Source organism: Siminovitchia acidinfaciens, from assembly GCF_003605385.1.
Classification (GTDB): Bacteria; Bacillota; Bacilli; order Bacillales; family Bacillaceae_C; genus Siminovitchia; species Siminovitchia acidinfaciens.
In genome coordinates this window covers 229,371-287,041 of sequence record NZ_QYTV02000005.1, presented here as the reverse complement: position 1 = coordinate 287,041, position 57,671 = coordinate 229,371, and the positions used below count along the sequence as shown (strand labels likewise).

Annotated in this window: 54 protein-coding genes and 1 pseudogene (2 of these 55 cut by a window edge); 48 read left to right on the top strand and 7 right to left on the bottom strand. The window is 42.6% G+C overall.

Annotated features, from left to right (window positions below; translation table 11 throughout):
• Positions 1–421 carry the 3' portion of a class I SAM-dependent DNA methyltransferase gene (locus D4T97_RS13510; protein WP_126051269.1) on the top strand. The gene continues 326 nt to the left of window position 1, outside the view, so the window shows 421 of its 747 coding nt (coding positions 327–747); the start codon falls outside the window, past its left edge; the stop codon is at positions 419–421.
• Between the two features lie 70 nt (positions 422–491).
• On the opposite strand, the gene comER is transcribed toward D4T97_RS13510, so the two are convergent.
• The gene (gene comER, locus D4T97_RS13505; RefSeq protein ID WP_268920441.1) at positions 492–1,349 is read right to left on the bottom strand and encodes a late competence protein ComER; all 858 of its coding nucleotides are present in this window, start codon (positions 1,347–1,349) and stop codon (positions 492–494) included.
• Positions 1,350–1,399: 50 nt separating this feature from the next.
• Between comER and D4T97_RS13500 the strand changes: the two genes are divergently transcribed.
• The 3 genes from D4T97_RS13500 to D4T97_RS13490 all read left to right on the top strand — a co-directional run bounded on the left by D4T97_RS13500 (position 1,400) and on the right by D4T97_RS13490 (position 4,985).
• The gene (locus D4T97_RS13500) at positions 1,400–2,020 is read left to right on the top strand and encodes a helix-hairpin-helix domain-containing protein (RefSeq protein ID WP_126051267.1); all 621 of its coding nucleotides are present in this window, start codon (positions 1,400–1,402) and stop codon (positions 2,018–2,020) included.
• Between the two features lie 54 nt (positions 2,021–2,074).
• Positions 2,075–2,539 (top strand): ComE operon protein 2, encoded by a 465-nt coding sequence (locus tag D4T97_RS13495; RefSeq protein WP_126051266.1) that lies wholly within the window; start codon positions 2,075–2,077, stop codon positions 2,537–2,539.
• Between the two features lie 139 nt (positions 2,540–2,678).
• On the top strand, positions 2,679–4,985 hold the full coding sequence (locus D4T97_RS13490) for a DNA internalization-related competence protein ComEC/Rec2 (protein ID WP_164525574.1): 2,307 nt from the start codon (positions 2,679–2,681) through the stop codon (positions 4,983–4,985).
• Positions 4,986–5,253: 268 nt separating this feature from the next.
• Here D4T97_RS13490 and D4T97_RS13485 read toward each other — a convergent pair whose 3' ends face one another.
• Positions 5,254–5,400, bottom strand: a complete 147-nt coding sequence (locus D4T97_RS13485; protein ID WP_126051264.1) for a YqzM family protein — start codon at positions 5,398–5,400, stop codon at positions 5,254–5,256.
• 296 nt (positions 5,401–5,696) lie between these two features.
• Here D4T97_RS13485 and holA point away from each other — a divergent pair, with 296 nt between their 5' ends.
• Positions 5,697–6,710, top strand: coding sequence for a DNA polymerase III subunit delta (gene holA, locus D4T97_RS13480; protein WP_235872249.1), 1,014 nt, complete (start codon positions 5,697–5,699; stop codon positions 6,708–6,710).
• Positions 6,711–7,150: 440 nt separating this feature from the next.
• Here the strand turns inward: holA and rpsT are convergent, their stop codons facing one another.
• Entirely contained in the window at positions 7,151–7,414 is a 264-nt protein-coding gene (gene rpsT / locus D4T97_RS13475) for a 30S ribosomal protein S20 (RefSeq protein WP_126051262.1), read from the bottom strand.
• A gap of 203 nt (positions 7,415–7,617) precedes the next feature.
• On the opposite strand from rpsT, the gene gpr reads away from it, so the two are divergent.
• From gpr to D4T97_RS20545, 14 genes are all read left to right on the top strand, one after another.
• The gene (gpr, locus tag D4T97_RS13470) at positions 7,618–8,712 is read left to right on the top strand and encodes a GPR endopeptidase (protein WP_235872253.1); all 1,095 of its coding nucleotides are present in this window, start codon (positions 7,618–7,620) and stop codon (positions 8,710–8,712) included.
• A 67-nt stretch (positions 8,713–8,779) separates the two neighbouring features.
• On the top strand, positions 8,780–9,121 hold the full coding sequence (locus tag D4T97_RS13465; RefSeq protein ID WP_126051260.1) for a DUF3679 domain-containing protein: 342 nt from the start codon (positions 8,780–8,782) through the stop codon (positions 9,119–9,121).
• 121 nt (positions 9,122–9,242) lie between these two features.
• The gene (gene lepA, locus D4T97_RS13460; RefSeq protein WP_126051259.1) at positions 9,243–11,081 is read left to right on the top strand and encodes a translation elongation factor 4; all 1,839 of its coding nucleotides are present in this window, start codon (positions 9,243–9,245) and stop codon (positions 11,079–11,081) included.
• 99 nt (positions 11,082–11,180) lie between these two features.
• A complete protein-coding gene (gene hemW / locus D4T97_RS13455) occupies positions 11,181–12,311 on the top strand; it encodes a radical SAM family heme chaperone HemW (RefSeq protein ID WP_126051321.1) in 1,131 nt (376 codons plus the stop codon).
• Between the two features lie 111 nt (positions 12,312–12,422).
• Positions 12,423–13,454: a heat-inducible transcriptional repressor HrcA gene (gene hrcA / locus D4T97_RS13450; RefSeq protein ID WP_126051320.1), complete on the top strand. Its 1,032-nt coding sequence runs from the start codon at positions 12,423–12,425 to the stop codon at positions 13,452–13,454.
• A gap of 292 nt (positions 13,455–13,746) precedes the next feature.
• Positions 13,747–14,358 (top strand): nucleotide exchange factor GrpE, encoded by a 612-nt coding sequence (grpE, locus tag D4T97_RS13445; protein WP_126051258.1) that lies wholly within the window; start codon positions 13,747–13,749, stop codon positions 14,356–14,358.
• Positions 14,359–14,391: 33 nt separating this feature from the next.
• Positions 14,392–16,233 carry a molecular chaperone DnaK gene (gene dnaK / locus D4T97_RS13440; RefSeq protein ID WP_126051257.1) on the top strand — a complete coding sequence of 614 codons (1,842 nt, stop codon included), beginning with the start codon at positions 14,392–14,394 and terminating at the stop codon, positions 16,231–16,233.
• Between the two features lie 138 nt (positions 16,234–16,371).
• Positions 16,372–17,493, top strand: coding sequence for a molecular chaperone DnaJ (dnaJ, locus tag D4T97_RS13435; protein ID WP_126051256.1), 1,122 nt, complete (start codon positions 16,372–16,374; stop codon positions 17,491–17,493).
• A gap of 17 nt (positions 17,494–17,510) precedes the next feature.
• Positions 17,511–18,449, top strand: a complete 939-nt coding sequence (gene prmA, locus D4T97_RS13430) for a 50S ribosomal protein L11 methyltransferase (RefSeq protein ID WP_126051255.1) — start codon at positions 17,511–17,513, stop codon at positions 18,447–18,449.
• A gap of 11 nt (positions 18,450–18,460) precedes the next feature.
• Positions 18,461–19,213: a 16S rRNA (uracil(1498)-N(3))-methyltransferase gene (locus D4T97_RS13425; protein WP_126051254.1), complete on the top strand. Its 753-nt coding sequence runs from the start codon at positions 18,461–18,463 to the stop codon at positions 19,211–19,213.
• Between the two features lie 5 nt (positions 19,214–19,218).
• A complete protein-coding gene (gene mtaB / locus D4T97_RS13420; RefSeq protein WP_126051253.1) occupies positions 19,219–20,568 on the top strand; it encodes a tRNA (N(6)-L-threonylcarbamoyladenosine(37)-C(2))-methylthiotransferase MtaB in 1,350 nt (449 codons plus the stop codon).
• 70 nt (positions 20,569–20,638) lie between these two features.
• Positions 20,639–21,298, top strand: a complete 660-nt coding sequence (deoC, locus tag D4T97_RS13415) for a deoxyribose-phosphate aldolase (RefSeq protein ID WP_126051252.1) — start codon at positions 20,639–20,641, stop codon at positions 21,296–21,298.
• 895 nt (positions 21,299–22,193) lie between these two features.
• Positions 22,194–23,645, top strand: coding sequence for a carbon starvation CstA family protein (locus D4T97_RS13405; RefSeq protein ID WP_126051251.1), 1,452 nt, complete (start codon positions 22,194–22,196; stop codon positions 23,643–23,645).
• The gene (locus D4T97_RS20545) at positions 23,645–23,797 is read left to right on the top strand and encodes a hypothetical protein (protein ID WP_164525573.1); all 153 of its coding nucleotides are present in this window, start codon (positions 23,645–23,647) and stop codon (positions 23,795–23,797) included. The genes D4T97_RS13405 and D4T97_RS20545 overlap by 1 nt, the downstream gene beginning before the upstream one ends.
• A gap of 471 nt (positions 23,798–24,268) precedes the next feature.
• Here D4T97_RS20545 and D4T97_RS13400 read toward each other — a convergent pair whose 3' ends face one another.
• Positions 24,269–25,204 carry a Na/Pi symporter gene (locus D4T97_RS13400; protein WP_126051250.1) on the bottom strand — a complete coding sequence of 312 codons (936 nt, stop codon included), beginning with the start codon at positions 25,202–25,204 and terminating at the stop codon, positions 24,269–24,271.
• A gap of 175 nt (positions 25,205–25,379) precedes the next feature.
• On the opposite strand from D4T97_RS13400, the gene rpsU reads away from it, so the two are divergent.
• The 26 genes and pseudogenes from rpsU to D4T97_RS13270 all read left to right on the top strand — a co-directional run bounded on the left by rpsU (position 25,380) and on the right by D4T97_RS13270 (position 51,653).
• Complete coding sequence (gene rpsU, locus D4T97_RS13395; protein WP_007087607.1) at positions 25,380–25,553, top strand: 30S ribosomal protein S21; 174 nt, start codon at positions 25,380–25,382, stop codon at positions 25,551–25,553.
• A 12-nt stretch (positions 25,554–25,565) separates the two neighbouring features.
• Complete coding sequence (locus D4T97_RS13390; protein WP_126051249.1) at positions 25,566–26,012, top strand: GatB/YqeY domain-containing protein; 447 nt, start codon at positions 25,566–25,568, stop codon at positions 26,010–26,012.
• 176 nt (positions 26,013–26,188) lie between these two features.
• Positions 26,189–27,496 (top strand): NfeD family protein, encoded by a 1,308-nt coding sequence (locus D4T97_RS13385; protein WP_126051248.1) that lies wholly within the window; start codon positions 26,189–26,191, stop codon positions 27,494–27,496.
• A gap of 23 nt (positions 27,497–27,519) precedes the next feature.
• Positions 27,520–28,515 (top strand): flotillin-like protein FloA, encoded by a 996-nt coding sequence (gene floA / locus D4T97_RS13380; RefSeq protein ID WP_126051247.1) that lies wholly within the window; start codon positions 27,520–27,522, stop codon positions 28,513–28,515.
• 350 nt (positions 28,516–28,865) lie between these two features.
• Complete coding sequence (locus D4T97_RS13375; protein WP_126051246.1) at positions 28,866–29,354, top strand: hypothetical protein; 489 nt, start codon at positions 28,866–28,868, stop codon at positions 29,352–29,354.
• Positions 29,355–29,418: 64 nt separating this feature from the next.
• Complete coding sequence (gene yqfC, locus D4T97_RS13370) at positions 29,419–29,703, top strand: sporulation protein YqfC (RefSeq protein ID WP_126051245.1); 285 nt, start codon at positions 29,419–29,421, stop codon at positions 29,701–29,703.
• A gap of 11 nt (positions 29,704–29,714) precedes the next feature.
• Positions 29,715–30,902 carry a sporulation protein YqfD gene (yqfD, locus tag D4T97_RS13365; RefSeq protein WP_126051244.1) on the top strand — a complete coding sequence of 396 codons (1,188 nt, stop codon included), beginning with the start codon at positions 29,715–29,717 and terminating at the stop codon, positions 30,900–30,902.
• A 2-nt stretch (positions 30,903–30,904) separates the two neighbouring features.
• Complete coding sequence (locus tag D4T97_RS13360) at positions 30,905–31,879, top strand: PhoH family protein (protein WP_126051243.1); 975 nt, start codon at positions 30,905–30,907, stop codon at positions 31,877–31,879.
• 115 nt (positions 31,880–31,994) lie between these two features.
• Positions 31,995–34,151, top strand: a complete 2,157-nt coding sequence (locus D4T97_RS13355; protein WP_126051242.1) for an HD family phosphohydrolase — start codon at positions 31,995–31,997, stop codon at positions 34,149–34,151.
• 2 nt (positions 34,152–34,153) lie between these two features.
• Positions 34,154–34,627 (top strand): rRNA maturation RNase YbeY, encoded by a 474-nt coding sequence (gene ybeY, locus D4T97_RS13350; protein ID WP_126051241.1) that lies wholly within the window; start codon positions 34,154–34,156, stop codon positions 34,625–34,627.
• The gene (locus D4T97_RS13345) at positions 34,611–35,000 is read left to right on the top strand and encodes a diacylglycerol kinase family protein (protein WP_126051240.1); all 390 of its coding nucleotides are present in this window, start codon (positions 34,611–34,613) and stop codon (positions 34,998–35,000) included. Before ybeY ends, D4T97_RS13345 begins: the two co-directional genes overlap by 17 nt.
• 893 nt (positions 35,001–35,893) lie before the next feature.
• Positions 35,894–36,310, top strand: a pseudogene (locus D4T97_RS13340) (cytidine deaminase); the annotation flags it as partial.
• Positions 36,303–37,226, top strand: coding sequence for a GTPase Era (era, locus tag D4T97_RS13335; protein ID WP_126051238.1), 924 nt, complete (start codon positions 36,303–36,305; stop codon positions 37,224–37,226). The pseudogene D4T97_RS13340 and the gene era, both read left to right, overlap by 8 nt.
• Positions 37,227–37,328: 102 nt before the next feature.
• Positions 37,329–37,475 carry a YqzL family protein gene (locus tag D4T97_RS13330; RefSeq protein WP_126051319.1) on the top strand — a complete coding sequence of 49 codons (147 nt, stop codon included), beginning with the start codon at positions 37,329–37,331 and terminating at the stop codon, positions 37,473–37,475.
• 63 nt (positions 37,476–37,538) lie between these two features.
• Positions 37,539–38,291: a DNA repair protein RecO gene (gene recO / locus D4T97_RS13325; RefSeq protein WP_126051237.1), complete on the top strand. Its 753-nt coding sequence runs from the start codon at positions 37,539–37,541 to the stop codon at positions 38,289–38,291.
• Positions 38,292–38,735: 444 nt separating this feature from the next.
• Positions 38,736–39,629, top strand: coding sequence for a glycine--tRNA ligase subunit alpha (gene glyQ / locus D4T97_RS13320; protein ID WP_126051236.1), 894 nt, complete (start codon positions 38,736–38,738; stop codon positions 39,627–39,629).
• Complete coding sequence (glyS, locus tag D4T97_RS13315; RefSeq protein WP_126051235.1) at positions 39,622–41,688, top strand: glycine--tRNA ligase subunit beta; 2,067 nt, start codon at positions 39,622–39,624, stop codon at positions 41,686–41,688. The genes glyQ and glyS overlap by 8 nt, the downstream gene beginning before the upstream one ends.
• Before the next feature lie 344 nt (positions 41,689–42,032).
• Positions 42,033–42,671: a helix-turn-helix transcriptional regulator gene (locus D4T97_RS13310; protein WP_126051234.1), complete on the top strand. Its 639-nt coding sequence runs from the start codon at positions 42,033–42,035 to the stop codon at positions 42,669–42,671.
• A 24-nt stretch (positions 42,672–42,695) separates the two neighbouring features.
• A complete protein-coding gene (locus D4T97_RS13305) occupies positions 42,696–43,502 on the top strand; it encodes a pyruvate, water dikinase regulatory protein (RefSeq protein ID WP_206435570.1) in 807 nt (268 codons plus the stop codon).
• A gap of 222 nt (positions 43,503–43,724) precedes the next feature.
• On the top strand, positions 43,725–44,204 hold the full coding sequence (locus D4T97_RS13300; protein ID WP_268920440.1) for a YaiI/YqxD family protein: 480 nt from the start codon (positions 43,725–43,727) through the stop codon (positions 44,202–44,204).
• Positions 44,205–44,236: 32 nt separating this feature from the next.
• Positions 44,237–46,060 carry a DNA primase gene (dnaG, locus tag D4T97_RS13295; protein WP_126051231.1) on the top strand — a complete coding sequence of 608 codons (1,824 nt, stop codon included), beginning with the start codon at positions 44,237–44,239 and terminating at the stop codon, positions 46,058–46,060.
• Between the two features lie 33 nt (positions 46,061–46,093).
• Entirely contained in the window at positions 46,094–47,227 is a 1,134-nt protein-coding gene (rpoD, locus tag D4T97_RS13290; RefSeq protein ID WP_126051230.1) for an RNA polymerase sigma factor RpoD, read from the top strand.
• A 753-nt stretch (positions 47,228–47,980) separates the two neighbouring features.
• The gene (locus tag D4T97_RS13285; RefSeq protein ID WP_126051229.1) at positions 47,981–49,123 is read left to right on the top strand and encodes an acyl-CoA dehydrogenase family protein; all 1,143 of its coding nucleotides are present in this window, start codon (positions 47,981–47,983) and stop codon (positions 49,121–49,123) included.
• Positions 49,124–49,269: 146 nt separating this feature from the next.
• On the top strand, positions 49,270–49,623 hold the full coding sequence (gene cccA, locus D4T97_RS13280; protein WP_126051228.1) for a cytochrome c550: 354 nt from the start codon (positions 49,270–49,272) through the stop codon (positions 49,621–49,623).
• 213 nt (positions 49,624–49,836) lie between these two features.
• A complete protein-coding gene (locus tag D4T97_RS13275) occupies positions 49,837–50,535 on the top strand; it encodes a tRNA (adenine(22)-N(1))-methyltransferase (RefSeq protein ID WP_126051227.1) in 699 nt (232 codons plus the stop codon).
• Complete coding sequence (locus D4T97_RS13270; RefSeq protein ID WP_126051226.1) at positions 50,535–51,653, top strand: Nif3-like dinuclear metal center hexameric protein; 1,119 nt, start codon at positions 50,535–50,537, stop codon at positions 51,651–51,653. Before D4T97_RS13275 ends, D4T97_RS13270 begins: the two co-directional genes overlap by 1 nt.
• A gap of 483 nt (positions 51,654–52,136) precedes the next feature.
• On the opposite strand, the gene D4T97_RS13265 is transcribed toward D4T97_RS13270, so the two are convergent.
• Positions 52,137–53,093, bottom strand: a complete 957-nt coding sequence (locus D4T97_RS13265; RefSeq protein ID WP_126051225.1) for a 4-hydroxy-3-methylbut-2-enyl diphosphate reductase — start codon at positions 53,091–53,093, stop codon at positions 52,137–52,139.
• Between the two features lie 119 nt (positions 53,094–53,212).
• Entirely contained in the window at positions 53,213–53,725 is a 513-nt protein-coding gene (gene vrrA / locus D4T97_RS13260) for a VrrA/YqfQ family protein (protein WP_126051224.1), read from the bottom strand.
• A 552-nt stretch (positions 53,726–54,277) separates the two neighbouring features.
• On the opposite strand from vrrA, the gene D4T97_RS13255 reads away from it, so the two are divergent.
• Both D4T97_RS13255 and D4T97_RS13250 read left to right on the top strand, forming a co-directional pair.
• The gene (locus tag D4T97_RS13255; RefSeq protein WP_126051223.1) at positions 54,278–55,591 is read left to right on the top strand and encodes a DEAD/DEAH box helicase; all 1,314 of its coding nucleotides are present in this window, start codon (positions 54,278–54,280) and stop codon (positions 55,589–55,591) included.
• A gap of 32 nt (positions 55,592–55,623) precedes the next feature.
• Positions 55,624–56,526 carry a deoxyribonuclease IV gene (locus D4T97_RS13250; RefSeq protein ID WP_126051222.1) on the top strand — a complete coding sequence of 301 codons (903 nt, stop codon included), beginning with the start codon at positions 55,624–55,626 and terminating at the stop codon, positions 56,524–56,526.
• Positions 56,527–56,580: 54 nt separating this feature from the next.
• Here D4T97_RS13250 and D4T97_RS13245 read toward each other — a convergent pair whose 3' ends face one another.
• The gene (locus D4T97_RS13245) at positions 56,581–56,835 is read right to left on the bottom strand and encodes a DUF2624 domain-containing protein (protein ID WP_126051221.1); all 255 of its coding nucleotides are present in this window, start codon (positions 56,833–56,835) and stop codon (positions 56,581–56,583) included.
• 151 nt (positions 56,836–56,986) lie between these two features.
• Here D4T97_RS13245 and D4T97_RS13240 point away from each other — a divergent pair, with 151 nt between their 5' ends.
• On the top strand, positions 56,987–57,671 hold the 5' portion of the coding sequence (locus D4T97_RS13240) for a metal ABC transporter ATP-binding protein (protein WP_126051220.1). The gene runs 50 nt beyond the window's last position; 685 of the gene's 735 nt are visible here — the first part of the coding sequence; the start codon lies at positions 56,987–56,989; its stop codon lies beyond the right edge, outside the window.

Below are 57,671 nucleotides of genomic sequence, written 5' to 3'. Positions count from 1 at the left end.
TTCTCTCAATTATCTGGAATCATCTGAAGCAGTAAAGCAGACCTTTTCCGGTATATACCGGCATTTGAATCCAAACGGCCTGCTTTTATTTGATGTCCACTCAACTTATCAGATGGACCATGTGTTTCTAGACCAGACCTTCACATGGAATGAAGATAAAATCGCTTATATTTGGAACTCCTTTCAAGGTGAGGAGCCTTATTCCATAGAACATGATTTGACATTCTTTGTATTGGATGAAAACAGCGGCCAATATAATCGCATCGAAGAATTCCATAAGCAGCGAACTTATTCTGTACATGATATTGAACATTGGCTTGTAACCGCCGGGTTTGACGTTCTCAGCATAACCGCCGACTTTACGGGAGAATCACCGGAAGCAACGTCACAGCGGATCTTCTTTACGTGCAGAAAAAAATAAGGCCGCGATATCGCTGCCAAAAAAATAATAACTTTTTAGAAGGACTTTTCTCCTGAATATAGAAATATATTTAGGAGTTGAATTTTTTATTAATATGAAATGCTTCATCAGCAAATTTTTTATGGGTTGCACGAAAAAGTTTTTCGAACATTTCGCCTCTTTCCTGTTCTAAAACTGCGATTCCTTCCCCTGTAATTCCTCCTTTGACACAAACTTTTTCCTGCAATGTAGGGAAGGTAAAGTGTTTTTGTTTCAAAAGCTCTCCGAGTCCGATCAGCATATTCTCCGCCAGCATTGTGGCTGTTGTCTCATCAATTTTTGTTTCTTTTTCGGCAGCAGTTATCATACTCCTAGTCAAAAAACTGATAAATGCCGGTCCACAGCTTACTATATCTGATGAAACCCGAATAATACTTTCATCTATTTCAAGCGGGACGGAAACCTTAGAAAACATCTCCCACAACATTTCTTTCCAATGTTCTTCACAACGCTTTCCAAATGTAAATAAAGAAACTCCTGCCAGCGCCCTATTCGTAATACTGGGAATGATCCTCATACAAGAGGCATCAACCAACTGTTCCAGCCATGGAACCTGTATCGGGCTTGTAATTGAAATGACACACTTTTCCTTTGTAAATAAGGAGGCCTTTTCTTTTGACAATGAAATGATATCAAGAGGCTTTACACAAATAAAAATAATCTCCGATTGCTTGATGACCTCATCAGGACTGCCGGCAACTGTGATTTCTTTAAAAATATGTTTAAGCCTGTCAGCTTTTGATTTTGTCCGATTTGTAACTATGAGATCCGAAGGAGAAACCGCTCCGCCAGTGATCAAGGCTTCGATAATAATGGTTCCCATGTTTCCGGTTCCTATAACTCCGACCTTCATGCTGTTCCCCCCTTCAACTTTTGTATTCCTGACAATTTATGCTTCAAAACGAAAAATATTCATAGTAGAAAGGCAGGCAATGATGAATGATTTGGCTAGAGAAATATAAGACGATAATAATTACCGGTATCGTAGCTGTTCTTGCTGTATTTCTGTTTATAAGTAAACCTAAAGACGAGATGGCTGCAGGAAACGAGCTGCAAGTTTTAATGGAAGAACAGCCAGATGCGGATTTTCAAAAGGAGGAAAGGGAGGAAAAAGCCGGGCCAGTCTTGGTAGATGTAAAAGGGGCGGTACCTGTGCCTGGGCTTTATAAGATGGAAGAAGGCGACCGTGTATTGGATGCTATCGAGCAGGCTGGTGGGCTATTAGATGCCGCCGATGAAAAACAGGTGAACTTCGCCCAGAAAGTATATGATGAAATGGTCATATACATTCCTGAAAAAGGGGAACCCATGGAAGACATACCGCAGATGGCCATTACTCCGTCAAGTGGTCAAGGGAATGGAAACGGGAAGGTGAATATCAACAAAGCTGATTTGTCGGAACTTCAGACACTTTCGGGAATTGGTCCGGCGAAAGCGCAGGCAATCATCGACTATAGGGAGCAGGATGGGCCTTTTAAGCAGGTGGAGGATTTAAAAAATGTTTCCGGCATCGGAGAAAAAACCTTTGAAAAGTTGCAAGAGTCGATTTCAGTCAATTGACTGAAATGGATATATGCCGATAAACTAAAGAAAACATCTAAAAGGGAGTATCAAATGGAAAGAATATCTTGGAAACAATATTTTATGGCACAAAGTCACTTATTGTCTTTTCGAAGCACCTGTACAAGACTCACAGTCGGCGCGACGATAGTAAGGGACAACCGGATCATAGCCGGTGGATATAATGGATCAATTGCCGGCGGTGTCCACTGTATTGATGAAGGATGTTACGTCATTGACGGTCACTGTGTCAGAACAATTCATGCGGAGATGAATGCCATCATCCAGTGTGCGAAATTCGGGGTGCCGACGGACAGTGCCGAAATATATGTGACGCATTTCCCATGCCTGCAATGTACAAAAGGAATCATTCAGGCAGGGATAAAAGCAGTTTATTATGCGGAGGATTATAAAAATCACCCTCACGCCATGGAACTTTTTGAACAAGCTGGCGTCCACACGGAGCAGGTTCCTTTGGACAGGGAAATCTTCGCAAAGTTTGCCTATGTAAATGAGTAAGATATGTGGCGGCTTCACAAGGTCCACCCTGTGGCCCACGACAGGCTCAGGACGCGACTAGTTTCATTAAGCTTTGCTTTAATAAAAAAAGGGGCTGGCAAAGCCCCCATAACTTTTTTTGGATGGAAAGGAGACAGACATGTCCGGCAACTGGGTATTTATGGCTCTTGCAGCTTTATCCGGTATCCTGATCTCATTGGAACTTAATTTTATAGCGCTCCTAATCCTTTCATTGGGAATCATCAGGATAACACGCTGGGAAAAGCGTAATTTGTTTTTACTATATTGCCTAATTATGCTTATCTTCTTTTTTATAAGTGAGCATGCAATAAGATCTAATGTTTCTTACCATAAATCTCCCGATAAAATGACGGCGGTCCCCATTACCTTCAAAGAATATCCACAGATTGATGGCAATCGGCTCAGGGCGATTGCAGCCACTCCTCAAAAAGAAAAATTCATGCTAATTTATAAGATTTCTACCGAAAAAGAGAAAGTTTATTTGAATGAAAAGCTAAGGGCAGGAACGACCTGTATGATGAATGGGAAATTGATCCGCCCGGAACCGAATCGTAATGAACATGCATTTAATTATGAGGAATATTTAAAAAGAATGAATGTCCATTGGATTTTTGAGCCGGATACGATCGGAAAATCTGATTGTCATTTAACCAAAATAACCGTGATGACCGCACTGCAAAATTTAAGGCAAGCCGGCATTGAAACAATTGAAAACAAGTTTCCTGAACGCCTTGCTTCATACACAGCTGCGCTATTATTCGGTGAAAGGTCCTTGATCTCAGAGGAGACAGACAGATCCTATAAACAGCTTGGAGTCGTTCATTTGCTTGCCATTTCCGGATTGCATGTCGGTATTATTGCCGGTGGTATCTTTTTTCTGTGCTTAAGAATAGGCATGACTAGAGAATCAGTTTTTTGGCTTCTTATCTTTTTCCTTCCGATTTATGCTGTATTAAGCGGAGGAAACCCTCCTGTGATTCGAGCGGTAATCATGGCTCTTCTATTGTTAGTGTCGAAAAAATGGCGTTTGTCGCTTTCTACACTTGATACATTTTCGCTGAGTTTTATCTTGTTCTTGTTATTTGATCCTTTTTTGATTTATAACATCGGTTTTCAGCTTTCCTATGCAGTCAGCTTTGGTCTGACTCTTTCACCTGCTTACTTATTCAATAAAAGGGACCATGTAGTTTGGAAAATGGCAAATTTATCCATTGTTTCTGTACTGTCATCTCTTCCTATTCTTTCCTACCACTTTTTTGAGTTTTCACTGATTAGCATTGTTGCAAATCTCCTCTTTGTGCCGTTCTATACACTTGTACTTTTACCTTCTGTTTTCTTTTTGTTTGCTCTTTCTTTCACGGAACTTCAGGCTTTTAATACCGCTGCCTTGATTTTAGATCAGCTGGTATTACTATCGGAAATATTAGCAACAGCGGCTGCCCAGCTGCCTGTTTCGGTTTTTCTGACCGGAAGGCCTTCACCATTAAGTATAATTTTCATGGTTGTGAGCATATTTACTTTTTTTGTATTTAAAGAAAAGGATATCCATCCTTTAGTCTGTGTTTTGCCTCTGGTCGTAACATTAACTATTCATTCAGTATGGGTGAAATATTCACCATTTGGAGAGGTTGTTTTCATTGATGTGGGACAAGGAGACAGTGTGTTAATCAAGCTTCCATACAATCGGGGTGTATATTTGATTGATACAGGCGGCCAGCTCAGCTTTCCTATCGAGGAATGGCAGGAGAGAAGAAGACCATATAAGATAGGCAGGGACACTTTACTTCCTTTTATAAAAAGTAAAGGGATCAGGCGCATCGACAAATTGATTTTGACCCATAGTGATACCGATCATATTGGTGCTGTGGAAGAGTTGATCGGAGAAATTAACATCGGAGAAATATTAATTAGCCCAAATTCATGGGTCAAGCCAATCATGGCTGGAACCTTAGACAAAGCCATGAAAGCAAATATCAATGTGAAAGAAATAAAAGCGGGCTATGGATGGGATAACAAATCCGCCATATTTCATATGGTCTACCCTTTTGATGATGAATATGAAGGGAATGATGATTCGCTTGTCCTTTATGCGTCATTTGGAGGGCTCAGGTGGCTGTTTACAGGTGATTTGGAAAAGGAAGGGGAAAAAGAAATGGAGTCAGCTTATGGCCGTCTAAAAACCGATGTCCTTAAAGTGGGACACCATGGCAGCAGAGGCTCGACAAGTGCAGCATTCATTGAAATGGTCCGCGCTGAATATGCAATTATTTCGGCAGGGAAATCAAACAGATATGGTCATCCGCACCTCGAAGTGCTTGAAATACTTGAAGGAGAAAGTGTTCGAATATTGCGTACAGATGAGCATGGCGCAATCCATTTCCGATTTACATCCAAGGGGGGAACCTTTAAGACCGTACTGCCATAAGATAATGCGAGAAACCCGTTAGCACCGAGCTTCTTTTTTCGCTGTAAAAAATAAAAAAGAAGCTTGCAAACTGCAAACTTCTCCTAATTTTGAGGAAACTAAATAATGCCAATAATGTTGGATTGTTTTTTGTGCATTAAGCTATGGTTAGCTCCAGCGCCTAGCCCCGCAAGGATCAAGCTGCTTCGCCGGGGTGACTGAAGAACTGCCCCATCGAGAATTGTCTTGTGCTTATTCGGGGCTGAGCAAGGCGCTTGCGCTTTTCTTATTACTTTCCAAGTACTTCGATTACAGTACCAATCACAAAAATGGCTGTGAAGAATATAAATGATACACCGAAGCCAATTCCGGAATCGATAGCGTCATTGCGCTTGGACTGCACATTTTGTTCAAATTCAAATTGAGATTCTCTCACAACTACCCCTCCTATTTCCACTTTAGTATAGATGAAGCATGAAAAAAAATCCACTGTCCTTTTACCTCTGTTGACAAGAGTTGACACATATACTTTTTTTGCTTGTGGTCAAACTATCTTTACAGCACGTTTCTCCGCTTTTGAAAAAGTGTCCTAGGCCTTGTTCAAAAGCGTTCATCATAGATCAGGGGGCTTTCACGCATGGCTGTGGGGTCCCCTTTGCCTCTTGTCAAAAGTGCTCTCTTTACTTACCATGAATGTATATGTATGAAGTTTGGGAAAGAGAGAAGAGAACTGTGAGCATAATAAAAAAAATTAAGAGCAAGAAATTTTCGCCATTGTATTTATTATACGGAACGGAAAGCTTTTTAATCAATGAGGTTAAGCAAAAACTAATGTCGAACGTGTTAACGAATGATGAATCCGAGTTTAATTACTCAGCCTATGATCTTGAAGAAACCCCTGTGGAGCTTGTGATCGAGGATGCCGAGACATATCCTTTCATGGGAGAAAAGAAACTGATTATTGTACATAATCCTGTTTTTTTGACGGCTGTGAAGCCAAAGGAAAAGGTGGAGCATAATTTAAAAAAACTCGAGGAATATTTAACCAATCCCGCACCGTATACAGTCATGGCATTTACTGCTAATTACGAAAAGCTTGATGAAAGAAAAAAAATCACTAAATTAATCAAAAAGCACGCTGAGGTTTTGGAGGCGAAGCCACTGAATGAGGTCCAGTTGAAAAATTGGATCAAAGACCGTGCTGTTTTGTACAATGTCGAAATAGAAGATCCCGCAATTGAAACTTTGCTATTTATGGCAGGCGGCGATTTGATGGTGCTGAACGAAGAGCTTATAAAGCTGTCTCTTTATGTTGGTGAAGGAGGTTCAATTACAGAGGAAACAGTCAAAAGCCTCATATCAAGATCCCTTGAGCAGAATGTATTTTCATTGACAGAAAATGTAGTAAAGCGGAAAAGCGATGAAGTCCTCCGTATCTATTATGATCTGATGAAACAGAACGAGGAGCCAATCAAAATACTGTCGCTCATCGCCGGACAATTCAGGCTCATTTATCAAGTGAAGGAATTGACTGGACGAGGATATAACCAAAAGCATGTGGCAGGCATGCTGAAAGTGCATCCTTACCGTGTAAAATTGGCAGCCGGGCAAGGGAATTCTTTTTCAAATGAAGAATTGAAGGCAATCATTCATTTGATTGCGGAATGCGACATAACATTAAAAACCGGAGGACTCGATCGATCTGTCGCCGTGGAATTACTGCTGATGAAAATCCTGAAAAAATAAATCAAAAATAAAATTGTAAGGTGCACGGCGACAAGCACAAGACGAAATGCGAGTCAGCAGCTTTTCAGTTTCCACACCAAAGCTGCTGACTTCAATTACATGGCGAGATGCGTCTCTGAATAGGCTTCATGAAGCTTTGTTATGATGCTCCAAAGCTGTCTCGAATAATCGATGGTGCAGGTAGTAAGCTCCCTTGCGGCTTGTGACCTCGAGCCGATGGCGCCTGGCCCGCCTAAGAACGCCACTTCTTCGAAAAAGCTAACACTTTTCCTCCGTGCGATATGACGCTGCCGAAGCTTTCCTTGTTCTGTTGCTTCACTTTTACTAGCACTTCCTCTCCGTCGTAGCTAGATAAACTTTATCCTTATTTAAATAGAAAATTCCGTCATAATTTATATTTTTAACAAATAAAAAAACGACCCGTTTAAAGGTCGTTTTTATTATGCGCCAATATTGCTTAGCTTTTTAGACAAGCGTGCTTTTTGGCGGTTAGCTGTGTTTTTATGGATGATACCCTTTGTAACAGCTTTGTCCAATTGCTTGACTGCATTTTTGAAAAGATCTTTTGCATTTTCAGCGTTTTGATCAGCAGCAGCTTCAAACTTTCTGACAGCTGTACGCATCGCTGATTTAAATGCTGCATTTTGCTCGTTTTTATATTCATTGATTTTTACACGTTTAATCGCAGATTTAATGTTTGGCATTACGTTCACCTCCCGCAGACCGTTCAATTTGCCCATTCGTTATCCAATAGAACAAGAGTATTTTATCAAACGGGCTTCAATATTGCAATATAAAATGACAATCTGCTCTTTCTTGGTGAATGAATAAGTATGAGAACGGAGATGATGAATTAATAATAAAGCAAGCAGCAAGGGAGGCATTACGAACAGTGAATGAGAAAGAGTTGGATGTAAGCCGCTATTCAGTTAGGACCGATTTGGCAAAAGAAGCTTTTGAAATGGCTGTTGATCAAAAAACCGGGCAAAAACGTGAAATAAACGGCGTGATATTGGAAGAAAGGGACCAGGATGGAATAAAAATCTCTTCGGTAAAAATCACCCCTGAAGGCGAAGAACAAGTTGGGAAAAAAGCAGGGAATTATTTAACGCTTGAAGTGCAGGGAATCAGGAGCCAGGATACTGTCTTGCAACAAAGGGTTCAGGAAATATTCGCAGCCGAATTCAGCAGGTTTTTATCAATGCTCGGCATTCCCAAATCAGCCAGTTGTCTCGTCGTTGGTCTTGGCAATTGGAATGTTACACCTGATTCGCTGGGCCCCAGTGTCTGTGAACACTTAATCATAACAAGGCACCTTTTTGAACTTGATGCGCAAAATGTTGATGAGGGATACAGGCCCGTCAGTTCGATCTCCCCAGGTGTAATGGGGATTACAGGCATTGAGACGAGCGACATCATTTTTGGTGTAGTTGAAAAATCTAAGCCTGACTTCATTATTGCTATCGATGCACTGGCTTCCCGTTCGATTGAAAGGGTAAATGCGACAATTCAAATATCGGATACAGGGATTCATCCCGGCTCAGGGGTTGGTAATAAACGAAAGGAACTAAGTGAAGGAACGATGGGGATTCCTGTAATATCTATTGGAGTTCCGACGGTGGTTGATGCTGTAACAATCACGAGCGACACGATAGACTTCATTCTAAAGCACTTTGGCAGAGAATTAGATGAATCAGGACAGCCGTCAAGGTCGCTGGCGCCGGCTGGGTTGACATTCGGCAAAAAAAAGAAGCTTACTGAGCAGGATTTACCCGGCGAGGACCAAAGAAAAACTTTTATGGGTATTGTAGGCATGCTTGATGATCAGGAAAAAAGAAAGTTGATCCAGGAAGTGCTTGCACCGCTCGGACATAATCTTATGGTCACACCAAAAGAAGTAGATGTATTCATTGAAGATATGGCTAATTTGATTGCAGCCGGTTTAAATGCTGCTCTTCATACCGCAGTCGATCAAGAAGATACCGGTTTTAAGACACGATGAGAGACTGGGGTTCTATTAATACTTTTAAATACATAAATTATTAATAGAGTAGGCGGAGGTGACCGGAATGGTGAAGTTTATCTTGAAGTTTCTACTTTTGATGCTAGTCCTTTTCATAGGTGTTTTTATTGGAATGGAGAAAGCACATCAAGGAATGCAGGATATGAAAGGTTATGAAGATGTGTCACTTCCGCCTCCGGTCCATATTACCGAAAGTGAGGATGGAAAAATAGAGGCCGCACTTTTAGGAAATGAAATCAATCACACAGAAGAGCTGGCAAGAAAAAAGAAAGATTTGGAAAGCCTTGAGACTTTCAACTTTTTTTCGTCCATGGGAAAGGCGCTAGCTTCGTTTGTTACAGAGGCAACGAAAAGTCTAATTGATTTTATAATGGGGCTTTTTAAATAAAACTAATTTTCTTATATGAAAAATTGCACATATTTTTATATGTGTTTTTTTTTGTTAATTGAGAGCGGGGCTGATATAATCTATCCTAGTGGACATGTGCCTATTAACAGGAGTGAAAAAAATGAATCATAATGACAGAAGGAAAAGACAAGAAAAAATCCGCAACTTTTCAATTATTGCCCACATCGACCATGGGAAATCCACTTTGGCAGACCGTATTCTAGAAAAAACAGAAGCATTATCTTCTAGGGAAATGAAAAGCCAATTACTAGACTCCATGGATCTGGAACGGGAGCGGGGCATAACGATCAAATTAAATGCAGTCCAATTGACATATACGGCTAAGGACGGGGAAGAATATATCTTTCATTTGATAGATACGCCAGGACACGTCGATTTCACCTATGAAGTGTCAAGAAGCCTTGCCGCGTGTGAGGGAGCGATTCTCGTTGTCGATGCTGCCCAGGGAATCGAGGCCCAGACACTGGCTAACGTTTACCTTGCTCTTGACAATGATTTGGAAATCGTTCCAGTCATTAATAAAATCGACCTTCCTGCTGCAGATCCGGAACGGGTGCGTCAGGAAGTTGAAGATGTGATCGGTTTGGATGCCTCTGATGCGGTACTAGCATCAGCTAAAGCAGGAATCGGAATTGAAGATATTCTCGAGCAAATTGTAGAAAAAGTACCAGCGCCGGAAGGTGATCCGGAAGCACCGCTGAAAGCTCTAATTTTTGATTCAGTCTATGATGCCTACCGGGGGGTTATTGCCTCTATTCGTGTGATGGATGGTACGATCAAAGCAGGGGATAAAATAAGGATGATGGCTACCGGCAAGGAGTTTGAAGTCACAGAAGTCGGTGTCCATGCTCCGAAGCCGATGCTCGTTGATGAATTGACTGTGGGAGATGTAGGCTTCCTCACAGCATCCATCAAAAATGTCGCCGATACAAGGGTGGGTGACACGATTACAAGTGCTGCCAAACCTGCAGATGAGCCGCTGCCCGGATATCGGAAAATGAATCCGATGGTCTTCTGTGGCTTATATCCAATAGACTCAGCCAAATTCAATGATTTGAGAGAGGCGCTTGAAAAGCTTGAATTGAATGATTCCGCGCTTGAATACGAAGCGGAAACATCCCAAGCGCTCGGTTTCGGCTTCCGCTGCGGATTCCTCGGCCTTCTTCATATGGAAATCATTCAGGAACGGATTGAACGCGAATTTAAAATCGATTTGATTACGACCGCGCCAAGCGTTATCTATAAGGTATTCATGAATGATGGGACTGAGCTGTCGGTAGACAACCCGGCCAATATGCCTGATGCTCAGCAAATTGACAGGGTAGAAGAGCCTTACGTCAAAGCATCAATGATGGTGCCGAACGATTATGTAGGTGCTGTCATGGAATTGGCCCAGGAAAAGCGAGGAAACTTCATTGACATGCAATATCTCGATGAAATCAGGGTTAATGTCGTCTATGAAATTCCGCTCGCTGAAATCGTCTATGACTTCTTTGATTTATTAAAATCAAATACGAAAGGTTATGCATCTTTCGATTATGAACCGATTGGCTATAAACCGTCTAATTTAGTGAAAATGGATATTTTATTAAATGGCGAAAAAGTGGATGCTCTCAGCTTTATTGTTCATAAGGATTTTTCTTTTGAACGCGGAAAAACAATCGTAGAAAAATTGAGAGACCTTATTCCAAGGCAACAGTTCGAGGTCCCTGTTCAAGCGGCAATCGGCCAGAAAATTGTCGCCAGATCCACCATTAAAGCCATGCGCAAAAATGTCCTTGCGAAATGTTACGGAGGAGACATCTCACGTAAGCGGAAGCTTCTTGAAAAGCAGAAAGAAGGGAAGAAGCGCATGAAGCAGGTTGGATCCGTTGAAGTTCCGCAGGAGGCATTCATGGCCGTGTTGAAAATGGATGATTCTGGAAACAGTTCCAAATAACGGGAAAATAAAATGAGCACAATAAAAGAAAGGGAGAGTAATCTTTTACTTGTGCCCTTTCTTTTATTATTGCCCCAAACAAGCGAAGGTTGTGAAGAAATGAAATCAGCCTATATCCATATACCCTTTTGTGAGCATATTTGCCACTACTGCGATTTCAATAAATTTTTTATGCACGGACAGCCGGTTGATGAATATCTTCAACTGCTGGAAAAAGAATTTGAATTATATAGAGACCGGTTTCCTGATATGAATCTGAAAACGATCTTCGTTGGAGGAGGGACGCCGACGGCCCTTAGTGCCAGCCAGTTGGACACCCTATGTTCCGCGATTCGCAAGAACCTTCCTTTTACCGAAGGGGAATTCACTTTTGAGGCGAATCCCGGAGATCTGACGATGGAGAAGCTCCGTGTATTGTTCAATCACGGCGTAAACAGACTTAGTTTCGGTGTACAGTCGTTTAATGATGAGTTATTAAAAAGAATAGGGCGGTCACACCAAGTGAAGGATGTTTACAGATCGATCCGTCATGCTCGGCAGGCTGGATTTTCTAATATTAGCATCGACTTGATTTATTCTTTACCAGGCCAGACTACGGAAGATTTTTCAGATACCGTAAAAAAAGCGATTGAACTAGATCTGTCCCATTATTCAGGTTATTCCCTTATCGTTGAGCCAAAGACGGTTTTTTACAATTTGATGAGGAAGGGAAAGCTTAAACTGCCTGGAGAAGATCAGGAAGCCGCGATGTATAATGTTTTAATCGAAGAAATGGAAAGAAGCGGTCTGCGGCAATATGAAATAAGCAATTTTGCAAAAAGCGGATTCCAAAGTATTCATAATCTTGTCTATTGGAACAATGAAGAATATTTTGGTTTTGGAGCCGGTGCGCATGGCTATGTTAATGGTATCAGATACTCCAATTACGGCCCGCTAAAAAAATATATGGAGCCAATATCCAGGGGGACAGCTCCTGTTTTTGAACAACATGAAGTGACCCATCGTGAAAAAATGGAAGAGGAAATGTTTCTCGGTTTAAGAAAGAGAGCCGGAGTCAACATTTCCCTGTTCAATAAGAAATATTCGATCAATCCCAAAGAGCTATTTCAACAGCAAATTGAGGAACTGTCAGAAAAAGGGTGGATTGAGGAGAAAAACGACAGTATCCGACTTACTCGCGAGGGCCTGTTTCTTGGAAATGAAGTGTTTCAAACCTTTCTTTTATCATAAATAGATGTTGGATGAACGAGTATAATTTCGTTGACATCAATGGGTCATTTTGTTACTTTTATATTAGATTTAGCACTCCGGTTAACAGAGTGCTAACAGAGGTGATGAATGGTGCTGACAGATCGTCAACTACTCATACTGCAAGCCATTATTGATGACTTTATCAGCTCTGCCCAGCCCATCGGATCTGGGAAATTGTCGAAAAGAGAAGAAATAAACCTAAGTTCGGCAACAATCCGCAATGAAATGGCGGATTTGGAGGAATATGGATTTATTGAAAAGACTCATACTTCATCGGGGCGTGTACCTTCTGAGAAAGGGTACAGATATTACGTGGATCATCTTTTGGCACCTGCAATGCTCCGTGCCCATGAAAGGCAGTTGATTCATTCCATCTTTGCTGAGAAAGTATATGAGCTTGAAGATGTTGTGCAAAGATCTGCCAGTATTTTATCGGAACTGACAAATTACACAGCCATTCTACTTGGACCAGCGGTCAAAGAAAACAAGCTGAAGAGTCTGCAAATAGTTCCACTTTCGGGCGAAAAAGCCGTTGCTGTGATCATAACGGATACCGGACATGTTGAAAACAAGGTCTTTTCCCTACCGGATAATATTAATCCGGGAAATATTGAAAAATTGGTCAATATTTTAAATGAAAAACTGGCCGGCGTACCGATTGCTGAGTTAAGAGGTAAAATAGAGTATGAATTAGCCGAAATATTACGGATGAATATCCATCAATACGATTTGCTTTTGAAGTCCATATTGCAAACGCTCGATGTTCCTTCCAACGAAAAAATATTTTTCGGCGGAAAAACAAATATGTTAAATCAACCTGAATTCCATAATATTAACAAGGTCCGGTCATTGTTGAACATGATTGAACAAGAAGAAGGGTTTTACGAGCTTTTTAGGCATATCCCTAATGGCATCCATGTTACAATCGGCAAAGAAAATAAAAATATGGCTATGGAAGACTGCAGTCTTATCACTGCCACATATTCCATCGGTAAAGAGAATGTAGGGACAATTGCCATCTTGGGTCCTACACGTATGGAATATTCGAGAGTAATCGGACTTCTGGATTTTTTAAGCAGGGATATGAGCAATGCACTAACCAGGATGTTTAACGAAAGTTAATCGGTAACTGGGTTGGGAATTAGCGAAATTCGCTAATTTCCCTTCTTTTTGAAAAATTGTACCATTTCGGGTTCCAGTGAAGCACGGGATATGGCGCTTTAAGGCGGCAGGCGCTTGTCGCCCCTAATTAGCCGCCTATCGCATTTCTATTGTCCAGCTTCAACGCCTAGCCCCTCGAGGTCATAAGCCAATCGCTGCTGAAGGCAAAGGACGCCTTCTTCAGCGCTCGACTTATGCTTGTCGGGGCTGATCGAGGCGCTTACGCATTTCATTATTTAAGGGAGGTGAAGACATGCAGGAAGAATCTAAAGAAACATTGCAGCCGGAGGATTTGAGTCAAGAAGAAACGGCAGAAAGCAACGAAACAACGCAAGAGAATCCAAGCGGGCAAGAAAACGGCAAAGCAGAAGATATCCAAAAATCTTCAATGCCTGAAGAACCAGATGACGAGCTTGCAAGAAAAATTGAAGGGCTCGAAGAGCAACTTAAGGAAAAAGAAAATCGTTACTTGCGTCTGCTTGCTGATTTTGATAATTTTCGCCGTCGTTCCAAGCTCGATCTGGAAGCGGCTGAAAAATATAGAGCACAGCACTTGATTACCAATCTTCTTCCAGCTATCGATAATTTCGAAAGAGCCATGCAGATTGAACCGGATAACGAGCAGACAAAAGCTTTGCTTGAAGGGGTTGGAATGGTTTATAGAAGCATCATTGAAGCATTGAAAACCGAAGGTGCCGAACAGATTGAGGCAGTGGGTAGCGAATTCGATCCAAACCTTCACCAGGCAGTGATGCAGGCAGAGGAAGAAGGAAAAGAGGGAAATATTGTCCTCGAAGAATTCCAAAAAGGTTATATTTTGAAAGATCGTGTGATCAGACCATCAATGGTTAAAGTAAGCAAATAGTTTAGGTACATATTGTTAAGGAGGTATTTAGGCATGAGCAAGATCATCGGTATTGACTTGGGAACGACAAACTCATGTGTGGCAGTACTTGAAGGTGGAGAACCGAAGGTAATTCCAAACCCTGAGGGAAACCGAACTTCACCATCAGTCATTGCTTTTAAAAATGGTGAGATTCAAGTTGGGGAGGTTGCGAAACGCCAGGCAATCACCAACCCGAATACAGTCATGTCCATTAAACGTCATATGGGAACTGATTTTAAAGAAGACATTGAGGGGAAAGAATATACACCTCAAGAATTGTCGGCAATGATACTTCAATATTTGAAATCATATGCTGAAGATTACCTTGGCGAAAAAGTGAGTAAAGCGGTCATCACCGTTCCGGCATATTTCAATGATTCACAGCGCCAGGCCACAAAAGATGCAGGTCAAATTGCTGGGCTTGAAGTTGAGCGGATCATCAATGAGCCTACAGCTGCAGCACTTGCCTACGGATTGGAAAAAACGGATGAAGACCAAACCATTTTAGTATATGACCTGGGCGGCGGTACTTTTGACGTTTCCATCCTTGAACTTGGCGATGGAGTATTTGAAGTATTGGCGACAGCGGGAGACAATAAATTGGGCGGAGACGATTTTGACCAAGTCATTATTGATTATCTCGTCCAAGAATTTAAGAAGGACAATGGCATTGACCTTTCCCAAGATAAAATGGCCCTTCAACGATTAAAAGACGCAGCAGAAAAAGCGAAAAAGGATTTATCCGGTGTTGCACAAACGCAAATTTCCTTACCGTTCATTACTGCAGGTGAAGCAGGCCCTCTGCATCTTGAAGTCACTTTGACCCGTGCAAAGTTCGAAGAGATGTCTTCTGGGCTTGTGGAAAGAACAATGGGGCCAACTCGTCAAGCTATCAAAGATTCAGGCGTATCGGCAGCAGAAATTGATAAGGTTATCCTTGTTGGGGGTTCTACGCGTATTCCTGCTGTTCAGGAAGCAATTCGTAAAGAAACTGGAAAGGAACCTCATAGAGGGGTTAACCCAGATGAAGTTGTGGCAATGGGAGCGGCTATCCAAGGCGGCGTATTGTCAGGCGACGTTAAAGATGTGGTACTCCTAGATGTCACACCGCTTTCCCTTGGTATTGAAACGATGGGCGGCGTCTTTACAAAATTGATTGACAGAAATACGACAATCCCGACATCCAAGCAGCAGGTATTTTCCACTGCGGCGGATAATCAGACAGCGGTTGATATTCATGTCCTTCAGGGTGAACGCCCGATGGCTGCAGACAACAAAACACTTGGACGTTTCCAATTGGCTGATATCCCTCCGGCACCACGAGGCATCCCGCAAATCGAGGTTAAATTTGATATCGACAAGAACGGGATCGTGAATGTCAGTGCCAAAGACCTTGGTACAGGCAAAGAGCAAAATATCACGATCAAATCTTCTTCCGGCCTTTCTGAGGAAGAAGTTGAGCGCATGATAAAAGAAGCCGAGGAAAATGCGGAAAAAGACAAGCAACGCCAAGAGGAAGTTGAACTGAGAAATGAAGCGGATCAACTGATTTTCACGACTGAAAAAACATTAAAAGAGCTTGAAGGCAAAGTGGACGAAGCAGAGGTCAAGAAAGCTGAAGAAGCAAAAGATGCTTTAAAAGCTGCAGTAGAGAAAAACGAAACTGCTGAAATCCGCGAAAAGAAAGATGCCCTTCAGGAGATCGTTCAAAACCTCTCCGTCAAGCTATATGAGGAAGCGGCTAAGCAAGCCCAGGCACAGCAGGGAGCTGGGGAAGGGGCAGAAGCCGGCGGAGATGATAACGTAGTCGATGCTGAATTTGAAGAAGTCGACGATGACAAGGGAACAAAATAATCGAATGAAAAAGTCAAAGTCCGGATAATCTGGGCTTTGACTTTTATTCATGAGGCAGTATCCTTGTTACTCCTTTTAAACTATCCGTTGAATATGGTAAAATGAACGTTATGTGAAAAGATTCGGGAGTGTGGAGACATGAGCAAAAGGGATTATTACGAAGTGCTTGGTGTAACAGAAGGCGCTTCTAAAGATGAAATAAAAAAGGCCTATAGAAGGCTTTCAAAAAAATACCATCCGGATATCAATAAAGAACCGGGATCTGATGAGAAATTCAAAGAAATAACTGAAGCGTATGAAGTACTGAGCGATGATCAAAAAAGAGCCCAGTATGATCAGTTCGGACACGAAGGACCACAAGGTGGTTTCGGCGGCTTTGGCGGTGGTGCGGATTTCGGCGGCTTCAGCGGATTTGAAGATATTTTCAGCACCTTCTTTGGTGGTGGGCGAAGAGACCCTAATGCTCCTAGGCAGGGAGCTGATTTACAATATACAATGACCCTTACTTTCGAAGAGGCTATCTTTGGGAAGGAAACAGTCGTTGAAATTCCTAGGGAAGAAATGTGCGGTACATGTGACGGATCTGGAGCAAAGCCCGGCACCTCACCTGAAACCTGTCACCAATGTCATGGAACTGGCCAGTTGAATGTGGAACAGGAAACTCCGTTTGGCAGGATTGTAAATCGGAGAGTATGTCATCACTGTCATGGAACTGGTAACATCATTAAAGACAAATGCAGCACTTGCCACGGAGAAGGCAAGGTGAAAAGAAGGAAGAAAATTAATGTTAAGATTCCTAAAGGAATTGATGACGGTCAGCAGATGCGTGTGGCGGGGCAAGGAGAGCCTGGCGTCAATGGCGGACCGCCAGGGGATCTTTTTATCGTTTTCCATGTCACGCCCCATGAATTCTTTGAGCGGGATGGAGACGATATCTATTGTGAAATGCCCATCACGTTTGTCCAAGCTGCACTCGGGGATGAAATTGAAGTTCCGACTCTGTATGGCAAGGTCAAGTTGAAAATACCTGCCGGTACCCAAACAGGCACACGATTCAGGCTTCGAGACAGAGGGGCCCATAATGTACGTGGTTATGGCAAAGGGGACCAGCACGTTCTCGTAAAAATTGTTACGCCGACGAAGCTGAATGAACAGCAAAAAGACTTGCTGCGTGAGTTTGCAGAAGTCAGCGGTCAAGTTCCTGATGAACATCATGAAAGTTTTTTTGGAAAAATGAAACGCGCCTTTAAAGGCGATTAAATGAATGGAGCAGCCAAATGAATTGGACTGAAATGAGTATACTCACAACAAACGAAGCCGTTGAACCTGTCAGCCATATTTTATATGAAGCCGGAGTAAGCGGATTGGCGATTGAGGACCGGGCGGATTTTTTAAGGGTGAGGGAAAATCGATTCGGCGAAATATACGAATTGAATCCCGAGGACTTCCCTGAAGAAGGGGTCATCATCAAGGCCTACTTGGCAAATACGGAAAGCTTGAGCGAAACCGTAAAAATCATCAAGCAAAATATATCAAAGCTTGTCGACTTTCAAATTGATATTGGTAAAAACAAAATCACACTATCGGATGTGAAAGAAGAAGATTGGGCAACAGCATGGAAAAAATATTATCATCCTGTCCAAGTCTCCGATCGTTTTACCATTGTTCCGACCTGGGAAGACTACACTCCAGCTGAAAATGAGTTGATCATTGAACTTGATCCAGGGATGGCATTCGGGACGGGCACCCATCCGACAACCGTCATGTGTATACAGGCTCTTGAAAAGACTGTTCAAGCGGGAGATTATGTGATCGACGTTGGAACAGGGTCAGGTGTCTTAAGTATCGCTGCAGCTTTGCTGGATGCAAAGAAAGTGACTGCGCTTGATCTTGATGATGTTGCGGTGGAAGCGGCGATTCAAAATGTTGCCTTGAACCGGGTTGAAGAAAAAGTTTCAGTCAGTCAAAACGATCTTCTTAATGGTATTGAGGAGGCGGCTGATGTCGTTGTGGCCAATATTTTGGCTGAAGTGATCATTTCCTTTGCAGCAGAGGCAGCAGAGGCGGTCAAACCAAATGGATATTTTGTTGCTTCAGGGATCATAGACCAGAAAAAAGAGGCTGTTTCTAATGCCTTGACTCAAGCCGGTTTTTCCATAGAAGAAGTGATCAGTATGGACGACTGGGTGGCTTTTATTTCTAAACGCACGAATTAGAAGGTGGAGACATGCAACGGTATTTCATAGATGAAATGTATGAGGGGCAGGAAACTGCTGTACTTTCAGGAGAAAACTTCCATCACATCGTCCGCGTGATGAGGATGAAAACAGGTGATTCGCTGTGGATCGTATTTAATGGAGGAAAAGCCGGAAAAGGGATCATTGTTGATATTGCCGACTCTTCGGTGGAAGTTCGCATTGCTGAATGGGAAGAAACAAGGAAAGAACTCCCTGTTCAAGTGACAATAGCGAGCGGGCTGCCCAAAGGGGATAAATGGGAATGGATCATTCAAAAAGGGACAGAGCTGGGCGCTTCACAATTTGTCCCTTTCATTGCGACTCGCTCCGTTGTAAAATGGGAAGAGAAAAAGTCCTTGAAAAAGCTGGAACGATGGAAAAAAATAGCGAAAGAGGCTGCTGAGCAATCTCATCGCCAAGTCATTCCAAAAATCGTGAAGCCTGTATCTTTCAGCGAATTGCTAAACCTTGGAAAAAATTTTAGTCATAAGGCAATTGCCTACGAAGAAGCAGCAAAAGACGGTGAAAAAGGCAATTTCGCGCAAGTGCTTTCCTCTTGTTCTCCAAGTGACCGACTATTATTGGTTTTTGGGCCTGAAGGCGGATTTGCGGACGAGGAAGCTGCTAAACTGAAAAGTCATGGATTTACTTTATGTGGGCTTGGCCCAAGAATATTAAGGACGGAAACTGCTCCGTTATATGCTCTATCGGCAGTTTCCTACCACTTTGAATTAATGAGGTGATTTTAATGTCTCTCGTGGCATTTCATACATTAGGCTGCAAAGTCAACCACTATGAAACGGAAGCCATTTGGCAGCTGTTTAAAAATAACGGCTATGAACGGGTTGAGTTTGAAGATACTGCTGACGTTTATGTCATCAATACGTGTACAGTTACTAATACTGGCGATAAGAAAAGCCGGCAGGTCATTCGCAGGGCAATTCGGAAAAATCCTGATGCAGTGATTTGTGTAACCGGCTGTTATGCACAAACTTCACCGGCAGAAATCATGGCTATTCCCGGAGTAGACGTTGTTGTGGGAACCCAGGACCGGGTGAAGATGCTCGATTATATCGAGCAATATAAAAATGAGCGCCAGCCGATTAATGGTGTAGGCAATATCATGAAAAACCGTGTTTATGAGGAGCTGGATGTTCCTGCATTTACTGATAGAACACGTGCTTCTCTTAAAATTCAGGAAGGCTGCAACAACTTCTGTACGTTTTGCATCATTCCTTGGGCACGTGGATTAATGCGTTCTCGGGATCCTGAAGAAGTTATCCGCCAGGCACAGCAACTTGTAGATGCCGGATATAAAGAAATTGTATTAACCGGGATTCATACAGGTGGTTACGGTGAGGACATGAAAGACTACAATCTGGCAGCTTTGCTCCGTGATCTTGAAGCGAAAGTGAAAGGATTGAAAAGACTTCGGATTTCCTCCATTGAAGCGAGCCAGCTTACGGATGAGGTCATTGATGTCATCGATAAGTCCAAGCTTGTCGTAAGACACTTGCACATACCTCTTCAATCAGGCTCAAACACAGTGTTAAAAAGAATGCGCCGTAAGTATACGATGGAGTTTTTTGCAGAACGTCTTGAACTATTGAAAAAAGCATTGCCTGATCTGGCGATCACTTCGGATATCATCGTTGGTTTTCCGGGTGAAACCGAAGATGAATTCATGGAAACATATAATTTTGTAAAAGAGCATAAATTCTCTGAGCTTCATGTATTCCCATACTCCATGAGAACCGGGACGCCTGCAGCCAGGATGAAAGATCAGATTGATGAGAGTGTCAAAAACGAGCGCGTTCACCGCTTAATTACACTTTCGGACCAATTGGCAAAAGAATATGCTTCCAAATTTGAGGACGAGGTTCTTGAAGTCATTCCTGAAGAGCCGTTCAAAGATAGCCCTGACAACGGCTTATATGTAGGATATACCGACAATTATCTTAAAGTTGTTTTTCCGGCCACAGAGGAAATGGTCGGCAAGCTTGTAAGGGTCAAAATAACAAAAGCTGGATATCCATACAGCGAAGGGCAGTTTGTCCGTGTAATGGATGAAGATGCCCCGGCCTCTATGGTGGTATAAAAAGAACTGCAGCGATAAGCTGCAGTTTTTTTAAAGGTTTAAAAATAAAAGTTGAGAGAGGGACAAAAATATGCTAGAAAAAAATTATATAGCTCAAATGATTGACCACACACTATTGAAAGCTGATGCAACAAAAGATGAAATCAAAACTTTATGTGAAGAGGCTAAACAATATCAATTCGCTTCCGTTTGTGTAAATCCAACGTGGGTTGAATATGCGGCCGATCTATTGAAAGATACGGATGTAAAAGTTTGTACAGTCATCGGATTCCCACTGGGGGCTTCTACACCTGAAACGAAAGCATTTGAAACAGAAGATGCCATTGAAAAAGGGGCTACGGAAGTGGATATGGTAGTAAATATCGGGGACTTAAAAGGCGGAAAATTAGACCTTGTTGAAAAAGATATCCAAGCTGTCACTTCTGTTGCAAAAGGAAAAGCGCTTGTCAAGGTAATCATTGAAACATGTCTTTTAAATGAAGATGAAAAAAGGAATGCATGTGAAATTGCGAAACGGGCCGGTGCCGAATTTGTTAAAACTTCAACAGGCTTTTCAACCGGAGGCGCAACTGAACAGGATGTAGCGTTGATGCGGGAAACTGTTGGAAGCCAAATGGGAGTAAAGGCATCCGGTGGAGTCCGCTCCAAGGAAGACGCTGAGAAAATGATCAAAGCTGGCGCAAATAGAATTGGGGCAAGCTCCGGAGTTAAAATTATGAACAGTAATTGAGGCATCTTTTTGTAAGAGGAACGGAGCTATTTCTTCAGGGCTGGCATAATTTTTAATTCCAGGTAACACTTCCAGCCGAACAAATTAAATATTTTGTGCTTCTTGCTATTTATGTGTAATTGACAAAAAATCATGGAAAGCGTCTCATTTTCTAATAGGGGAATATTTCATGTTTGAACCCTTGATTACAATGTTTGAGATGCTGGCATTATCGTAACAATTGCCTTATATTGACTAGGTTCCACTTTTTTAGAAATATGATTTATCTGGAGAAGCTTAATCGCAGGCAGCAGCAAACTGCGATTATCTTCTTTGGTTCTTTGCAATCATCGGCACGTATTTAGGTTATAGACTTAGTGTGGAAACTTGAATAATGATCGCTGATTTGTCTATCTATCCGCAGACGAGGCAATTGTGCTAATTCCCGGGTGATCGGTATTGTATACGTTGGCTTGCTTAGGGGGATATAAGCTTGGAATAGGGCAGCCTTGATTAGGGGATCCATCGATTTACATTGGGTGGATTCACAGCACTTTCCTGTGGGCTTGCGAGACTATTGTCGTCGGAGTGCTGACCGGTATGTTTCATAAGAATCTGGTTAATCTTAAACATGTCACTCGACTGACTCCATGGTTTAATGGAGCCTATAATTGGAAATTGAAGAAAAAGAAGAATTGCTGTCAGTAAGCCAGAATTATGTAAAGGCATTGAGGGAAAGCCTTGAAATTTGAAATATAATGAAAGCTATCTAAGTCAGATGCATAATAATTGCTTATAAATACATCTTAAACCAAGTTTTCTACCTTTTAATCCAAATACTGCCCTAGACATCTGTAACTTTAATATAATATAGATGTAAACGCATTCATTTATATTATTTAGAAGGGGGAGGCATATGTATACATTTTTAGCTGGGATTGCGCTTTTAATCATAGGGTATTTTACCTATGGCAAATTTGTTGAAAAGGTATTTGGGGTAAAGGAGGAGCGAGCTACTCCTGCATATGTTAATGGCGATGGTGTTGATTACATCCCTATGAGCACGTCTAAAAATTCCATGATTCAACTTTTAAATATAGCCGGTACTGGCCCGGTTTTTGGGCCGATTATGGGAGCGCTGTATGGTCCTGTAGCTTTTCTCTGGATTGTAATCGGTGCCATCTTTGCAGGAGCAGTCCATGATTATCTGACTGGTATGATTTCTATCCGTAATCGCGGAGCACACTTACCTGAACTTGCCAGCAAGTTTTTAGGAAAAGTGATGAAGCATGTCGTCAACGGCTTTGCAGTTTTGCTTCTTCTTTTGGTTGGTACTGTTTTCGTCTCAACACCTGCTAGTCTACTCCATGTTTTAATGGATGGAAAGATTGCCTTGGGCGTTATTATCGCAGCTGTTTTCCTATATTATATTTTAGCTACTTTAATGCCAATTGATAAAATCATTGGGCGCTTATACCCTTATTTTGGAGCACTGCTTTTAATAAGTGCGGTAGGAGTGGGGATTGGATTGGTTTTTACTGGGGCGCCGATTCCTGAACTTTCGTTCAAGAACTTCCACCCTAACAATTTACCGATCTTCCCTTTGATCTTTTTTACGATAACATGCGGGGCCCTTTCAGGCTTCCATGCAACGCAAACACCGATTATTTCGCGTACGACGCAGAAGGAAAAACAAGGGCGTAAAATTTTCTACGGTATGATGATTGTAGAAGCTATTATCGCAATGATATGGGCTGCAGCAGGAATGAGCCTTTTCGGCGGCTATAATGGTTTGAATGAAGTGTTGGCAGCAGGTGGACCTGGTGCTGTTGTAAGTGAAGTATCTGTAGCTATGCTTGGAGCAATTGGCGGAACGCTTGCTATCCTTGGCGTTGTTGTTCTTCCAATCACATCCGGTGATACAGCTTTCCGGAGTGCGCGTATGATTATCGCAGAATACTTCAATATTGCCCAAAAGAAATTCAGCAGCCGTTTATGGATTGCCATTCCATTATTTGCAATATCTGTTGTTTTGACGCAGATCGATTTTAACATACTATGGAGATACTTCAGCTGGGCCAACCAGGCAACTGCTGTCATCGCTCTATTCGTAGGTGCGATGTACCTGTATATAGCAAAGAAAAATTACTATATTTCGCTTGTTCCCGGAACGTTCATGCTTGTCATGGTCATCACCTATATTTTAAATGCACAAATCGGCTTTAATCTTCCGATGAATACCGCGTGGATTGGCGGCTTTATCGGTGCAGCTTTTCTGGTGGCCCTATTCTTTAAAGCCGCTAGGAAAAACCGTACAATGAACCTACCGCTTGAAGATGATATTTCTAATTGGAACAGGGTGGCCTAATGGGCTGCTGCGGTCCCGAATATAGAAAAGCTGTCAATGAGAAAGAAGAAAAGATTAATGAAAAAGGGAAGGAATCACTTCCCTTTTTCATTAAAATTCTCGGCGCGACCATCGTCGCTGGTGCAATAGTGGCTTTCTTGCTAGTTAAATAATAATCAAATATGAAAAGATGAGGCCATCCAGAAAGTCAGTTGATTATCTGGATGGCCTAATTGAGATTAAATCTGAATTGAGGGTTAATCGAAATTTTAGGTTGTTACCACTTTTGTGAGCCAGATATGATAGTCACAAAGATGGGCTAATTTACCGAAGTGGCAAAAAGATTTGATATCTCGATAGCTATATAAATTGAATTAAATATTGTGTGCTCATCAACATTAGCCCGAGGCACTACATAGAGATTTAAAAGTTACAGTGGAAGGCGGCGACTCCTCGAAAATGCTTCGCATTTCCATCGTGAGATGCTTATTCGGAGAAGCTTTTCCTTTTTATTTGGCGAGGCGGACCTAGCTTACCTGCGGTGGGAATTAGCAGTAATAGAAATGATGTGGCTAACAACTTTGCATGCTTCCGTTGATATCTCACAACTACTTGTTCTTCAACTTAAAACTTTCAGATGGCATCTATCGAATTCTAGGGCTTCTTTTATGCATCTTAATGATGAATCGCCCAAACTGATGCGAAAAGGGCAGAACTGCTGCCGAGCAAATGATATTGAATATGACGCTTGCATGTGCGAGTTGAGTTTCCGGATTTGCTGTTAGAACAATGCTCCAATCAGCCAAGAAGGATATGAACGGTAAAAAAGCCAAGACACCGATAATATTCAGCCATAAATGGGCATATGCTGTAAGCCGTGCTTCGTTCCCCGCTCCAATCCCCGCCAAAAGCGCTGTGGAACAAGTCCCGATATTGGATCCCATCATGATGAGAATGCCAGTTTCTAAACTGAAGATGCCTGTTCCGATAAAACTCATGGCAATGCCGGTAACAACCGTGCTCGACTGGATGACAGCAGTAAGCAGTACGCCTATCAAGAAAGCGTAGAACATACTATTTTCCATTCGTACAATGAAATTATGTACATAGTCAACGCTGGTCAGCGGACTGGATAGCCATCCGAAGCCGTTCATGGCAGCAAAGATTATGCCGATCCCCATAAAAATAAAGCCGGTGCTTTTAACTTTGGCGCTTCGAAAGAAGAGGCAGATTGCCCCCGCTGTTAAAAGGGGAATAATGACAACTGATAAGTCAAAAGAAAGGATTTCCAAAGTCACGGTAGTCCCAATATTTGTTCCCAGTATAATTCCGATTGTCTGAGGGAAAGTCAGTATTCTTGCTGATACGAGTCCGACGGCAATGACTGTCACCGCCGAGCTGCTCTGAAGGATAACTGTCATAAAAATTCCTGCGAACATGCTTTTCAGCGGCGTGTTTGTCACATTCCGAAGCCAGCGTTCCAACGCACTTCCCGATAAATTGAAAAGCCCGATTCTCATCCAAGTCATGCCCAGCAAGAAGCATACAGCCAATAAAAAAAATAAAAAAATGTAGAGCATGTCCTCACCCCTATTGAATGATATGGGCTCAAACTCTCGGACATGCAAGAAAATCCAATTACTCCGTTCAATCCATTGACCAGAAATAATTGTTATAATATAATTGCTAAGTACATGGATTTCGATCCATTGGCATGTAATTGTGATCGCTATGTTCGGAGGGAGGGAAAGTTAGATGTCAAAAACAGTAGTTCGCAAAAATGAATCTCTTGAGGACGCTCTTCGCCGTTTTAAGCGTACTGTTTCTAAAACAGGGACTCTACAAGAAGCTAGAAAACGCGAGTTTTATGAAAAACCAAGCGTTAAGCGTAAGAAAAAATCTGAAGCCGCAAGAAAACGTAAATTTTAAGAGGGTGGACCAATGAATCTTCTTGATCGTTTGAACGAGGATATGAAGCAGGCAATGAAAAGCAAAGAGAAAGAAAAGCTCTCTGTCATTCGCATGCTCAAAGCTGCATTGCAAAATGAAGCAATCAAACAGGGTAATAAGCAATTATCAGAAGATGAAGAGTTGACAGTCCTTTCTCGCGAAGTGAAGCAGCGTAAAGACTCCCTCCATGAATTTGAAAAAGCTGGCCGAGAAGATCTCGCTCAGAAAGTTAGAGAAGAACTTAGTATTATAAGTTATTATATGCCGGAACAACTGTCTGATGATGAAGTGGAAGAACTTGTTCGTAAAGCAATTGCTGATACAGGCGCATCAACGAAGGCTGATATGGGCAAAGTAATGGGCGCTCTAATGCCTAAAGTAAAGGGCAAAGCGGACGGAACACTTGTCAGTAAGCTTGTTCAACGGCATCTGTCATAAACAGGAAACAAAGCCGGAAAGCATATGCTTTCCGGCTTTGTTGTTAGACCCCTGTGTTACATAAATAATATATTTAAATTCCTTTTGGGATTTAAGGTATAATAGAAGCAGAAACATGAAACTTTTTCCCTTGCGTTCCGTAATGTTTAATGACGGGTTTTTTATGAAGGGAGGGGATATTGTTGAAGAGGATTCTAGCTTCTGTTTTTCTTATTTTAGCGGGGGTTATATCATTTCTACCTGTTCAGGCTGAAGGGAAAGAAAATAATGTATATGTCATTCCAATAAAGGATGATGTCGAAAAAGGCTTGAACGCGTTCTTGGACAGGGCGATCAGTACTGCAGAAAAAGAAAAAGCGGATATGATCGTTTTTGATATGAACACTCCGGGAGGAGCTGTCGACGCTGCGCGGGATATTGGAAACAGGATAGCCAAAACGGATGTGAAAACGGTCACATTTGTCAATTCATGGGCCATCTCGGCAGGCTCTTATATAGCTTTGCATACAGATGAAATCTATATGACGCCAAATGCTGTCATGGGGGCTGCTGCGGTCATTGATCAGCAAGGCAATACCGCTGGTGAAAAAGCAGAGAGTATGTGGCTTGCAGCCATGGAAGCTGCAGCAAAAAAAAGCGGGCGCGACCCGCAAATTGCCAAAGCGATGGCAAGTAAGAAGGTTGACCTTCCGGACTTGAAAGAAAATGGAAAGCTCTTGACACTTGAAGCTGATCAAGCACTTAAAGTGGGATATTCCGAAGCTACTGTCAACAACATTGATGAACTTCTCAAAGCTGCTGGAATGACGGATGCCAAGATTCATTCGGTTGAGCCTTCCTTTGCCGAGTCTCTTGCTAGGCTGATCACCAATCCGGTTGTCGTCCCGATACTGTTGACAATAGCAAGCCTCGGACTTGTACTTGAATTGTATACGCCGGGCTTTGGTTTGCCGGGCGGGATGGGTCTTTCCGCTTTACTGCTATTCTTTTACGGCCATTATGTTGCTGGGTTCGCCGGTTATGAAGCTATTCTTCTATTTGTTGTCGGACTCATTCTGATTGCAGCTGAAATCTTTGTCGCGGGTGGAATATTAGGTATTCTTGGAACAGTTGCAGTCATCGGCAGCATGTTTTTGGCAGGAGAAAATGTCGTCCAAATGGGAATGTCCATTGTAACTGCTTTGCTCCTTGCGTTTATATTAATAATAATCATGTTAAAGGTGTTTGGTAAAAGAGTGAATATATTCAGGAAGTTCATATTGACTGACTCGACGAATACGGAAAGCGGCTATGTTTCAAACGTAAACAGGTTGGAGTTGATCGGGCGTGAGGGAGTGACAGTCACGCCGTTAAGACCATCCGGAACTATCAAGGTTGATGATGAACGTCTGGACGTAGTTGCGGAAGGCAGCTTTATTGAAAACAATACAACTGTTAAAGTAGTAAAGGTAGAGGGGTCACGCATTGTCGTTCGGCCTGTTTAATGTAATGATGAGGAGGAAAAGGAATGCTTGGTGCTGAGACACTATTCTTATTGGTCATAATTGTCATAGCGATTATTGTTGTTTCTGTTTTAATCACCTTTGTTCCGATTGGCCTGTGGATTTCCGCGTTGGCCGCTGGAGTAAAAGTCGGTATTTTCACTTTGATTGGGATGAGATTAAGAAGGGTCATTCCAAGGCGCGTCGTAGAACCGCTGATTAAAGCCCACAAAGCAGGGCTTCCTGTGGCAACAAATCAGCTTGAGAGCCACTATTTGGCGGGCGGTAACGTGGACCGAGTGGTCAATGCGCTGATTGCGGCTCAACGCGCGAATATTGAGTTGACATTCGAACGAGCTGCAGCTATCGATCTTGCAGGTCGTGATGTTTTAGAAGCTGTTCAAATGAGTGTTAACCCTAAGGTTATTGAGACACCTTTCATTGCGGGTGTTGCAATGGACGGTATTGAGGTAAAGGCTAAAGCCAGGATTACAGTTCGTGCGAACATTGACAGACTCGTCGGGGGTGCAGGAGAAGAGACTGTAATCGCCCGTGTCGGTGAAGGGGTCGTTTCTACAATCGGTTCTAGCGATAATCATAAAAAGGTACTTGAAAACCCTGATATGATTTCCCGGACCGTTTTAGCAAAAGGCCTTGATGCAGGTACGGCGTTTGAGATTCTTTCCATTGATATTGCCGACGTTGATATAGGTAAAAACATTGGTGCCCAGTTGCAGACGGACCAGGCCGAGGCAGACAAAAAAATTGCTCAAGCCAAAGCCGAGGAAAGAAGGGCAATGGCTGTTGCGAATGAGCAGGAAATGAAGGCTCGCGTTGAAGAGATGAGAGCAAAAGTGGTCGAGGCAGAGGCAGAAGTGCCGCTGGCCATGTCAGAAGCCCTCAAATCAGGCAATCTTGGAGTAATGGATTATTTATCGCTTCGCAACATTGATGCGGATACAGATATGCGTGATTCCATCGGGAGAATGACGAGACCGAAGGATGACAAAAAGCCGGAGTAATTTTCAATAAATAAAATGCGTAAAGTGTAAATGCGGATAGTGGACAATTAACTTTTCGGCGACGCACAGGGGGTGCCAGTGCAGGCAAAACGGAAGGAAGTCGCTGATTGAGCCTGCCTTTTACTCCCAGCCCCTCGAGGTCACAAGCCCACAAGGAAGAAAGTGCAGCGGCGTAGCATCGAGGATGGTCTGACCATAGCAAAGCTGCAAGAAGCTTACTCGAAGAGGATTTTCAAGATGTTATTGAAGTCAGCCGCTTGGCTGAATGCCTGCCTCCTCGGGAATAGTCTTGTGCTTGTCAGGACTAAGCGGGCACTTACGCTCTTCTTAAATGAAAGGGGGTAACTCCTTTGGAACAGTTTTTACCGATCATTATCATAGCCCTGATCAGCTTTTTCGTAAACAGGGCTAGTGAACAAAAGAAACGGGCTGCCAATCGCGAACAGCCCACAAAACCGAATAACCGGCCAACTCAATCTAGGCAGGGGGAGAGCTGGATGCCTCCTGTAGATAGGCCATCCCTGGAAAAGCCAAATCCTGTTCAGACGGAACGTCCTAGGAGTCTGAGAGAAGCTGCAGAAATATTGCTTTCTCAAATGCAGCCGCAGCTTGAGGAAAAAAAGGCTGAATCCGAAAGTAAAATCGAGGAGCTTCAAAGAGAAGCAGCAGTTTATGAAAAAAAAGCTCGTGAATTTCAACAAAAAGCGGAAGCTGTTAAAAAGTTAAAAGCGGCAGATCCACAAATGGAATCTTTTTTTCAAAAAGACGATATTGTCAAAGGCATTATCATGTCAGAGGTCCTTGGACCGCCAAGAGCTAAAAGAAGATACGGCCGCTAAGAAAAATAGAGTGATGAAACCCCCTTTCAACTCATACATATGAGATGAAAGGGGGTTCTTTTTCATGGCGAAAAAATGGACACACCGATTTCGCAAATGGGCTACAGAAAAAATGGAACTGCCGCCCGATGTAATGATGGACCTCCCGCGTGTAACAATCGTCGGCCAATTGCACATTTATATCGAGAATCATAAGGGCCTCCTTGCTTTTTCCGATCAGGAGCTGAGGCTGCTTCTAAAGCAGGGACAGCTTTTAATAAAAGGGAAATCCTTCGTAATCAAAACAATACTGCCGGAAGAAATATTGCTGGAAGGTAAAATAAACGAAGTTTTGTATTTGAAAGAATAGGAGTGGCACAAATGAAGAACCGTTGGATGACCTTTCTATCGGGCCGGGTATTGGTTAAGGTGGATGGACAAGGATTGGAGCTCCTGCTAAACAAAATGACGAGGGCCGGCATTGCGGTATGGAAAGTGAATCGTCTCAAGTCGGATGCCATTCTTTTTTATATTTCACTTCAAGATATACATAAGTTGAGGAAAGCTGCCCGTCGTTTTGAATGCCGAATTTCGTTCATTCGCGGTGAGGGGGCCCCTTTTCTATGGAAAAGATTGTTTAAAAACAGTGGATTTCTAGGTGGAATGGTGTTGTTTTTAATATTAATCACAATGCTTTCAAATATTACTTGGGGGATTGAAATCAAAGGGGCCAACCCCGAAACCGAGCATAAAATCAGGAAAGAGCTGACAAAGCTGGGTGTCCGGGTTGGCACCTCCCACTTTTTAAATCAGGATCTTGAAAAGATTCAACGTGGATTGACGGACCGCGTTGATAATATTACATGGATCGGAGTGGAGTTAAAAGGGACAACCTTTCATTTCCAAGTCGTGGAAAAAACGGAGCCTAAAAAACAGGAAGGGCGGTCACCAGGTCATCTTGTAGCAGCCAAAAAAGCGGTTGTTGAAAAAATGTTTGTGGAAAAAGGAAAACCGCTTGTTAAAGTGAATCAATTTGTGGAAAAGGGTCAGATACTTGTTTCAGGTACAATAGGCAATGAAAATGAAACAAAAATAATTTCTGCACGTGGAGAGGTTTGGGGTAAAACATGGTACGAAACGAACGCTGAGTTCCCGCTGCAGTCAACCTTTCAAATATTTAATGGTGAAGAAAAAAGAACACATCTATTGAGGTTCGGCTCTTTTTCGGTGCCGGTTTGGGGATTCGGCAAGGCAGGATTTGACACATATGAAGTGGAGGCCGACGTTCATCCAGTTCGTTTTCTAGGAAAAGAACTTCCTGTAGCTTATATTGAGAAAACAGTCCGAGCGACGGAAGAATATAACCGTTCTCTTACCGAAAAAGAAGCAGCTGAAGCGGCGAAAGAGCTGGCGCGAAGAGATCTGATTAAAAATATTCCCGAGGATGCACGTATAGATGATGAGATTATTTTGCATGAAGAAGTGGAGAATGGTAAAGTAAAGCTGACAATGTATTTCCAAGTGATAGAAAATATTGCATTAGAGAAACCGATCACTCAAGGAGATTAAAAATGACAGATGAATTCATAACAAAAAAAATACAGCTGGACAACGATGATGAAGCTCCTATTCTTTTTGGTAATGGTGATAGCAATTTAAAGACATTGGAAAATGAATTTGGTGTCAAAATTGTTACTCGCGGAGAAGCGTTGAGCGTTGCAGGACCTGCTGAAGCGGCCGCCCTTGCAGAAGAGACAATCAAACAGCTGATCATTGTCATGAGGCGCGGAATCCGGATCGGACTTCGGGACACCGTTTACGCGGCCCAGATGGCAAAACAAGGAAAGATAGAATACTTCTCTGAGCTATACGAGGAGGAAGTCACCCGTAATGCGAAAGGAAAAGTCATTCGGGTTAAGACTTTGGGGCAGCGTCATTACATTGAAGCAGTCCGCAAAAGCGATCTTGTGTTTGGTATTGGGCCGGCAGGCACGGGTAAAACTTATCTTGCGGTCGTCATGGCTGTAGCTGCACTGAAAAGTGGAAAAATAAATAAAATAATACTAACCCGTCCCGCTGTTGAAGCCGGGGAAAGCCTCGGGTTTTTACCAGGTGATTTAAAGGAAAAAGTGGATCCGTACCTCCGGCCTTTGTATGATGCGCTCCACGATGTCCTAGGGGCGGAGCATACCCAGAGGCTGATTGAAAGGGAAACGATTGAAATTGCACCGCTCGCCTATATGAGGGGGCGAACACTTGATGATGCGTTTGTCATTTTGGATGAAGCTCAAAATACGACACATGCTCAAATGAAAATGTTTTTGACGAGGCTCGGCTTTGGATCGAAGATGGTCATTACAGGCGACTCCACCCAGGTGGACCTTCCTCCCGGAGTAAAGTCTGGGCTCGCGACTGCTGAAGTCATATTGCAGGGAGTACCGGGAATTTCCTTTATCCACTTTGAAGAAGGCGACGTTGTCCGCCACCCTCTTGTTGGTAAAGTGATTAAAGCCTATGCTCAAAATGAAACAACCCCAGGACGATAAGTTCAGGGGTTGTTTCATTAATTTTATCAAAGTTTGTAGTGTCATTACTGCTAGGACCTGCTATATTTGACATATGGATCCTTTTGTTACGGTAAAAAGGTGGTGGAGGAGAGAAATGAACTTTCAAGAGTATATCAAAAATATACGGAAGATTCTTAGTTATAAGTTGTTTGCAGGGCTCGTATTTTTAATATTGGGCCTCTTATTATTCGGCATCCTTTATTCCAACGTGAAGCCTGAAACATATGATATGGAGCTGTTTTCAGTAGCAGATAAAACAATTCGCTCTCCGAAAACGATTGAAGATGAAGAAAAAACAGCGGAAGAGAGAAATATAGCAGCAGAAGAAATCGAAAATGTATATGTCTATAAAAAGGAAATGGCTCAAAATAGGGTACTGCTGCTGACATCCATTTTTGATTTTGTCAACGAAGTGAATCAGGAAGAGGCGGACAAAAATAATAAGGAAGACGGCAAAGAGGAAATCCAGCCGATTTCTTCAAAGCTCTCATTGTTGAAATCCAAGTTGACGGCAGATGTTACCGAGGATGTCACCGAAACAATTTCCGATCAGACGCTTATTCAACTGCTGGAAGCGGACCCATCCGAACTTGAAAAAGCAAGGGGCATTCTTGTTAATAATGTCGAAGCAATCATGAATGGAAAAATTCGGGAGGATCAAGTAAATAGGGTAAGGTCAGTTTTAATTGATCGCATTACAGCGGCAGGTTTGGCGAAAACTGTGGAAAATGCTTCAATTGAGCTTGGAAAATATGCTATCATTCCAAATGAGCTCTATGATCCTAGGCTAACTGAGGAACGAAAAAACCATGCAATGGGAGAAGTGGAACCCGTTAAAATATTGCAAGGTCAGATCATTGTCCAAGAGGGACACCTTATTGACAGGGATATTTACAGACAGCTTGATATGCTTGGTCTTTTGAAAAGCAAGCCGACAGTCAAGCCATTTATAGGACTGGCTATATTTGTTCTGCTCTCCATTGGCGCCTTGTATATACCTTTTTCGAAAATGAAAGAGTCTGAGGAAAAAAAGCAAAGCTTTGCGCTGCTTCTGGGAATTGTCTTTGTCGGAGCACTTGTTGTTATGAAGATCATGAGTCTGATGGAGGAACTTGATCAGTACAATCTTGCCTATCTTTTCCCGGCAGCAATGGCACCCATGATTATCCGAATCATGATAAATGAGCGCTTTGCTCTGCTTATGGCCATTATTTTAGCCGCTTGCGGAAGCATTGTTTTCCATGATAGCATTTCGGGCACAATAGAAGTGGAAATTGCACTTTACATTCTTTTCAGTGGTCTAGCAGGTGTTATCTTCTTATCGGGCAGAAGTGAACGATTTAATTTACTGCGTGCAGGGCTATTAGTTTCCTGTGTTAATGTTTTACTTATTTTTTTCCTGTTGTTTATTGGAAACGGTCAAATTTCCAACATTGAGTATTTATTCTTCATTGTGTTCGGTGTCGTTTCCGGTATCTTGTCCGCAGTTTTGACAATGGGGATTCTTCCTTTTTTGGAAGTCGGTTTCGGTATTTTATCAACGATGCGACTGATAGAATTGTCCAGTCCAAATCATCCGTTGTTAAAAAGAATCCTTATTGAGGCACCAGGTACATACCACCATAGTGTCATGGTTGCCAACTTAGCCGAATCGGCATGTGAGGCCATCGGTGCCAACGGCCTGCTTGCAAGAGTCGGGGCCTATTATCACGACCTTGGAAAAACGAAAAGGCCGCACTTTTTCATTGAAAACCAGATGAACATGGAAAATCCGCATAATAAGCTTCCACCTGCAACAAGCAAGGATATTATCATCGCCCATGTAACCGATGGTGTTGAGGAATTAAGGAAGCATAAAATGCCGAAGGAATTAGTGGATATTGCGGAACAGCATCATGGAACTACGCTTTTGAAGTTCTTTTATTATAAAGCGGTGGAAATGTGTGAGGATGTGGAGGAATCTGAATACAGGTATCCGGGACCGAAACCGCAATCAAGAGAAGCAGCAGTCATCAGTTTGGCAGATTGCGTGGAAGCAGCAGTCCGTTCATTGAGCCAGCCTACACCAGAGACCATCAAATCACTCGTTGATTCCATTGTAAAAGACCGGCTGCTTGATGGCCAGCTGAATGAATGTGATATTACTATCAAACAATTGGAACTCATTAAACAAACATTTTGTGAAACGTTGAGCGGCATTTTTCACTCAAGGATTGAATATCCGGGAAATAAGGAGCAGAAGGTGATTTAAAAATGAGATTGAATATTGACTTCATGGATGAGACAGATGATGTGAAACAAGAAGAGATGAATTTATTGGAAAAGCTGTTAAATCATGCGGCAGAGATGGAATCAGTGGATAAGGACAGTGAACTTTCCGTCACATTTGTTTCCAATGACGCTATTCAGGAAATAAACAGAACTTACAGGGGGAAAGATTCTCCAACAGATGTTATTTCTTTTGCTATGGAGGAAATGGGGGAAGGTGAAACGGAAATAGCCGGAGCTGAAAACCTTCCTCGAATGCTGGGTGATATTGTCATCTCCATTGATATGGCGTTAAAGCAGGCTGAGGAGTACGGACACTCATATATTCGTGAACTAGGCTTTTTGACAGTACACGGTTTCCTCCATCTACTCGGATATGACCATATGACCGAAGAAGATGAAAAGCGAATGTTTACTAGACAAGAGGATATATTGAAGAGTTATGGCTTGGAAAGGTAAAACCCCATTTTCCCGCCGACGTGTAATCGGGTCTTTCACCTATGCTATTCAAGGGGTGTGGTACGCAGCAAGAACGGAGAAAAATTTTCAGATCCATTTGATTGCTGCTGTAATTGTGAGTATGTGCGGTTTTGCTTTCCAATTGAACAAGGTGGAATGGCTGTTTGTATTGATTTGTATCTTTGGCATGTTCTCCCTTGAATTGCTGAATTCAGCTATTGAAAGGGCTGTCGACCTTGCCACAGAAGAAATTAAGCCTCTGGCCAAGCAGGCAAAGGATCTGGCTGCAGGGGCTGTCCTTGTTTTTGCCATAATGACCATTGTGATTGGTGTAATTATTTTTTTGCCAAAAGTTTTGGAGTTGTTCCAGTAAAGCTGCCTTAAGGGCAGTTTTTTATTTGTATAGGAAATTATAAACCGCATAAGTTTGTTGATAAATTATTATCTATTTGTGCTACGTCCAGCTCCGACGGACAGGATGTCCTAGTGCAGGCGAAGCGACAGGACGTCGCAGCCCGAGCCTGCCGACGAACAGGATGTCCTAGTGCCGCCTGCGCCACAGGACGTGGCGCTTTAAGCCGGCCAGCGCCTAGCCCCTCAAGGTCACAAGCATGCAAGGAAGAGCGTGCTCCTGCGCCAAAGCATATACGAAGAAGTCATTGTTCAGCTCGTCGCAAAGACGCATGAAGCACTTTCAGAGAAGTTTCACATGATGTGGTGGAACTCAGCAGCTTGGCTGAAGAACTGCCTCCTCGGGAATCGTCTTGTGCTTGTCGGGGCTGAGCAAGGCGCTTGCGCTTTTGTTCTTTGGTTAAGCATATTGATAGGAATATTTCGACTTGGGCTCTTAAACCTTTTATCCAGAAACATCCCTTTTCAAATTCACCTCTGTTTGTATAGAAACTAAAATAGAGATTAACTTTAATGTAGGAGTTAGCGGCAGCTTGATTTCATATAGTGCTGCTTTTTAGCACGGCGGAGAGGATTCATAGTGTTACAGCTGTATAGGAAGGGGGCGGGTTAAAGCATGGTAATCATAAGAGGGGACAAAGTTTACGTTGCCACTGCGTGCTATAAATGATTTTTTCACATAACAGTAACTGGCTTTTGCCGACAACTCTTTGTTATCATTTGAAACTTAGACCTCGTTCAGATAAAATAATCTCAAACATCCTTTAGCATAGGATTGATTTGAGGAAATTATCTAAAAATTTCTTCAAAAAAATATAACTTTTTTTATCAAAATGTAGTAAACTTAGAGTAAGACACAAGGAGAATCATTACATGAAAGCAGAACAACTAGTTGATGAGGCGAAAAAAGCCAAGGAAATGGCGTATGTTCCATATTCCAAATTTCCAGTTGGAGCAGCTCTTCTTTCACAGGACGGCACCGTTTACCACGGGTGCAATATTGAGAATGCTTCCTACGGGCTGACGAATTGTGCAGAAAGGACTGCACTATTTAAAGCGCTTTCAGAGGGCGCAAAAGCTTTTGCAATGCTTGCTGTAACAGCTGATACAGACCGGCCCGTACCACCATGCGGTGCGTGCAGGCAAGTAATTGCCGAGCATTGCCCAAAAGATATGCCAGTAATTTTGACTAACAGTAAAGGGAATAAGCAGGAGCTGACAGTTGGGGAATTGTTGCCGTTTGCTTTTTCAGCGGGGGATTTAAATGAATAATACTATAAGAGACGAAAAAGAATTCAAATCAGGCTTTATATCCATCATTGGCAGGCCAAATGTAGGTAAATCAACTTTTTTAAATAGGGTAATCGGTCAAAAGATAGCGATCATGAGCGATAAACCTCAAACGACTAGAAATAAAGTACAGGGCGTGTTGACTACTGACGAAGCACAAATGGTATTCATTGACACCCCTGGAATCCATAAACCGAAACACAAGCTTGGAGACTTTATGATCAAGCTTGCAATCAACACATTCAAAGAAGTGGATATTATCTTGTTCATGATCAATGCTGAAGAAGGGTTTGGACGCGGCGATGAATTTATCATTGAACAACTGAAAAGTATCAAAACCCCGGTGTTTCTTGTCATCAATAAGATTGATCAGATCCATCCGGACCAGTTAATCACTCTCATTGAGCAATATAAAGATATGTATCCGTTCGAGGAAATCATTCCGATTTCCGCATTGGAAGGAAATAATGTTGACCGGCTGCTTGAGCAGATCAGAGAGTATATGCCGGAGGGACCTCAATATTATCCTGCAGATCAGGTGACTGATCACCCGGAAAGATTCATTGTATCCGAACTGATCAGAGAAAAAGCACTTCATCTGACAAGGGAGGAAGTGCCTCATTCAATCGCAGTAGTGATCGATCAAATGAAACAAGAAGGCAAGAAGGATCTTATTCATGTGATGGCAACGATTATCGTGGAGCGTGATTCACAAAAAGGGATCGTCATAGGAAAACAAGGGAAAATGCTGAAAGAAATCGGGCAGCGTGCCCGGCAAGATATTGAGAACCTTCTTGGTTCAAAGGTTTTTCTTGAGTTATGGGTAAAGGTCCAAAAGGATTGGCGGAACAGATCTACTCACTTGAGGGACTTTGGTTTTACAGATGATAATTATTGACAAATGATATATTGGTTCGATTAACAAATTTTACGTTGAATCGTCCTGGGGCGCGTGGACAAACATATTCATACAACCATCACAAAGAAAGGCGGGATTCAAATGTATGAGTTTACTTGGAAAGTTTTTAAGAAGACGGGAAACATCGATATTTACCTGCTTCTAAAGGAACTGGAGAAAGAAGAACACATGATGAATACTCTGCCGATTACCGACAAGGCTGATGTGATCAACTATCCTGTTTCCTGACCATAACTTTACTTTGTTTTGAACACCCTTTTACAGTATGATACTGTAAAAGGGGTTAATGACATGTTGGAAAAAATTGAAGGCATTGTAATCAGAACGACGGATTATGGTGAATCACATAAAATAACTGCCATATACAGCAGGGAAGCGGGGAAAATTTCCGCCATGGCAAGGGGGGCAAAAAAAACGAACAGCCGTCTTGCTGCAGTTTCCCAGCTGTTTACATACGGTTACTTTTTAATTCAAACTGGACGCGGTCTTGGTACACTTCAGCAGGGTGAAATTATATCCCCTTTAAGGGGCTTGAAAGAGGATATTTTTAAGACCGCCTATGCTACGTACATTGTGGAAATGGTTGACAGAAGTACCCAGGATAATGAACCGAACCCATATTTATTTGAAATGCTGTATCAGTCACTCAATTATATAAGCGAGGATAATGATCCGGAAATCATTACCCACATATTTGAAATGAAAATGCTTCAGGTGTTGGGGCTTTATCCGGAAATGAGGAATTGCACTGTTTGCGGCGCCGCGGAAGGCAATTTCGGCTTTTCGATTAAGGAGAACGGGCTCATTTGCCACCGTTGTTTTGATAAGGATCCGCATTTTTTGCCTCTAAGCCAAAATGCAATTAAGCTTCTACGGTTATTTTATTATTTTGATTTGGGCCGTTTGGGGACTATATCGGTTAAGCCCGAGACGAAAAAAGAATTGAAGCAGGCAATTGATATGTACTATGATGAATATTCGGGACTTTATCTAAAATCAAAGCGGTTTTTGGAGCAAATGGATTCATTGAGGGACAGACTATGACAAAAAGGTTGACAACTGCCTCTGTTTCCATTATTTTTATTCTTAGTGAATATAATACCTGCTAAGACGGAAAGTAGTAGTTGCGTGACCCCATTTCAGCGAACCCGGGAAGGTGCAAGCCGGGTATGGTATCGCAGTGAAGGCAGTCCCGAGCGGGATTTTCAAAGAGGCCGAAATATACGGCAAATAGGGTGGAACCGCGGGTAACTCTCGTCCCTATGCTTTTTATGAGCATAGGGACGGGAGTTTTTTTATTTAAAGAAAGTAATAAAACATTAAATGTTGATAGAAAAAGTATTTACTTTGTCCAGCGACGCACATATTGTGCTAGTGCCAAGACCCGCAAGGGACCCAGCTACTTCCCTGTGGTGGCTAACGGGTGGTGTCTAGTTTGCCCACGCTGAACAAAGTGCTTACGCTTTTCTAATGGAAAGGGTGTTTTGCATGAATATACAGGAAATGATTTTAACGTTGCAAAAGCATTGGTCCGACTACGGCTGCATTTTAATGCAGGCGTATGATGTGGAAAAAGGCGCTGGGACGATGAGCCCTTATACATTCCTAAGGGCAATTGGTCCGGAACCTTGGAATGTTGCTTATGTAGAGCCTTCAAGGCGGCCGGCGGACGGCCGATACGGAGAAAATCCGAACAGGCTTTATCAGCACCATCAATTCCAGGTGATTATGAAGCCTTCGCCGGAAAACATTCAGGAAATGTACTTGGATTCGTTGAAAAAACTGGGGATTGATCCATTAGAACACGATATCCGGTTTGTTGAAGATAACTGGGAAAACCCATCGCTTGGATGTGCAGGACTCGGATGGGAAGTATGGCTGGATGGTATGGAAATTACTCAGTTTACATACTTCCAACAGGTTGGCGGTTTGGAGTGCAAGCCAGTATCCGTAGAATTGACATATGGAATTGAACGTCTCGCTTCATACATTCAAGAAAAAGACAATGTATTTGATCTGGAGTGGACAGACGGCTTTACAATCAGGGATATTTTCTATCAACCGGAATATGAGCATTCCAAATACGCTTTTGAAACATCTGACCAAGATATGTTATTCACCTTGTTCAACACGTATGAAAAAGAAGCTAAAAGACAGATGGAAGAGGGGCTTGTTCACCCTGCATATGATTATATTTTAAAATGCTCGCATGTCTTCAACCTTCTTGATGCCAAAGGAGCAATTTCAGTCACCGAACGGACTGCTTATATTTCAAGGATGAGAAATATGGCCCGTCATGTAGCGAAGACTTTTTATGATGAAAGGGAAAAACTCGGTTTTCCGATTTTACAGCACGAAAAGGAGGGATCCAGCCATGAGTAATCGCGATTTATTGCTTGAAATCGGTTTGGAAGAAATGCCTGCCAGATTTATACGGGGATCCATCAATCAGTTTGAGGAAAAAATTCAAAAATGGTTGGATGAACAGGGAATCGGTCATGGTGATCTTTTTGCATTTTCCTCGCCGAGAAGATTGGCTGTTCTCGTTAAGAATGTTGCGGAGTCGCAACTGGATACGGAAGAAGAAGCAAAAGGCCCAGCTAAAAAAATCGCTCTCGATGAAAGTGGAAATTGGTCAAAAGCAGCAATGGGCTTCAGCCGATCACAAGGTATGACACCTGATGATATTTATTTCAAAGAAATCAAAGGTATTGAATATGCCCATATCAAACGATTTATTCAAGGAGAAAAAACAGTGGATTTACTTCCACAGCTCAAAACTTTGGTGGAAGGGATGAGTTTTCCCAACAGCATGCGCTGGGGAAGCCATCAACTTCGTTATCTTCGCCCTATCAGGTGGCTTGTCGCACTTTTTGGCAATGAGGTAATTCATTTCACTGTTGCGGGAGCATCTGCAGGTAATGTAACGATGGGCCACCGCTTCTTGGGACAAGATGTTACAATCGATTTGCCTCAGCATTATGAAGAGGCTCTTAAAGATCAATTTGTTGTTGCCGATACAGAGAAAAGAAAGCAGATCATTGCTTCGCAGATTGCTGATCTTGAAAAAGAAAACGGCTGGGTCATACCGACCGAAGATGATTTATTGGATGAGGTAACAAACTTGGTGGAATATCCGACAGCTTTTTACGGGAATTTTGATGAAAAGTTTTTAAATCTACCTGAGGAAGTGCTTATCACTTCGATGAAGACACATCAGCGATATTTTCCTGTTAAAGACGCGCAAGGAAGCCTGCTCCCATACTTTGTATCGGTCAGGAACGGTGGGGACAGCAGTATTGACATTGTTGCAAAGGGAAATGAGAAAGTACTGCGGGCAAGATTGGCTGATGCGGAATTCTTCTATGAAGAAGATCAAAAGCTAGAGATTGCCGAGGCTTTAAAAAAACTTGAATCAATCATCTACCATGAAAAAATTGGAACGCTGTCACAAAAGGTCAACAGGGTTCAAAAAATCACTAAAGAATTATGCACTTTGCTGGAACTGTCGGAAGGTCAAATACAAATGGCTGACAGGGCTGCTGCTATAAGCAAATTTGACCTTGTAACAAATATGGTGGATGAATTCCCGGAGCTGCAAGGTATAATGGGTGAAAAATATGCTCTACAAAAAGGCGAACAGGCCGAAGTGGCAAGGGCAATCAATGAGCATTATCAGCCGCGTCATGCACAGGATGAAATTCCTGAGTCCCTTATCGGTGCCCTTGTGGGAGTCGCGGATAAAATGGATACGATTGTGACGGCTTTCGCTATCGGATTAATACCGACCGGATCCCATGATCCATATGCATTACGCAGGAACGCAACAGGTGTAGTCAATATTTTAAAAGGCATGAATTGGAATTTCTCTTTGGAAGACCTTCTCAATCGGGTGATTGAAATTACGAAAGAGGATGTCAAGATTGAAAATGCGGATTTGAAGGAGAGTCTACAGCAGTTTTTCAAGCTGCGGATCAAGCACCTTCTTCAGGAGCAAAATATCCGCTATGACATTATTGAAGCAGTAATTGGCGGAAAGCTGCACGGAGTTCCCGAGATGATCGACCGCGCCGGCACCTTGAATGAACATAAGGATGAAGGTGATTTCAAAGAGACAGTGGAATCATTGGCGCGTGTAATGAACATCGCCCAAAAAGCGGAAGAAGACAGTGAGGTAAAACCGGACGCTTTTGAAAACAAAGAAGAAGAAATTTTATTTGAGGAATATAAAAATGCGCTGGCTATTTTTACATCCGAAAATAGCTCTGAAGCACGTTTTACGGCACTTAAAAACTTATCTCCGGCAATCTACGCCTATTTTGATCACACAATGGTTATGGCTGAAGACAATACAGTGCGAAAGAACAGATTGGCTCAAATGAAAAAGCTCTCAGATTTGATTGGAAGCTTTGCAATGATGAATGAAGTTCAAGTGAAGTAGGAAAAGCGGAAAACGGCTGCTCAGGGGCGACAAGCGCTGGTCGCCTCAGACCGCCACATCCTCGAAAAAGCTTACGCTTTTCCTTCGTGCGATGTACCGCCGCTGAAGCATTCCCTGTCCTTTGGCGCGGCAGGATTATGCAGAAGTCTTCTCGTTTCGCATACATCAAGAACATCCTGTCTTCACAGTTTGAAAAGCAAAAATACAAGCCCTATGATGAAGTACGGGCAAAGACAAATTCCATACGGCTCTAAATTTGTGTACCTTTTATGGATAGAGATTCTCTTTGGGTGCTAAATAGTATATACTAATTCTAATAAGTATGTCTCATTTCATGTCCATAGGTGGTGAGCACGATCGAACTCAGCAAAAGACAGGATCGAATATTGGAAATCGTCAAGGAAAACGGTCCGATAACAGGTGAGCACATTGCGGAAAGACTGAACTTGACTCGCGCCACTTTGCGTCCCGACCTGGCTATTTTAACGATGGCTGGATATTTGGACGCGCGGCCAAGGGTCGGCTATTTTTATACTGGCAAAACAGGGACACAGCTTTTGGCAGAAAGCATGAAGAAACTGACTGTCAAAGACTATCAGTCTATCCCTGTAGTCATCAGTGAAAATGTTTCTGTTTATGATGCAATTGTTACAATTTTCCTCGAAGATGTTGGAACGGTTTTTGTAACGGACGATGAACATCATCTAGCGGGGGTACTTTCCCGAAAGGACTTGTTGAGGGCGAGTCTGGGGCAGCAAGAGTTGTCCACCCTGCCGGTTAACATAATAATGACTAGGATGCCCAATATTACGATGTGCGAAAAAGATGATTTGTTGATTGATGTAGCAAAAAAGTTGATTGATACTCAGATTGATGCAGTTCCCGTAGTAAAAAAGACGAATTCTGGATACGAAGTAATCGGCAGGCTTACGAAAACGAATATAACAAAAGCGTTTGTGGCGCTTGCCGAACAAGAAGGTTAGTTGAATGACGGGAGATGATAAATCATGACAGAACCGGTGATATATGTAGTATCAGACTCCGTGGGAGAGACTGCCGAACTTGTAACAAAGGCGGCAATGAGCCAGTTTTTCCAACCGAAAGTAATAATTAAACGCATACCTTACGTAGAAGAACGAGAAAATATCGATGAAGTTGTTTCATTGGCAAAGATGAATAATGGGATTATTATCTTTACGCTGGTAAAGCCGGATATTAGAGAGTACCTGGTTGAAAAAGCAAAGAAATCCAACATACATGCAGTCGATGTTCTTGGGCCGCTGATGTCAACATTTGAGCAAGTGTTTGATAAAATGCCCCTTAATGAACCAGGATTAGTACGCAAATTGGATGCTGATTACTTTAAAAGAGTTGAAGCGATTGAATTTGCAGTAAAATATGATGATGGACGAGATCCAAGAGGGCTGCTCAGAGCGGACATAGTTTTAATCGGGGTGTCAAGAACATCAAAAACACCGCTATCACAATATCTTGCTCATAAAAGATACAAAGTGGCAAATGTTCCTGTCGTTCCTGAAGTCGATCCCCCGGAGGAGTTATTCAAAATCGATCCAGACAAATGCATCGGCTTAAAAATCAGTGCGGAGAAGCTTTATGAAATCCGTAGAGAAAGACTACTGACACTTGGTCTTGATGATAATGCCATCTATGCGAATATTGAAAGGATTCGCCGTGAGATCGATTACTTTGACAGGATTGCTAAAAAAATAGGCTGCAAAATCATTGATGTAACGAATAAAGCCGTTGAAGAAACAGCGAACATCATCATAAATTTTAAATTAAATAGTAATTGAGCGCGCTTATGCAGCGCTCTTTTTCGTGAATGGTTATTTCCAAGCCTTTGTTCTGGGCAAACTCCGTGAAATACGCTATAATAAAAAATTGTGTTTATGAAAAATAATTGGGTTAGACAGCTGGGTATAGGAATACACTATTTATTGTGATTATATTTTGCTCAAAACTCCATTTTTAAAAAAAGGAATAAAAATAAGAAGGAATCTGCGGAGGGATGCAGAATAAATAATTATGCCCGTAAAAAAAAGGTGATATTTGTCGATGCGGATGCCTGCCCTGTAAAGGATGAAATTTCTCGCATCGCCAAAGTATTAGGTATGAAGGTATGTTTTATTGCCTCTTATAATCATAAACCTTCGAGTATAAATAAAGGTGATGATTGGACTTTTGTCGATCCTGACAGTGAAGCGTGCGACCTTTATATCTTTAACCATATTAAACGGGGAGACGTCCTGGTTACACAAGATACAGGACTTGCAAGTCTTGCTCTTCAGAAAGGCGTTTATGTCTTTTCTCCCAGGGGAACGGAATACAAGGAAGCAACGATTGATGCGGCACTTGGCTTTCGATATTTAGCGGCAAAAGACCGTAAACGAGGTGTCTTTTGGAAAGGGCCAAAGGCCTTTACTTCTGAAGACCACGATAGATTCAAAACCGTTTTCGAGAGTTTTTGTCGAAAATTGGTAAATGCAGAAGATTGAAGTTTAACAAGATAAATGGGGATGTTTAGAAGGTGGCTGCAAGAATCTCGGATGAGAAGATTAGCAAACTCAGGCAGTCTGTAGATATTGTTGATATTATCAGCGAATATGTACAGTTGAAAAAGCAGGGTCGAAACTATTTTGGATTATGCCCATTCCACAGTGAGAACACCCCTTCTTTCTCCGTAGCACCGGAAAAACAAATTTTCCATTGTTTTGGATGCGGTACAGGGGGAAATGTATTCAACTTTCTTATGGATGTAGAAGGAATCAGCTTTCAAGAAGCAGCATCGATTGTGGCTGATAAAGGCGGCATCCCATTTGAAATCGAGCAGAGTAATGAAATAAAGGATGACCGGTACCCTGCCGAGCATCAAAGGATGGTCGATGCTCATGAGCTCTTGGGTAAACTATACCACCATTTATTGTTGAATACAAAAGAAGGTTCCGATGCGCTGAAATATCTTCATTCCCGCGGATTTTCAACCGAGGGTATTAGAAAGTTCAAAATTGGATATTCTTTGCCTGAATGGGATATGGCCGTGAAATATTTGAGCAAGCGGGGTTTTACTGAAGAAGAGCTTGAAAGCGCAGGATTAATAATAAAAAGAGAAAACGACAGTGGGTTTTTCGATCGCTTCCGCAATAGGATCATGTTTCCATTATTTGATGAAAAGGGAAGAATTATCGCCTTTTCGGCACGCGCAATCGAACAGAGTGATTCTCCGAAATATTTAAATACACCGGAAACAATCATTTTTAATAAAAGCTCTCTTTTATACAATTACCACGGGGCTAGGAGTGAGATCCGCAGACAGGGGTATGCGGTTTTGTTCGAAGGATTCGCCGATGTCATTTCAGCTGATGAAGCAGATGTAAAAAATGGCGTTGCAGTCATGGGGACTTCGTTGACCAATCAGCATGTACAGCAGCTTAGAAGGCTGACGGACACGATCATTATCTGTTTTGATTCTGACCAGGCGGGAATAGAGGCGTCCAACCGTGCCGGCTCATTGCTGGTCGATCAAGGGTTGGAAGTGAAAGCTTCCATGCTCCCACAGGGCATGGATCCCGATGACTATATCCGAAAACACGGTGCGGAAAAATTTCGTGCGGATGTAATAGGGAATGCTTTAACATGGACAGCTTTTAAACTTCATTATTACAGGTTCGGAAAAAATCTGCAAAATGAAGGAGAAAAGCTAAAGTATATCGAAGAAGTCATGAATGAGCTCAGTAAGCTGAACAATCCGATTGAAAGGGACTTATACATTCGCCAGATTGCTGATGAATTTTCTCTTTCCTTGGAAGTACTCGAGAATCAGCAAAAGCAGCTTGTTCAAGCAGAAGAGCAAAAGCAACGGAAACATCGGAAACAAACCGATGACTTTTATCAGGTACATCGCCAGAAGAAACAGGGAGTACCAATGGCACATCTCACAGCAGAGAGGCTTCTTTTAGCCAGAATGCTTCGGGATGAGGAAACTGCCTATCGAATAATGGCTATGCTTGAAAATCATTCTTTTTTCTTTGACGAGCATCAGGCAATCATCACTTATCTATTCGGCTATTATGCGGAAGGCAATCAACCGGACCCATTGCTTTTCTTGGATTATCTTCCGGACAAAAAACTTAGGGCTATAGTCACGGAAATAGAAATGATGGTAATTGACAGTGAAGAAAGCGAGCAGGAATTAAAAGATTGTGTTAATTACGTGTTGAAACATGCAAAGATGTTAATGATAAAAGAAAAACAATCGGAGCAAAGAGAGGCGGAGCGAAGCAACAATGTCGAAAAGGCATTGAAAATAGCGCAGGAAATCATTTATCTCCGCAACTCATTAAGCAGTATGTAACGGGTGCGCAAATGTTTGGAAGGAGGGGGACGTATGGCTGAAAAAGCACGTTCCAACGTATCAGAAAATGAACTTACCCTCGAACAGGCAAAGGATCAATTGCTTGAACAAGGAAAGAAACGAGGGACTTTAACATATGAACGAATTGCGAGCAATCTCGCCCATTTCGATTTGGACTCAGATCAAATGGATGAGTTTTACGAAATGTTAAGCCATCATGGTGTCGAGGTGCTTGAAGAAGACAGCGACGAAGAAGAGGCAGATCCGGACGCAACTGAGATTCAAAAAGAAGATGAGGAAGAATTTGATTTAAATGATTTAAGCGTTCCTCCCGGAGTGAAAATCAATGACCCTGTCCGAATGTATTTGAAGGAAATCGGCAGAGTGGATCTTTTATCGGCAGAAGAGGAAGTTGAGCTTGCTGAACGTATTGAACAAGGGGATGAAGAAGCCAAAAAAAGGCTCGCTGAGGCCAACCTTCGCCTAGTAGTCAGTATTGCCAAACGATATGTCGGCCGAGGCATGTTGTTCCTTGATTTGATCCAGGAAGGTAATATGGGTCTTATTAAAGCAGTTGAAAAGTTTGACCATAGAAAAGGTTTTAAATTCAGTACCTATGCCACATGGTGGATAAGGCAGGCAATTACACGAGCCATTGCAGACCAGGCAAGAACGATTCGTATTCCGGTCCATATGGTAGAGACAATTAATAAACTCATTAGAGTACAGCGTCAATTGCTCCAGGATCTCGGCCGCGAACCTTCTCCGGAGGAAATTGCTGAAGAGATGGATTTGACGCCGGATAAAGTCAGGGAAATATTAAAAATCGCTCAGGAGCCAGTTTCTCTGGAAACGCCTATTGGCGAAGAGGATGACTCTCATCTTGGTGACTTTATCGAAGATCAGGAAGCCACTTCCCCATCCGACCATGCCGCTTACGAATTGTTGAAAGAACAGCTCGAGGATGTCCTCGATACATTGACTGACAGAGAAGAGAATGTACTTCGTCTCCGTTTTGGACTCGATGATGGGCGTACCCGAACCTTGGAGGAAGTTGGCAAGGTATTCGGTGTGACGCGCGAACGTATCAGACAAATCGAAGCGAAAGCACTTAGAAAGCTTCGACACCCAAGCAGAAGCAAACGACTAAAAGATTTTCTGGAATAAAATAAAGATAGCAGCCTCCTGTATCAAGGGGGCTTTTTTATTTTTTAAATGCCCTCAAAATTTTACTATTCAATAGGTTGCGAGCCTGCAATTCACACAAGAATAATCCCTGAAAGGTAACGCCCTCCTACAAGAATGCTACTGCTCACCCTCTTGAGAAGCCGCATGAGGTTGAATGCTAAAAATGTTATTCAAAGTCCGGCCATGCCTTACGGCTTCGTCTCGCAGAATGCCCTTTCGCTTCGCCAGCAATAGAATTCCCGTCCGTTGTAGTTATTTATAGAAAAATTAATACGATTTGGCTTGTTCACCCGGACTCCATCGTTTCAAGGTCAAAGTTCTGCGGAAGCGGATACAAAAATTCCTGGGCACAACATTCGCTGAGACGCAATGTTCCTCTCGCACATTACTGCATGGAGTAATAAAGTTAACTGATCTGTTGTGGCGGCTGCGGAACTTCACCATGAATGTGCTTGTCGTTAAGCCTCAGCAATTTTTAATTTGAACTTATTTTACTTAATCCATAAAGCTTTTGCAAATCCGGATTTTGATCTCTTTTGTCGATAGAAATAAAAGAAGCGTTTATTGTTATTTTGGTCTAGCTTTATTTTTTGGTTAATACTTGTTTAACATATGTGAAATATTATGTCAAAAAAATACTTGAGAAGTTATTATCGCAAGTGTTGAGAAAACAATCATATAAAGATTATAATATATATTGAAAGCGGATACAAAGGGCGGGAGGAGAGTAAAATGAATTTCGACTTAACTTCTGAGCAAAGCATGATTAGGCGGACAATCCGGGATTTTGCCCGTGAAGAAGTGGCACCTGGGGCGGTTGACCGGGACAGACACAAGAAGTTTCCGAAAGAAATCATTAAGAAACTGAGCGATTTGGGGATGATGGGACTGCCTTTCCCGGAAGAGTACGGAGGAGCAGGGGCGGATACTATCAGCTTTGCCATTGTCACGGAGGAATTAAGCAGGGCATGTGCCTCAACCGGCATCACCTACTCTGCCCATATATCGCTTGGAGGCGCTCCTATATATATGTTTGGGACAGAGGAGCAAAAGAAAAAATACCTGGTCCCCATCTGTTTGGGCGAATCATTAGGTTCATTTGGGTTGACAGAACCGAATGCAGGTTCCGATGCAGGAGGGACGCAGACAACGGCAGCTCTGGAAGGAGATCAGTATGTAATTAATGGAACTAAATGTTTTATTACAAATGCCTCATATGCCAAATATCTCGCGTTAACCGCTATTACAGGAAAAAAGAATGGGGAAAAGGAAATCAGCGCAATTATTGTCCCGACAGATGCGAAAGGTTTCACTATTCTCAGCCAATATGAGAAAATGGGATTGCATGCATCTGATACAACTGAACTTATTTTGGAAAATGTAATGGTGAATAAAGACCAGTTACTGGGAAAAGAAGGGGAAGGATTTAAACAGTTTCTTCAAACGCTCGATGGAGGCAGGATTGGGATTGGGGCCATGGCTGTTGGTGTAGCCCAAGGAGCGTATGATAAGGCGCTCCAGTATGTAAAGGAACGGAAGCAGTTTGGAAAAACGCTATCTCAATTCCAGGCTACACAGTTTAAAATAGCCGATATGGCAATGAAGATTGAAGTTGCACGAAATATGGTGTACAAAGCTGCCTGGTTAAAGGACCAAGGAAGACCTTTTGCTAAAGAAGCTTCAATGTGTAAATTGTTTGCTTCCAAAGTATGCATGGAAATTTCAGATGAAGCCGTCCAACTGCACGGCGGATATGGCTATATGCGTGAATTCGAAGTGGAGCGTATGATGAGAGATGCAAAATTACTCGAAATAGGTGAAGGCACGTCTGAAGTCCAGCGCATGGTAATAGCAAGAGAAGTCGGTTGTTATTAGGTAAAAAGCTCGCTTTATTTGTCCAAATATCGAAAAAAGTTGAAACATCGATAGAAAGACTTTCCCTTCCGCTCATTTTCGAGTAGAATGTAGATGTTTGCATAATTTATATTTATCAACTGTTCATTACATAAGGAGGGTAAGTCATGAAACGTAATCCGTTAGTTCCATATTATTTGATTATGGTTCTGGGTCTCGTACTCGTTTTTTTCCTTGGAATAAAAGGAATTGGTGATGCAAAAGAAATCGCGAAAGAAAAAGAAGGCGGAGCGGAACAAGTCGAGGAATTTGATCCGGAACAATATGCCAATACTTCTTGTATTAGCTGTCATGGTGAAAACTTGGAAGGACAAGGTTCAATTCCTAGCCTTCACGGAACAGGACTTTCCAAAGATGAAATAGCAGACATTCTTGCCAACGGACAAGGCGGAATGCCAGGCGGTCTCGTTCCAGCGGATAACATTGATGAAATGGCGGAATGGATTGCGAATCTGAAATAAACACACTTGAAAAAAGTTCTTTGCTAAAAGGCAAAGAACTTTTTTTAAAATGAAAATTAGTTAAGAAGCGTATTTGCATTGTCCAGCATCAGCATTTATCTCAAGCCGCTTCCCTGCCATGATTGAGGTACTGACTCCTCGGGAATCGTCTTGTGCTTGTCTGAGCAAAGCCAGGCGCTTACGCTTTTCTTATAAAGAGGTGCCGGAATAACTATGAATGAAAATCAATTATCAAAACGGCTCCATTGCGCAGCCTCCTACATAATTCCAGGAATGTCAATTGCAGATATAGGCTCTGATCATGCATATCTTCCTTCTTATGCTGTCAAACAGGGGAAGGCCACTTTTGCCGTTGCAGGAGAAATAGCAGATGGTCCTTTTCAATCTGCAAAAGAGCAGGTTGAAAAAGTTGGTTTGGAGCATCTGATTGATGTACGAAAAGGCGATGGACTTGAAGTAATAGAGCCCGGGGAAGTGGATTGCATCATCATTGCAGGGATGGGTGGTCCGTTGATTACACATATTCTGCAGGAGGGTAAAAGTAAGCTTCCAGGTGTTTCAAGGCTTGTTCTACAGCCCAACATAGGAGCTGAACATGTCCGGCGCTGGTTACTGGAAAATGATTGGAAATTGGTGGAGGAACAAATCCTTGAAGAAGACCGTAAGATTTATGAGGTGCTTATCGCTGAGCGAGGTACACCCGTTGAGCCGTATAATCAAAGTGAATTACTAATGGGTCCATTCTTGTTGAAAAGAAAGAACGAAGCTTTTTACAATAAATGGTCTTCGGAGCTAAAAGCATGGCATAATATTTTAGACAATTTGGAACGAGCACAGACCCGTCCAGAGACGGAGGGAAAGAGACAGGAATTATTGCAGAAAATTTCCTTAGTTGAGGAGGCGTTGAACTAGTGAAAAAAGTGAACGGCTTTCAAGTGATAGAAATGTTTGAGCAGTTTGCCCCGAAAAAATATGCAATGGAAGGAGATCCGATTGGCCTTTTGGTTGGGACTCTCAATAAAAAAGTGTCCAAGGTCATGGTCGCCCTTGATGTTCTTGAAAATGTCGTGGACGAAGCCATTGAAAAAGGAGCGGAGTTAATCATTGCCCATCATCCACTCATTTTCCGTCCGTTAAAAAAGATAGCTTTGGATGAACCAGGGGGAAGGTTGATAGAAAAGCTGATAAAGCATGATATTGCCGTCTACGCAGCCCATACAAACCTGGATGTAGCCAAAGGCGGAGTTAATGATATGCTTGCAGAGGCATTACAATTGAAAAACACCTCTGTACTCGTACCTACATATGAAGAAAAGCTTAAAAAGCTGGCCGTGTTTGTTCCCATGGAGCAAGCTGATCAGGTAATAGCTGCGGTTGGAGATGCCGGAGCAGGATTCATCGGAGAATATAGCCATTGTTCGTTTTCGACAAATGGTACAGGCAGATTTTTACCCGGCAGCGGGGCGAATCCTTTTATTGGTGAAAAAGGGAAAATAGAAAAAGTATCAGAGATAAAAGTTGAAACGATCTATCCAGAGTCATTGGAGAAAAAGGTGGTTTCGGCAATGATCCAAGCCCATCCGTATGAAGAGCCGGCTTATGACCTTTATCCGCTAAGCCTTAAGGGAGAGGAACTGGGACTTGGACGAATAGGGGAACTGGATGAAGAAATGACACTTGAAGAGTTTGCCGAGCATGTCAAGAAGTCATTTGATGTTGAAGGTGTCCGCGTAATAGGTGATCTTTCTAATCGGGTTAAAAAGGTGGCAGTGCTGGGAGGAGACGGAAACAAGTATTATCAGCACGCAAAACGAAAAGGTGCAGATGTTTACGTTACAGGCGACTTTTATTATCATACCGGGCACGATGCCATGAATATTGGTTTGAACATTGTAGACCCCGGTCATCATGTAGAAAAAGTGATGAAAAAAGGGGTTGCCAAGTTTCTTGAGCAGCGGGCTCATGAACTTGGATATGATGTAAGCTTTCATTCTTCGGAACTGAACACAGATCCATTTACTTTTGTTTAAGAAACAATAGCGCAAACGCCTGGGTCATCGACGTACAGGCAGAACGGAAAAGCGGAAGCCCCTGCTGGCTGCAGCTAGACAGCCGAAATCCGGAAACGCCTTGATAAGCTGTGGGCAAACATGACGATTTCCGAGGAGGCAGCACCTTGGAAACACAGAGTGCTACTCATTTCAACACATAATGTAAAACTTCTTTGTTTTAAATGTGCAACTTTGCGACAAGGTAACACAGCCACTTTAAGCGCGAATTCTGCTAGTCGATAGGGCTGAAGAAAGACGTAATATTATGATAACAAAGTTATTCATACTAGGGGCGTAAAAGAGTTCCCGTAGTTCCATCAACTACAAAAAGGCCAGGACACCTCACCGGGTGTACCTGGCCTTTCAGTCTTTCGTAAAGGAAATTATAAAATTCCGTTTTTGTGGATAACTTATCTTTGTCTAGCTACAGCGCTCGCTACACGAGCGCTGTAGCTTTTCGTGTTATTTAGCATTCAGCTTAGGCGTTCTTACCTTTGGTAAAATTTTGCTTGATGGAACTTTATTCTCTCTAACCCAAGTAGAAGGGTTGAGCGGGTCGAATTGCTCGAGGAAAGTGATGACTTCTCTTACAATCGGTGTTGGTGTTGATGCACCCGCCGTGACTGCCACGGTTTCTGCTCCTTTTAACCACTCAATATCAATTTCGGATACGTCGCCGACCCTGTACGCCTCTGTATTGGCGATTTCTTGCGAGACCTGGGCCAGACGGTTGGAGTTGTTGCTCATCGGATCCCCGACAACTATCAAAACATCGGCTACTCCGGCCTGCTCAGCAACAGCTTCCTGCCGCACCTGGGTGGCAAGGCAAATCTCTTTATGTTTTTCTGCATGAGGATATTTCTCCTGCACCTTTTCCATAATATGAGCAACATCCCATTGGCTCATAGTCGTCTGGTTCGTCACAATGATTTTTTCATTGTTGATATTTAGCTCTTCCGCATCCTCAAGAGTTTCCACAAGATGAACGATATGAGGAGCGACGCCTACAGCACCTTCCGGTTCCGGATGCCCTTTTTTTCCTATATAAATGACATCATAACCTTCTTGTTCTTTTTGTCTGATCAGATCATGGGTTTTTGTCACATCCGGGCATGTAGCGTCCAATGTGGTCAGCCCTTTTTTCTTTGCAAGCTCACGAACTTCCGGAGAAACACCATGAGCAGTAAATATGACTGTTCCTTTATCTACCTTCTCCAGGATTGCTTTTCTGTTTGGTCCGTCAAGTGTGATGATTCCATCCTCGGCAAAAGCATCTGTGACATGTTTATTGTGAACAATCATGCCCAGAATATAGATAGGGCGGGGCAGTGTCTTATCCAAAGCCGCGTTTCGTGCTATCACCATAGCATCAACCACCCCATAGCAATATCCCCGAGGTGAAATTTTAATGATTTGCATTTATATCCTCCTGACTATAGCCAGGCATCTGCCTGAAACATTATGACTCTATCTCTATTATATAGAACAACCGTGGAAAAGCCAACAGCCGTTCCAAGCTGGGCACGGCTGTTAAAGTTTTATATATATAGTTTTGGTACGGATTTCCCTCGTTTGACAGGACTGGACTCTTGAATAGAGGATTCGTATTCGGATTCTCCGGACTCTATTATTGGCTTGCTTGAGCTTTCTTTTGTTTTTTCTTCCGGACTATCTTTAAAGCCTTTATACAGTTTCCACATGGCGGGAAGATTTCTTACCAGCGGTCCGTACTGTTGGACCATCGGTCCTATTTGCTGTGCGGTTCTCAATACATGTTGAGTGTTGTTTAAAAATGATTGGATATTTCCTGGATTCGTCAAACCTTGTAAAAGTCCTCCACTTGCTTGTGGAGCTCTAGAAAACATTCCCGCAGCGGATCTTCCTGCCTGTAAAGGGGCCTGGCGCTGAAACAAACGTGATAATATCCCACCTCTGTCCATGCCCTGGGGTCCCGGCATTCTGGGTGGCCCGAACATCCCTCCACCCCTTTGGGGGCCGGGAGGACCAAACATTCCCATTGGCGGCCTTCCGCCGAAGTTTCTTGGCTGCATGTAAATCCCTCCTTCCGTTGTTTTGAAAAAGTATGCACAATTGTAATAAACGGCTCGTTAACCGATAGGCGACCATAGTCACAATGTTGTAGTTGGATTATGAATCATTTATAATAAGAGCTTAGCAGGGGAACGCCTATGTCTAGCTCCGACGGACAAGGGGTCCTAGTGCCACCGACACACAGGAAATACTAGTGCAAGCGAAACGACAAGATAAGGAAAGCTTCTGCAGCGTTACATCGCACGAAGGAAAAGCGACAGCTTTTTCGAGGATGTTGCGTCCTGAGTCGGCCAGGCGCCATTGGCTCGAGATCACAAGTCAAGCAGAAGTTTATTCAGGATGAATGTGCTCCTGCAACATAGTAAATTTTGGGGGATGCCTTGTTCAGCTCCTCGCAAAGCTGCATAATACAAATTCGGTGATGTCTCTCACGAAGTGATTGAAATCAGTTGCTTTGCTGTGGTGGCTGAGGAACTCCCTCATCAAACTTTGACTTGTGCTTGTCGCCGATAGGCGGGCGCCTTCCGCTTTCCAATAAAGGAGTGAGCCGAATGGCTGATTACAGTTTTGAAGATTACCGATTGAAACCATTCATTAATAAAGCAATAAGCAGGCTTGGATTTCGACAGCCTACACTGATCCAGCGCAAAATGATTCCGCTGATTTTAAAAGGGCAGAGTGCTATTGGCCAGTCACAAACGGGGTCAGGCAAGACACATGCGTATTTGCTGCCTATCATTCAAAAAATTGATCCCGCGCGCCGTCATGTCCAAGCGGTGATTTTTGCGCCTACAAGGGAACTGGCAAGTCAAATTTACCAAGAGGCCCTAAAAATTACGGAATCCAATGAAGGTGAAGAGATTCTGGTCCGTAATTATACCGGAGGCACTGACAAGCAACGAACGATAGAAAAGCTGAAGCAGCAGCCGCACCTTGTGATTGGGACACCAGGCAGGATTCACGACCTTGTCAGAGAGCAGGCGTTATTCGTCCATAACACTGAAGCTCTGGTTATTGATGAGGCTGATCTGATGTTTGACATGGGCTTCATTCAAGATGTGGACCAAATTGCAGGACGGATGCCGGAAAATCTTGAAATGTTTGTCTTTTCTGCAACAATTCCGGAGAAGCTGAAGCCTTTCTTAAAAAAGTATATGGAAAACCCTGTTTTTGAGCACGCAACACCGAGCCAACTGGCTGCTGAACTGATTGAGCATGTGCTAGTTCCTATCGGCAGCAGGAAGAAAACGGATCTATTAAGCCAAATGCTTCAGTCCATCAATCCCTATTTGGCAATTGTATTCACTAATACGAAGCAAATGGCAGATCAGGTGGCCGACCAATTGATCGGGCACGGTTTAAAGATTGGCAGAATCCACGGAGGACTGACTCCGCGAGAAAGGAAGCGGATGATGAAGCAGGTCCGTGACTTGGAGTTTCAATACATCATTGCGACCGATCTGGCCGCAAGAGGAATTGATATTCCTGGAGTGAGCCACATCATCAACTACGAGCTTCCTAAGGACTTGGACTTTTATATTCACCGTTCGGGCAGGACTGCGCGAGCGGGTAACCAAGGTGTTTCATATACAATATATGAGCCGTCTGATGAAGATGCGATTGTTCGGCTGGAAAAAATGGGGATTCAATTTGCCCATCAGGATTTGCGTGGAGAGGAATGGGTTGAACTCCCGGATCGAAACCGCCGAAAGAACAGGATGCAATTAAAAGAAAAAGAAGGCAGCAGCAAAATATATGTAAGAAAACCCAAAAAAGTCAAACCGGGATATAAAAAGAAGATGGCGGCGGAATTCGATAGATTAAAGAGACGGGAACGCCGGCTACAAAGAAATAAAAAGAAGTAAGTGGGAGAAACTAGCGGGAGGATGAACAAGAATTGTTAAAAATAGGTTCTCATGTATCAATGAGCGGAAAAAAAATGCTTCTTGGATCCAGTGAGGAAGCAATTTCCTATGGTGCAAACGCCATGATGATTTATACAGGTGCACCGCAAAACACGAGAAGAAAGAAGATTGAGGAGTTAAACATTGATGCCGGAACACTTCACATGAAGGAAAACGGCATTAATGATTTGATCGTACATGCCCCTTACATCATAAATATAGGTAACACTGTAAATCCGGCTACATTTGAACTTGGCGTAAATTTCCTTCAATCGGAAATAGACAGGACCAATGCAATAGGGGCCAAGCAAATTGTTCTTCACCCAGGTGCACACGTGGGTGAGGGTGCCGATAAAGGCATCGAAAAAATCATTGAGGGGCTCAATGAAGTATTGACAGCAGACCAGGAAGTGCAAATAGCCCTTGAAACAATGGCTGGAAAAGGTTCAGAATGCGGTCGTTCGTTTGAAGAGCTGGCCAAAATCATTGAGGGCGTGACGCATAACGAGAAGCTTACGGTTTGCTTCGATACATGCCACACCCATGATGCAGGCTATGATATTGTGAATGACTTTGATGGAGTATTAGATGAATTTGACCGCCTTATAGGAATTGACAGAATCAAGGTCGTACATGTGAATGACAGCAAAAATGAGCGCGGAGCAAGGAAAGACCGTCATGAAAATATTGGTTTCGGCCATATTGGTTTCGATGCTCTAGATTACATCATCCATCATCCGCAGCTTTCAGAAGCACCAAAAATATTGGAAACTCCTTATGTAGGAGCCGATAAGAAAAATAAAAAAGCACCGTATAAACATGAAATCGATATGATCAAAAGCCGCAAGTTTGATGAAGGACTTTTGGAAAAAATTACGGGAGAAGTGACTGTGTAATAATGTACAAGCCTGCATTAGCGGGCTTTTTTTCTTTGTTTATGCCTGCTGGTTTCATTTTGTCAGTTGGATAAATAACTGGTTGATTTCTTTTGCTGTTTTCGGTCCAGTTATTTTTGCAATTTCGCGGATGATTTTTGAACGGACGTTGTCATCAAACAAGTCAAAGTTTTTTCCTCGCAAATAAACTGCGATTTTTTCCGCCTGGCTTGCTGTCAGTTGGATGTTAAATTCGCTGGCATACTTCATTAAATCATCTGCCGTTATCATATTCAGTTTGTAATTCACCATGTTTTTAATAAGCTTCATTAAAAAAACCTCCTTTACCAATACTTATGTTAAAGGTCTGTCAGCTGTGACATGAAAAATGGGCTCTGATTATTTACAATAAGGTAGAATTCCTGTATACTTTTTATTTGTAAATAGGAATGATTCCTATTGGAAAAGGAATGGTTAAGCCATGATTGAAAACAAAGTCATAGATGTAAAAGATGTGAGCTTCCAGTATGGCCGCGATATCGTCTTGGATCATATCAATTTATCAGTTACCAAAGGATCATTTTTAGGTATAGTCGGTCCAAATGGGTCCGGGAAATCGACACTTCTCAAGTTGATACTAGGATTGCTGCGTCCGGATGAAGGGGAAATTTACTTATTCGGTGAAAGACTATCCAAATTTAAACATTGGGAGCGAATAGGGTTTGTCTCACAAAAAGCTAATTCATTTAATACCGGTTTTCCGGCAACGGTATTTGAAGTGGTCTCAAGCGGATTAACAGGGAAAATCGGATTATTCCGCTTCCTGCGACCAAAACATAAAATGGAAGTCATCCGGGCAATTGAACAAGTCGGCATGAAAGATTTTATGAACCGGAAGATTGGTGAACTTTCTGGGGGGCAGCAACAGCGCGTTTTTATTGCAAGAGCCATTGTTTCACGCCCGGATATCCTTATTTTGGATGAACCGACGGTAGGAGTAGATGCCAGGAATGTTCAATCCTTCTATCATATTCTGAAATCTTTGAAGGAAGAATTGGGGATCACCCTTTTAATGGTATCCCACGATATAGACACACTTTTAAGCGAGGCTGACCATGTGGCTTACTTAAACAAGCGGGTGCAATTTTATGGGGACGTGGATGAAT

Excerpts from the sequence above, each read along its gene's own strand:
- D4T97_RS13500 (WP_126051267.1), top strand. The coding sequence starts at position 1,400 with ATGATTTGGCTAGAGAAATATAAGACGATAATAATTACCGGTATCGTA.
- D4T97_RS13495 (WP_126051266.1), top strand. The coding sequence starts at position 2,075 with ATGGAAAGAATATCTTGGAAACAATATTTTATGGCACAAAGTCACTTA.
- D4T97_RS13490 (WP_164525574.1), top strand. The coding sequence starts at position 2,679 with ATGTCCGGCAACTGGGTATTTATGGCTCTTGCAGCTTTATCCGGTATC.
- rpsT (WP_126051262.1), bottom strand. The coding sequence starts at position 7,414 with ATGCCAAACATTAAATCTGCGATTAAACGTGTAAAAATCAATGAATAT.
- D4T97_RS13465 (WP_126051260.1), top strand. The coding sequence starts at position 8,780 with ATGGTGAAGTTTATCTTGAAGTTTCTACTTTTGATGCTAGTCCTTTTC.
- lepA (WP_126051259.1), top strand. The coding sequence starts at position 9,243 with ATGAATCATAATGACAGAAGGAAAAGACAAGAAAAAATCCGCAACTTT.
- hemW (WP_126051321.1), top strand. The coding sequence starts at position 11,181 with ATGAAATCAGCCTATATCCATATACCCTTTTGTGAGCATATTTGCCAC.
- grpE (WP_126051258.1), top strand. The coding sequence starts at position 13,747 with ATGCAGGAAGAATCTAAAGAAACATTGCAGCCGGAGGATTTGAGTCAA.
- dnaK (WP_126051257.1), top strand. The coding sequence starts at position 14,392 with ATGAGCAAGATCATCGGTATTGACTTGGGAACGACAAACTCATGTGTG.
- dnaJ (WP_126051256.1), top strand. The coding sequence starts at position 16,372 with ATGAGCAAAAGGGATTATTACGAAGTGCTTGGTGTAACAGAAGGCGCT.
- prmA (WP_126051255.1), top strand. The coding sequence starts at position 17,511 with ATGAATTGGACTGAAATGAGTATACTCACAACAAACGAAGCCGTTGAA.
- D4T97_RS13425 (WP_126051254.1), top strand. The coding sequence starts at position 18,461 with ATGCAACGGTATTTCATAGATGAAATGTATGAGGGGCAGGAAACTGCT.
- mtaB (WP_126051253.1), top strand. The coding sequence starts at position 19,219 with ATGTCTCTCGTGGCATTTCATACATTAGGCTGCAAAGTCAACCACTAT.
- deoC (WP_126051252.1), top strand. The coding sequence starts at position 20,639 with ATGCTAGAAAAAAATTATATAGCTCAAATGATTGACCACACACTATTG.
- D4T97_RS13405 (WP_126051251.1), top strand. The coding sequence starts at position 22,194 with ATGTATACATTTTTAGCTGGGATTGCGCTTTTAATCATAGGGTATTTT.
- D4T97_RS20545 (WP_164525573.1), top strand. The coding sequence starts at position 23,645 with ATGGGCTGCTGCGGTCCCGAATATAGAAAAGCTGTCAATGAGAAAGAA.
- D4T97_RS13400 (WP_126051250.1), bottom strand. The coding sequence starts at position 25,204 with ATGCTCTACATTTTTTTATTTTTTTTATTGGCTGTATGCTTCTTGCTG.
- rpsU (WP_007087607.1), top strand. The coding sequence starts at position 25,380 with ATGTCAAAAACAGTAGTTCGCAAAAATGAATCTCTTGAGGACGCTCTT.
- D4T97_RS13390 (WP_126051249.1), top strand. The coding sequence starts at position 25,566 with ATGAATCTTCTTGATCGTTTGAACGAGGATATGAAGCAGGCAATGAAA.
- floA (WP_126051247.1), top strand. The coding sequence starts at position 27,520 with ATGCTTGGTGCTGAGACACTATTCTTATTGGTCATAATTGTCATAGCG.
- yqfC (WP_126051245.1), top strand. The coding sequence starts at position 29,419 with ATGGCGAAAAAATGGACACACCGATTTCGCAAATGGGCTACAGAAAAA.
- yqfD (WP_126051244.1), top strand. The coding sequence starts at position 29,715 with ATGAAGAACCGTTGGATGACCTTTCTATCGGGCCGGGTATTGGTTAAG.
- D4T97_RS13360 (WP_126051243.1), top strand. The coding sequence starts at position 30,905 with ATGACAGATGAATTCATAACAAAAAAAATACAGCTGGACAACGATGAT.
- D4T97_RS13355 (WP_126051242.1), top strand. The coding sequence starts at position 31,995 with ATGAACTTTCAAGAGTATATCAAAAATATACGGAAGATTCTTAGTTAT.
- ybeY (WP_126051241.1), top strand. The coding sequence starts at position 34,154 with ATGAGATTGAATATTGACTTCATGGATGAGACAGATGATGTGAAACAA.
- D4T97_RS13345 (WP_126051240.1), top strand. The coding sequence starts at position 34,611 with ATGGCTTGGAAAGGTAAAACCCCATTTTCCCGCCGACGTGTAATCGGG.
- era (WP_126051238.1), top strand. The coding sequence starts at position 36,303 with ATGAATAATACTATAAGAGACGAAAAAGAATTCAAATCAGGCTTTATA.
- D4T97_RS13330 (WP_126051319.1), top strand. The coding sequence starts at position 37,329 with ATGTATGAGTTTACTTGGAAAGTTTTTAAGAAGACGGGAAACATCGAT.
- recO (WP_126051237.1), top strand. The coding sequence starts at position 37,539 with ATGTTGGAAAAAATTGAAGGCATTGTAATCAGAACGACGGATTATGGT.
- glyQ (WP_126051236.1), top strand. The coding sequence starts at position 38,736 with ATGAATATACAGGAAATGATTTTAACGTTGCAAAAGCATTGGTCCGAC.
- glyS (WP_126051235.1), top strand. The coding sequence starts at position 39,622 with ATGAGTAATCGCGATTTATTGCTTGAAATCGGTTTGGAAGAAATGCCT.
- D4T97_RS13305 (WP_206435570.1), top strand. The coding sequence starts at position 42,696 with ATGACAGAACCGGTGATATATGTAGTATCAGACTCCGTGGGAGAGACT.
- rpoD (WP_126051230.1), top strand. The coding sequence starts at position 46,094 with ATGGCTGAAAAAGCACGTTCCAACGTATCAGAAAATGAACTTACCCTC.
- D4T97_RS13285 (WP_126051229.1), top strand. The coding sequence starts at position 47,981 with ATGAATTTCGACTTAACTTCTGAGCAAAGCATGATTAGGCGGACAATC.
- cccA (WP_126051228.1), top strand. The coding sequence starts at position 49,270 with ATGAAACGTAATCCGTTAGTTCCATATTATTTGATTATGGTTCTGGGT.
- D4T97_RS13275 (WP_126051227.1), top strand. The coding sequence starts at position 49,837 with ATGAATGAAAATCAATTATCAAAACGGCTCCATTGCGCAGCCTCCTAC.
- D4T97_RS13265 (WP_126051225.1), bottom strand. The coding sequence starts at position 53,093 with ATGCAAATCATTAAAATTTCACCTCGGGGATATTGCTATGGGGTGGTT.
- vrrA (WP_126051224.1), bottom strand. The coding sequence starts at position 53,725 with ATGCAGCCAAGAAACTTCGGCGGAAGGCCGCCAATGGGAATGTTTGGT.
- D4T97_RS13255 (WP_126051223.1), top strand. The coding sequence starts at position 54,278 with ATGGCTGATTACAGTTTTGAAGATTACCGATTGAAACCATTCATTAAT.
- D4T97_RS13245 (WP_126051221.1), bottom strand. The coding sequence starts at position 56,835 with ATGAAGCTTATTAAAAACATGGTGAATTACAAACTGAATATGATAACG.